The 57,671-nt window shown below is 51.9% G+C and carries 53 protein-coding genes, 1 other RNA gene, 1 pseudogene and 1 riboswitch (2 of these 56 only partly in view); of the genes and pseudogenes, 16 read left to right on the top strand and 39 right to left on the bottom strand.

From position 1 onward, the window contains the following. The 4 genes from ACKU4E_RS15265 to ACKU4E_RS15250 form a co-directional block, all read right to left on the bottom strand. Nucleotides 1–138, bottom strand: the 5' portion of a protein-coding gene (locus ACKU4E_RS15265) for an AAA family ATPase (protein WP_320171942.1). Its footprint begins 636 nt before the window's first position; only the first 138 of its 774 coding nucleotides appear in the window; it begins with the start codon at nt 136–138; the stop codon falls past the left edge of the window. 328 nt (nt 139–466) lie between these two features. Further along, complete coding sequence (locus ACKU4E_RS15260) at nt 467–739, bottom strand: DUF4911 domain-containing protein (RefSeq protein WP_320171941.1); 273 nt, start codon at nt 737–739, stop codon at nt 467–469. Nucleotides 740–873: 134 nt separating this feature from the next. Next, the gene (locus ACKU4E_RS15255) at nt 874–1,950 is read right to left on the bottom strand and encodes an aminopeptidase P family protein (RefSeq protein WP_320171940.1); all 1,077 of its coding nucleotides are present in this window, start codon (nt 1,948–1,950) and stop codon (nt 874–876) included. 8 nt (nt 1,951–1,958) lie between these two features. Continuing rightward, nucleotides 1,959–3,308: an FAD-dependent oxidoreductase gene (locus ACKU4E_RS15250; RefSeq protein ID WP_320171939.1), complete on the bottom strand. Its 1,350-nt coding sequence runs from the start codon at nt 3,306–3,308 to the stop codon at nt 1,959–1,961. Nucleotides 3,309–3,530: 222 nt separating this feature from the next. Between ACKU4E_RS15250 and ACKU4E_RS15245 the strand changes: the two genes are divergently transcribed. The 3 genes from ACKU4E_RS15245 to pstA all read left to right on the top strand — a co-directional run bounded on the left by ACKU4E_RS15245 (nt 3,531) and on the right by pstA (nt 6,810). Further along, complete coding sequence (locus tag ACKU4E_RS15245; protein WP_320171938.1) at nt 3,531–4,349, top strand: PstS family phosphate ABC transporter substrate-binding protein; 819 nt, start codon at nt 3,531–3,533, stop codon at nt 4,347–4,349. A gap of 535 nt (nt 4,350–4,884) precedes the next feature. After that, the gene (pstC, locus tag ACKU4E_RS15240) at nt 4,885–5,823 is read left to right on the top strand and encodes a phosphate ABC transporter permease subunit PstC (RefSeq protein WP_320172647.1); all 939 of its coding nucleotides are present in this window, start codon (nt 4,885–4,887) and stop codon (nt 5,821–5,823) included. A gap of 36 nt (nt 5,824–5,859) precedes the next feature. Next, the gene (gene pstA / locus ACKU4E_RS15235) at nt 5,860–6,810 is read left to right on the top strand and encodes a phosphate ABC transporter permease PstA (protein ID WP_407944117.1); all 951 of its coding nucleotides are present in this window, start codon (nt 5,860–5,862) and stop codon (nt 6,808–6,810) included. Between the two features lie 68 nt (nt 6,811–6,878). Here the strand turns inward: pstA and ACKU4E_RS15230 are convergent, their stop codons facing one another. The 27 genes and pseudogenes from ACKU4E_RS15230 to ACKU4E_RS15100 form a co-directional block, all read right to left on the bottom strand. Then, a complete protein-coding gene (locus tag ACKU4E_RS15230; protein ID WP_320171937.1) occupies nt 6,879–7,055 on the bottom strand; it encodes a hypothetical protein in 177 nt (58 codons plus the stop codon). After that, on the bottom strand, nt 7,048–7,272 hold the full coding sequence (locus ACKU4E_RS15225) for a DUF6290 family protein (protein WP_320171936.1): 225 nt from the start codon (nt 7,270–7,272) through the stop codon (nt 7,048–7,050). The genes ACKU4E_RS15230 and ACKU4E_RS15225 overlap by 8 nt, the downstream gene beginning before the upstream one ends. Nucleotides 7,273–7,416: 144 nt before the next feature. Further along, a pseudogene (locus tag ACKU4E_RS15220) lies at nt 7,417–7,662 on the bottom strand (addiction module antidote protein); the annotation flags it as partial. Then, the gene (locus ACKU4E_RS15215) at nt 7,662–8,621 is read right to left on the bottom strand and encodes a TIGR01212 family radical SAM protein (protein WP_320171935.1); all 960 of its coding nucleotides are present in this window, start codon (nt 8,619–8,621) and stop codon (nt 7,662–7,664) included. The pseudogene ACKU4E_RS15220 and the gene ACKU4E_RS15215, both read right to left, overlap by 1 nt. Before the next feature lie 25 nt (nt 8,622–8,646). Beyond that, the gene (gene tyrS, locus ACKU4E_RS15210; protein ID WP_320171934.1) at nt 8,647–9,915 is read right to left on the bottom strand and encodes a tyrosine--tRNA ligase; all 1,269 of its coding nucleotides are present in this window, start codon (nt 9,913–9,915) and stop codon (nt 8,647–8,649) included. A gap of 67 nt (nt 9,916–9,982) precedes the next feature. Continuing rightward, a complete protein-coding gene (locus ACKU4E_RS15205; protein WP_320171933.1) occupies nt 9,983–10,771 on the bottom strand; it encodes a TIGR00282 family metallophosphoesterase in 789 nt (262 codons plus the stop codon). A gap of 393 nt (nt 10,772–11,164) precedes the next feature. After that, the gene (gene rny / locus ACKU4E_RS15200) at nt 11,165–12,721 is read right to left on the bottom strand and encodes a ribonuclease Y (protein ID WP_320171932.1); all 1,557 of its coding nucleotides are present in this window, start codon (nt 12,719–12,721) and stop codon (nt 11,165–11,167) included. A gap of 201 nt (nt 12,722–12,922) precedes the next feature. Continuing rightward, a non-coding RNA gene (gene ssrS, locus ACKU4E_RS15195) (6S RNA) lies at nt 12,923–13,105 on the bottom strand. 37 nt (nt 13,106–13,142) lie between these two features. Next, nucleotides 13,143–13,391 carry a cell division protein ZapA gene (locus ACKU4E_RS15190; RefSeq protein ID WP_320171931.1) on the bottom strand — a complete coding sequence of 83 codons (249 nt, stop codon included), beginning with the start codon at nt 13,389–13,391 and terminating at the stop codon, nt 13,143–13,145. A gap of 79 nt (nt 13,392–13,470) precedes the next feature. Further along, nucleotides 13,471–13,647 (bottom strand): hypothetical protein, encoded by a 177-nt coding sequence (locus ACKU4E_RS15185; protein WP_320171930.1) that lies wholly within the window; start codon nt 13,645–13,647, stop codon nt 13,471–13,473. 31 nt (nt 13,648–13,678) lie between these two features. Further along, a complete protein-coding gene (gene glmU, locus ACKU4E_RS15180) occupies nt 13,679–15,061 on the bottom strand; it encodes a bifunctional UDP-N-acetylglucosamine diphosphorylase/glucosamine-1-phosphate N-acetyltransferase GlmU (RefSeq protein WP_320171929.1) in 1,383 nt (460 codons plus the stop codon). 520 nt (nt 15,062–15,581) lie between these two features. Beyond that, on the bottom strand, nt 15,582–16,010 hold the full coding sequence (locus ACKU4E_RS15175) for a F0F1 ATP synthase subunit epsilon (RefSeq protein WP_320171928.1): 429 nt from the start codon (nt 16,008–16,010) through the stop codon (nt 15,582–15,584). 14 nt (nt 16,011–16,024) lie between these two features. Continuing rightward, nucleotides 16,025–17,428 carry a F0F1 ATP synthase subunit beta gene (gene atpD / locus ACKU4E_RS15170; RefSeq protein WP_320171927.1) on the bottom strand — a complete coding sequence of 468 codons (1,404 nt, stop codon included), beginning with the start codon at nt 17,426–17,428 and terminating at the stop codon, nt 16,025–16,027. A gap of 17 nt (nt 17,429–17,445) precedes the next feature. Further along, on the bottom strand, nt 17,446–18,321 hold the full coding sequence (locus tag ACKU4E_RS15165) for a F0F1 ATP synthase subunit gamma (protein ID WP_320171926.1): 876 nt from the start codon (nt 18,319–18,321) through the stop codon (nt 17,446–17,448). A 15-nt stretch (nt 18,322–18,336) separates the two neighbouring features. After that, nucleotides 18,337–19,845, bottom strand: a complete 1,509-nt coding sequence (atpA, locus tag ACKU4E_RS15160; RefSeq protein WP_320171925.1) for a F0F1 ATP synthase subunit alpha — start codon at nt 19,843–19,845, stop codon at nt 18,337–18,339. A gap of 4 nt (nt 19,846–19,849) precedes the next feature. Then, a complete protein-coding gene (atpH, locus tag ACKU4E_RS15155; RefSeq protein ID WP_320171924.1) occupies nt 19,850–20,401 on the bottom strand; it encodes an ATP synthase F1 subunit delta in 552 nt (183 codons plus the stop codon). Next, on the bottom strand, nt 20,398–20,970 hold the full coding sequence (atpF, locus tag ACKU4E_RS15150; protein ID WP_407944116.1) for a F0F1 ATP synthase subunit B: 573 nt from the start codon (nt 20,968–20,970) through the stop codon (nt 20,398–20,400). Before atpF ends, atpH begins: the two co-directional genes overlap by 4 nt. A gap of 30 nt (nt 20,971–21,000) precedes the next feature. Further along, the gene (locus ACKU4E_RS15145) at nt 21,001–21,417 is read right to left on the bottom strand and encodes an ATP synthase F0 subunit B (protein ID WP_320171923.1); all 417 of its coding nucleotides are present in this window, start codon (nt 21,415–21,417) and stop codon (nt 21,001–21,003) included. A gap of 142 nt (nt 21,418–21,559) precedes the next feature. Next, a complete protein-coding gene (locus tag ACKU4E_RS15140; protein ID WP_320171922.1) occupies nt 21,560–21,928 on the bottom strand; it encodes a polymer-forming cytoskeletal protein in 369 nt (122 codons plus the stop codon). Between the two features lie 52 nt (nt 21,929–21,980). Continuing rightward, complete coding sequence (rodA, locus tag ACKU4E_RS15135; RefSeq protein WP_320171921.1) at nt 21,981–23,096, bottom strand: rod shape-determining protein RodA; 1,116 nt, start codon at nt 23,094–23,096, stop codon at nt 21,981–21,983. Continuing rightward, nucleotides 23,096–24,892, bottom strand: a complete 1,797-nt coding sequence (gene mrdA / locus ACKU4E_RS15130) for a penicillin-binding protein 2 (protein ID WP_320171920.1) — start codon at nt 24,890–24,892, stop codon at nt 23,096–23,098. Before mrdA ends, rodA begins: the two co-directional genes overlap by 1 nt. Beyond that, nucleotides 24,879–25,340, bottom strand: coding sequence for a hypothetical protein (locus tag ACKU4E_RS15125; RefSeq protein ID WP_320171919.1), 462 nt, complete (start codon nt 25,338–25,340; stop codon nt 24,879–24,881). Before ACKU4E_RS15125 ends, mrdA begins: the two co-directional genes overlap by 14 nt. Nucleotides 25,341–25,342: 2 nt before the next feature. After that, a complete protein-coding gene (mreC, locus tag ACKU4E_RS15120; RefSeq protein ID WP_320171918.1) occupies nt 25,343–26,224 on the bottom strand; it encodes a rod shape-determining protein MreC in 882 nt (293 codons plus the stop codon). Nucleotides 26,225–26,426: 202 nt separating this feature from the next. After that, on the bottom strand, nt 26,427–27,467 hold the full coding sequence (locus tag ACKU4E_RS15115) for a rod shape-determining protein (RefSeq protein ID WP_320171917.1): 1,041 nt from the start codon (nt 27,465–27,467) through the stop codon (nt 26,427–26,429). 271 nt (nt 27,468–27,738) lie between these two features. After that, the gene (gene lepB, locus ACKU4E_RS15110; protein ID WP_320171916.1) at nt 27,739–28,341 is read right to left on the bottom strand and encodes a signal peptidase I; all 603 of its coding nucleotides are present in this window, start codon (nt 28,339–28,341) and stop codon (nt 27,739–27,741) included. A 53-nt stretch (nt 28,342–28,394) separates the two neighbouring features. Continuing rightward, nucleotides 28,395–30,200 (bottom strand): translation elongation factor 4, encoded by a 1,806-nt coding sequence (lepA, locus tag ACKU4E_RS15105; protein WP_320171915.1) that lies wholly within the window; start codon nt 30,198–30,200, stop codon nt 28,395–28,397. 516 nt (nt 30,201–30,716) lie between these two features. After that, complete coding sequence (locus tag ACKU4E_RS15100; RefSeq protein ID WP_320171914.1) at nt 30,717–31,136, bottom strand: hypothetical protein; 420 nt, start codon at nt 31,134–31,136, stop codon at nt 30,717–30,719. A gap of 273 nt (nt 31,137–31,409) precedes the next feature. Between ACKU4E_RS15100 and ACKU4E_RS15095 the strand changes: the two genes are divergently transcribed. From ACKU4E_RS15095 to ACKU4E_RS15080, 4 genes are all read left to right on the top strand, one after another. After that, nucleotides 31,410–32,246: a sulfide/dihydroorotate dehydrogenase-like FAD/NAD-binding protein gene (locus tag ACKU4E_RS15095; protein WP_320171913.1), complete on the top strand. Its 837-nt coding sequence runs from the start codon at nt 31,410–31,412 to the stop codon at nt 32,244–32,246. Further along, entirely contained in the window at nt 32,239–33,654 is a 1,416-nt protein-coding gene (gene gltA, locus ACKU4E_RS15090; RefSeq protein ID WP_320171912.1) for an NADPH-dependent glutamate synthase, read from the top strand. Before ACKU4E_RS15095 ends, gltA begins: the two co-directional genes overlap by 8 nt. Before the next feature lie 299 nt (nt 33,655–33,953). Further along, nucleotides 33,954–34,961: a sensor domain-containing diguanylate cyclase gene (locus ACKU4E_RS15085; RefSeq protein WP_320171911.1), complete on the top strand. Its 1,008-nt coding sequence runs from the start codon at nt 33,954–33,956 to the stop codon at nt 34,959–34,961. Between the two features lie 111 nt (nt 34,962–35,072). Further along, on the top strand, nt 35,073–37,730 hold the full coding sequence (locus ACKU4E_RS15080; protein WP_320171910.1) for a cobyric acid synthase: 2,658 nt from the start codon (nt 35,073–35,075) through the stop codon (nt 37,728–37,730). 222 nt (nt 37,731–37,952) lie between these two features. On the opposite strand, the gene ACKU4E_RS15075 is transcribed toward ACKU4E_RS15080, so the two are convergent. From ACKU4E_RS15075 to ACKU4E_RS15065, 3 genes are all read right to left on the bottom strand, one after another. Continuing rightward, nucleotides 37,953–38,699 carry a WecB/TagA/CpsF family glycosyltransferase gene (locus ACKU4E_RS15075; RefSeq protein ID WP_320171909.1) on the bottom strand — a complete coding sequence of 249 codons (747 nt, stop codon included), beginning with the start codon at nt 38,697–38,699 and terminating at the stop codon, nt 37,953–37,955. Between the two features lie 185 nt (nt 38,700–38,884). Then, nucleotides 38,885–39,703, bottom strand: a complete 819-nt coding sequence (locus ACKU4E_RS15070) for a TatD family hydrolase (RefSeq protein ID WP_320171908.1) — start codon at nt 39,701–39,703, stop codon at nt 38,885–38,887. A gap of 91 nt (nt 39,704–39,794) precedes the next feature. Further along, nucleotides 39,795–40,787 (bottom strand): glycosyltransferase family 1 protein, encoded by a 993-nt coding sequence (locus ACKU4E_RS15065; RefSeq protein WP_320171907.1) that lies wholly within the window; start codon nt 40,785–40,787, stop codon nt 39,795–39,797. Nucleotides 40,788–41,103: 316 nt separating this feature from the next. Between ACKU4E_RS15065 and ACKU4E_RS15060 the strand changes: the two genes are divergently transcribed. The 7 genes from ACKU4E_RS15060 (at nt 41,104) to nhaB (ending at nt 48,720) form a co-directional block, all read left to right on the top strand. After that, complete coding sequence (locus tag ACKU4E_RS15060) at nt 41,104–42,546, top strand: sigma 54-interacting transcriptional regulator (RefSeq protein WP_320171906.1); 1,443 nt, start codon at nt 41,104–41,106, stop codon at nt 42,544–42,546. Nucleotides 42,547–42,549: 3 nt separating this feature from the next. Further along, entirely contained in the window at nt 42,550–42,900 is a 351-nt protein-coding gene (locus ACKU4E_RS15055) for a dinitrogenase iron-molybdenum cofactor biosynthesis protein (RefSeq protein ID WP_320171905.1), read from the top strand. A 264-nt stretch (nt 42,901–43,164) separates the two neighbouring features. After that, nucleotides 43,165–43,554, top strand: a complete 390-nt coding sequence (locus ACKU4E_RS15050; RefSeq protein WP_320171904.1) for a response regulator — start codon at nt 43,165–43,167, stop codon at nt 43,552–43,554. Beyond that, nucleotides 43,551–44,096, top strand: a complete 546-nt coding sequence (locus ACKU4E_RS15045; protein WP_320171903.1) for a CBS domain-containing protein — start codon at nt 43,551–43,553, stop codon at nt 44,094–44,096. The genes ACKU4E_RS15050 and ACKU4E_RS15045 overlap by 4 nt, the downstream gene beginning before the upstream one ends. 26 nt (nt 44,097–44,122) lie before the next feature. After that, the gene (locus tag ACKU4E_RS15040) at nt 44,123–45,592 is read left to right on the top strand and encodes an SLC13 family permease (RefSeq protein ID WP_320171902.1); all 1,470 of its coding nucleotides are present in this window, start codon (nt 44,123–44,125) and stop codon (nt 45,590–45,592) included. Between the two features lie 140 nt (nt 45,593–45,732). Beyond that, a complete protein-coding gene (locus tag ACKU4E_RS15035; RefSeq protein WP_320171901.1) occupies nt 45,733–47,172 on the top strand; it encodes a transferase in 1,440 nt (479 codons plus the stop codon). A 57-nt stretch (nt 47,173–47,229) separates the two neighbouring features. Continuing rightward, nucleotides 47,230–48,720: a sodium/proton antiporter NhaB gene (nhaB, locus tag ACKU4E_RS15030; RefSeq protein WP_320171900.1), complete on the top strand. Its 1,491-nt coding sequence runs from the start codon at nt 47,230–47,232 to the stop codon at nt 48,718–48,720. A 116-nt stretch (nt 48,721–48,836) separates the two neighbouring features. Here nhaB and ACKU4E_RS15025 read toward each other — a convergent pair whose 3' ends face one another. The 5 genes from ACKU4E_RS15025 to ACKU4E_RS15005 all read right to left on the bottom strand — a co-directional run bounded on the left by ACKU4E_RS15025 (nt 48,837) and on the right by ACKU4E_RS15005 (nt 55,842). After that, nucleotides 48,837–51,143, bottom strand: coding sequence for a methyl-accepting chemotaxis protein (locus ACKU4E_RS15025; RefSeq protein ID WP_320171899.1), 2,307 nt, complete (start codon nt 51,141–51,143; stop codon nt 48,837–48,839). A gap of 368 nt (nt 51,144–51,511) precedes the next feature. After that, nucleotides 51,512–51,742, bottom strand: coding sequence for a hypothetical protein (locus ACKU4E_RS15020; RefSeq protein ID WP_320171898.1), 231 nt, complete (start codon nt 51,740–51,742; stop codon nt 51,512–51,514). A 244-nt stretch (nt 51,743–51,986) separates the two neighbouring features. Next, nucleotides 51,987–54,050: a ribonucleoside triphosphate reductase gene (locus ACKU4E_RS15015; protein ID WP_320171897.1), complete on the bottom strand. Its 2,064-nt coding sequence runs from the start codon at nt 54,048–54,050 to the stop codon at nt 51,987–51,989. A 219-nt stretch (nt 54,051–54,269) separates the two neighbouring features. After that, a riboswitch (cobalamin riboswitch) is annotated at nt 54,270–54,423 on the bottom strand. 213 nt (nt 54,424–54,636) lie between these two features. Further along, on the bottom strand, nt 54,637–55,047 hold the full coding sequence (locus ACKU4E_RS15010) for a MarR family transcriptional regulator (RefSeq protein ID WP_320171896.1): 411 nt from the start codon (nt 55,045–55,047) through the stop codon (nt 54,637–54,639). A gap of 21 nt (nt 55,048–55,068) precedes the next feature. Beyond that, nucleotides 55,069–55,842 (bottom strand): sulfite exporter TauE/SafE family protein, encoded by a 774-nt coding sequence (locus tag ACKU4E_RS15005; RefSeq protein ID WP_320171895.1) that lies wholly within the window; start codon nt 55,840–55,842, stop codon nt 55,069–55,071. Between the two features lie 407 nt (nt 55,843–56,249). Here ACKU4E_RS15005 and ACKU4E_RS15000 point away from each other — a divergent pair, with 407 nt between their 5' ends. Both ACKU4E_RS15000 and ACKU4E_RS14995 read left to right on the top strand, forming a co-directional pair. After that, the gene (locus tag ACKU4E_RS15000; RefSeq protein WP_320171894.1) at nt 56,250–57,542 is read left to right on the top strand and encodes an L-serine ammonia-lyase, iron-sulfur-dependent, subunit alpha; all 1,293 of its coding nucleotides are present in this window, start codon (nt 56,250–56,252) and stop codon (nt 57,540–57,542) included. Between the two features lie 110 nt (nt 57,543–57,652). Further along, on the top strand, nt 57,653–57,671 hold the start of the coding sequence (locus tag ACKU4E_RS14995) for a hypothetical protein (protein WP_320171893.1). 1,214 nt of this gene lie beyond the right edge of the window; 19 of the gene's 1,233 nt are visible here — the first part of the coding sequence; its start codon is at nt 57,653–57,655; its stop codon lies off the right edge, out of view.

Here is a 57,671-nt window from a genome sequence, read left to right as displayed (position 1 = left end):
AAAGGTCGCCGCACCCTGAGGGTCCAAATCCCATAACAATGTCCGGAATCCGTTTGCAGCGTACAGATATGATAGATTTACTGCCGTTGTAGTCTTCCCGACCCCACCCTTCATGTTGTAGCAAGCAAGTGTTTTCATAAAGAAATACCATATGAATATGTTTTACCAGCAATGAATGACAAAACCATGTTGCAAATCATGCCCAGTCAATTGTTACAGTTGTGTTACAGAAAAACAGATCAAAAAAACAGTCTCATCACACAGAGTTAAGACGCAAACGACCTCCGAATAATCGTTTCTTGTCTACACATAACTCAAATACAACACAAATCAAAGACACACAATGCGTCTTGCACCGGAATACGTTTCATAAAGAAAAACAAAAAAAAGGCGATCCGCATAAACGAATCGCCATTACTGAACTTAAATATTGCTGTTTCGTGAGAAACAATCTTTCTGCGGCCTGTCAGGCAGAAACTGCCGGATCGGGCAGAAAGACAATATCCATTTCCTTGCCCAGCCCTGCCATGAATTCACGGAACTCGCGTTCCTGATGGGGGCTGTAGCGCAGCAGCAGTACCCCCCTGAACCTGTCAGCAATTGTGAACAGGGCAAGATTGTCCTCTGCCTCCAGAAGAAACCGGAACATTGCTATGTCCGAAGGCTTTATCTGTACGTAGGTGCGCCCGGACTGTGCCGGAGGAGGAGGGCATGGACGCGGTCTTCTTTTTCGTGCCATTCTTTTTCAATTCCTGTGAGCAATTAAAATCAATCCGAGTCCCGCTGAAACCGAAAAAGGTGGGCCATGCGGCTCATCCGCTTCTCTTAACTTTATAAAGAATAAGTAATTCGGTTTCCGTGACCACTATACTGCTACATGACCTTGCAGCCGTCCTCGGTAATCAGAACCATGTACTCCCAGCGTACTCCGCCCCAATCGGGATAGTAGAGTCCGGGCTCGACGGTAACGACCATGCCCGGCTTCAGTTCCCCGGAGGCAATCGGGCTGACACTCGGCATTTCATGTGTTTCCAACCCGATGCCATGTCCCAGTGAATGTGTGAAGAACTCCTCCACACCGTATTTCTCGAAAACACTGCGGGCCGTGTGGTAGGCATGCTGGATAGGCAGTCCCGGACGCATGATCTCTATGGCCGCGGCCTGCGCTTCCCGGACCTGATCACGGACGGTCAGGAACCGGTCGGAAGGCTTGTCGCCGACCCAGAAGGCTCTGGTCTGGTCCGAGCAGTAATCACCGAGCCGACCTCCCATGTCCACAAGGACCAGATCGCCGTCCCCGAGCGTATCACTGCCGGGTATGGCGTGGGGAAGAGCCGCATTGGGCCCTATGCCGACAATTGTCGGAAAGGAAAGCTCGGAAGCGCCGTTGTTGCGGAAAAGCTGTTCCACTTCCCACGAAATTTCATATTCGCTCATGCCCGGCTTAAGCCGGGGCTCCAGAAGTTCATAGACTTTGTGGTTGAGAACGCAGGATTCCTCCATCAGCCGAATCTCGTCCTCATCCTTGATCAGCCTCAGTCCCTCGACCAATCCGGAAACAGACTTCATAGCGCATAGCTCGGACAGGTTTTCATATTCAAAAAGATTGAGAGCCTTGGGATCATATCCAAGGGCAGTCAACTTGTTGGATTTGAAAAATCCACGCAGAGCATCGTATTTGCGACCGGAATAGATGAAAATATCCTCCTCATTCCAGACACGGCGGGCAGCGTCCAGATATCTGGGATCGGTGAGGAGAAAATCACGGCCGTCAGGAGAAATTATCAGCCATCCGGCGGTTTCGTTGCACTGGGGATCGTGAAGCTCGAATCCGCTGAGATAATACCTGTTGGCCGCAAAACTGACCAAAAGAGGAGGAAGACCGCGATCCTTCAAAAGTCTGCGGACATTCTCCCGCCTCTGCTCATAGGTGGCGGTGGAAATTGTCATGTGCGTTACTAGATCCTGTATGTGGTTTCAGGCTGACCGTTGACCATCCTTTCAGCCCATTCTACTCCCTGCATTACAGAATGATCCATGTTTGAAACCTCATACTTCCAGCCGCCGAAACGACCGCGGGAATAGATGTTCATGGATTCAAGAGCAGGCTGTAAAATCTTTAACGCTTCATCGCGCCGCAGGCAAGGGACCGGATAGCCGTAATCCACATTTATGGACCAGCGGGAGGTAATGTCTTTGCGGTCCTCATCCTTGAGCATGGTAGTATCGACCAGACCGTCTTCCACCTGACCGAGGATATCGGATTCATTTATTTTCTTGTCTTCGGAATAGGAAACCTCGCACATCAGCGCCCGCCCTTTTCCGGGAACGGGGGTGTTGTCCGGGGAATAGTTATGAAAATTCGTTACCCGGTAGAACGGACTGTCGTCTTCGGGGAAATACATCCAGCAGCGGGAATCCGGACTTGAGGAGGAAAGACCGATACCGGCTACGACAACGCCGTTGTGTCTGAGCATAGAGGCCGCATTGACCATACGCTCGCCGGGATTTGCAAGCCACTGCGAAACAAGAATATCAAGCGGTCCGGTATTAAGCAGGTATTCGTATTCAATGGAATTTCCCGCATTGTCGGATATGGTCCTGCTGCGCGGATCAATGGAAACTATCTCTGTATTGTATCGTATATGTCCGGAGACTGTTTCCGCCAGCCTGCGATAGATAGATCCTGTTCCGCCCTTGAGCGGAAACCGAAATTTGTTGTTGGGCCCCCAACCTACTTCATCCCGCTCAAGCAGAATGTTCTTGAGCACCGAGCGCAGGTCAATGACGCTGACCCGCTCGCCGATCCAGGAATAATCCATATCTTCTGCACGGGTGGCCCAGACCTTGTAATTATACGGCAGCATGAAATGCCTGGCTATGCCTTCCCCGAAAATCTTGAGAATCCATTCCCGGAAATTACGCGGGGTATCCTCGGAGCGTTCTCCGGGCAGAAGACCGCGAACACACTCCCACCTCTGCTGGTTGGGAAGATAGCGGATGTTATTCTGAAAAGGATAAGGCACCCATGTGCTGCAGGAACGCACCCACGATTCACGTTGATGTTCTATGTATTCATCGCCGAGCAGCTCGTCCAACAACCGGTCATAATACTCGTAGTGAGAAAACACCACATGCCCGCCGATATCCCAAGTGAACCCTTTAGAGTCGGTAAAACTCGATGCAAGCCCTCCCGGCCAGGAATTTTTTTCCAGTACAACGAACGATTTTTCCCCCAGTTCGGTCAATCTCCTGGCTGCTCCAAGACCCGTCGGACCCGCGCCGATTATGGCATATCTGGTTTTCATGCTCCCTTCTCCGCCTTGCTGTGATTCTGTGTTTCACGAAGAAAAAGCAAGTTGCATGCCATCTGCCGGGAATATGTTTCAGACCGCAGAATGACTCTGTCACTGACCTTTCTCTTCGCCGTAACAGGTTCGTAACCAAGTTCGGATAGACACTTTCTCAACGATAGAAAACGGACACGGTGAATCTGCGTCTGCAATCAAATTCCATTTTTGGAGGAAATTATGAAAAAGATTATCGCCCTCGTCGCTGTAATGGTTATGGCTTTTACGGGTTCCGCTTTTGCCGGCACCATCCAGGTCAAAGGTTCCACCACTGTTCTGCCCCTTATGCAGAAAGCAGCTGAAGCTTTCATGAAAGCCAACCCCAATGTTTCCATCTCCATTTCCGGAGGCGGTTCTTCCAACGGAGCAAAAGCTCTCATCGACGGCACCACCGACATCGCCATGATGTCCCGCGACATGAAAAGCGCTGAAGCACAGAAAGCAACCGACAACGGCCGCGCTCCTGTACAGTTCGTAGTCGCTCTTGACTGCATCGTTCCTGTTATCAACCCTGCCAACCCCGTAAATGCCCTTACCAAGGATCAGCTCCTCGGAATTTACACCGGCAGAATCACCAACTGGAAAGAAGTTGGCGGAGAAGACTCCAAGATCGTTGTTATCTCCCGCGACACCTCTTCCGGTACCTATGACTGCTGGAAGCACATCATCATGAAGAAAGACGGCAAATCCAACCGTGTATTCCCCGGTGCACTGCTCCAGGCATCCAACGGTGCTGTTGCACAGGCTGTTGCCAAAAACAAAAAGTCCATCGGCTATGTAGGTCTTGCCTACCTGAACAAGGAACTCAAAGGCGTTTCCGTTAACGGAATCTCTGCTTCCGTTGCCACTGCCAAAGACGGTTCCTACCCCATCTCCCGTGGTCTGAACCTCTACACCCCCGGCAAGCCCTCCGGCGAAGTTAAAGCTCTCATCGACTTCATGATGAGCCCCGCAGGCCAGAAGCTTGCTGCCGACACAGGTTTCATCCCTGTAAAATAGTTAGAAAGGCCAACCGGAAAACCGGGTCCGACAATAAATACTCCGGGAGGCTGATGCCTCCCGGGGATTTTACACTCAAAAAAAGCAACGAAACCAAAAATTTCAATCAGGGGAAAAAACCGTGATCACGTCCCGCAACATCTGTCTACTCCTCATAGCGCTTGCTGTTGTGACCGGAATTTATGCCTACAGGCTGGGCAACAAAACGGAAGCAGAACAGATATTCATTTCCGCTGCCGAGAAAGTGGAGCAGAGGGGAGACTATTCCATGAGTGCCGTAGCCGCGCTCAAGAAAGTCATGATGCTTTCCACCCATGAAGTTTCAGAAAGCACTGAAGAGTCGGGACTGACTCAGGCGGAAAAAGAACTCCGGGTGAAAGAACTCAATGCCGAGTTGAACAGAATCTACACCAATGTCCGTACCGACTACGCCGCCATGGGCAAAGACAACGGTGAAAAGGAAACTCTGCAGCAGATCAAGGCAAGCGCTGAAAGCCTGTCGGCATCAAGGTCCAGAGGGTGGACCATATTCAGTATGATCATAGGTCTGGCAGGAGTTCTGATTTTAGCATTGAAAGCTGTCAATCTCAGCAGGAGAAACACGGAACGACTCATTCACTCCTTTTTCCTGGTGACTGCGTTCACTTCGGTACTGGTACTTTTTCTCATTATGATCTTTCTCTTTGCCGAGGGATTACCCGTATTTCACTACGTATCCCTTCCGGACTTCATCTTCGGATTCGAATGGTACCCCACCGAAGAGCCGCCTGCTCTCGGAATCTGGCCGCTTATTGTCGGCTCCGGAGCAGTCACCCTGCTCTCGTCCATCATCGCGATTCCACTGGGGGTCATGACCGCCATCTACCTTGCAGAAATTGCGCCGAATAAAATCCGGAACATAGTAAAACCTGCCGTTGAAATGCTTGCAGCGCTGCCCTCGGTCGTAATCGGATTCTTCGGAATGGTAGTGGTAGCCCCGTTTCTGCAGGAAACTTTCGACATCGCAGTCGGACTGAACCTGTTCAACGCATCGGTAATGCTGGCTTTCATGGCCGTACCAACCATCACCAGCATCTCGGAAGACGCCCTTTATTCAGTTCCCCCGGAACTCAAGGAAGCCTCACTGGCTCTTGGAGCCACACACTGGCAGTCCATCTATAAAGTAATGGTACCGGCCTCCCTTTCCGGAATCTCAACCGGTGTGATTCTGGGCATGGCCCGCTCAATAGGAGAAACCATGGTCGTACTCATGGTCGCCGGTGGAGCGGGAATGCTGCCGACTTCCATATTCGATCCGGTACGCCCCATGCCTGCATCCATCGCCGCTGAAATGGGTGAAGCCCCGTTTCACAGCGAGCATTACTACGCACTGTTCGCAATAGGCATGGTACTATTTCTGTTCACCATGGCCTTCAACCTCGTGGCCGACTATGTGTCCCACAAATACAAGCAGGTAGGCTCCGCCACCCTGTAACCGCAAGCACGGATCAAAACAAACGGGGAATATAATATGAACAACTCCGCCGAAACCATAGATCAAGTGGATTCAATGATGCAAACCAACGAACAGATCGCCGAGACCATGATCGATCCCGGCCGGAACAACTATACCTTGAGAGAAAAAATCGAAAAGATCGTATTTATGCTCTTCAAGGGAGCTGCCGCCATCAACGGCCTGGCTCTGCTGATTATATGCGGCTTCGTCCTGTACTACGGACTTCCGGCCATGAGCTGGGAATTCCTCACCGAAGCCCCCAGAAACTCGATGACCGAAGGGGGAATATTTCCCTGTATCGTGGGAACAATCGTCCTCAGCTACGGGGCTCTGTTCATAGCCCTTCCATGGGGAGTGGCAACCGCAATATATCTCAACGAATATGCGACCTCGCCCAAGCTTGTCCGCATCATCCGCCTCGGCATCAACAACCTTGCAGGCGTGCCTTCGGTTGTCTTCGGACTTTTCGGACTCTCGCTTTTCGTAACTGTAATGGGAATGGGCGTAAGCATCATGGCCGGGGTGTGCACACTCGGTGCTCTTGCACTGCCACTGGTTATCGGAGCATCGGAAGAAGCTCTCAAGTCCGTTCCCCAGACCTACCGGGAAGCCTCTCTCGGTCTGGGAGCCACCAAATGGCAGACCATCTACAAGGTTGTGCTTCCCGCAGCACTGCCGGGCATGCTCACCGGTTCCATCCTGACCCTGTCCAGAGCGGCCGGGGAAACCGCGGCAATCATGTTTACCGCAGCGGTGTTCTTTACGCCGGACATGCCCCAGTCCATCTTTGACGATGTAATGGCCCTGCCCTACCACATCTACGTGCTGGCCACAGCAGGCACGGAAATCGAAAAAACCAGACACATCCAGTATGGCACATCCCTGGTGCTCATCACACTGGTGCTCGGCATGAACATGGTCGCCATCTACATCCGGGCCAAAATGCAGAAAAAAGTCGGCAGATAGAAATTTATCATCCTCACCCTCTTGACCGTGCCGAAACGGCCCGCATTTTACCCTGAATGCGGGCTGTTTCACGTTTGAAAAGCAGGATCAGTGTCCACCGTAAATTTTACAACGGTGCCCAGCAGGGCTTTACCTTTGTCCCGTGGGTCTTCCGGCAGGTCATCCATGTAATTGAGGATACGTTCAGCGGCCTTCCTATCAAGCTTTCTCAGACCCTTCTTGGCCCTTGCAGTGTACTCAACCATCCAGCCCAAGGTCTTTTCTCACTTCTGCACTGGAAAAAGTCTTACCGCTCTTTTTGAGGTGTTCTTCATAAGCCTGAACGGCAAGCAGATGGTCTTCTTTATCCTCAAGAAAGGCTATGATGGCTTGCTTGGCATAATATGATTTGGTGCGACCTGTCTTTTCCGCTAGTTGGGAAAGCTTCAATTCGATTTCTTCGGGTAAACGTACGGATAACATTTAAGCATCCTCCTTTGTCATACAGTTAATACATGTATGACTGACAGTCAATATCAGGATGGACGGAAAAATGAAAAGCCGCTCCGCGTGGTACGGAACGGCTGTTTGTCATTGTAAGATTTGGTGGCAGTATCAGCCGATAACCTACTGCATAGAATTTTCCTTAGGCACAACACGTAGTGAGACCCCAAGAGCACCTAGAACCTTCATAATAGTGCTGTATCGAGGCTGAGATCCGGGACTAAGGGCTTTATACAGGCTTTCCCTGCCAAGTCCGGCATCTTTAGCCAATTGGCTCATCCCTCTAGCCTTGGCAATATTTGCCACAGCCATAAGCATTACATCCTGATTACCGGATTCAAGTGCGGCATTCAAATATTCAGCAAGGTCTAAAACGGGGAAGGAGAATCAGGGCTGAACCATGCAGGAGGCTGCTGTTCAGCATCAGCTCTGGCACAGCCCTGCCAGATCTTGCGGACTTTGAGGGTCTTTTCTATTTCGTTCAGCACGGAGCGCTTTCCGCGGACCCATTCGGGGGCAATCAGCTCTCCGGGAACGGCATCGGCTTTCAACCGGTGGATCACTATCTCCGGCCTTAAAACCGATATGGCTGCGACGAGCATTTCGATATACTCAGCCTGTTCGATAGGCGTATATCCGCCCGCCTCGTAGATTTTCTGCAGCGGTGCGCCCCTGCCCACAAACAGGTTGTGAAACTTTATCCCGGACACGGGCAGGGAATTCAAAAACTCCACGGATGCAAGAAAATCCTTCTCACTCTCACCGGGCAGTCCGGCAATAACATGCGCGCAGACCGGAACACCGTGGCTTGATGCGAGCCGCACAGCCTGCGCAAAGCACTCGGAATCGTGCCCGCGATTGATCCTCTTCAGGGTAAGGTCGTTGGAACTCTGCAAGCCCAGATCAAGCCATGTTTCGCGCAGATCAAGTCCGCGAATAAGCTCAAGCTTGGCGGAATCCAGACAGTCCGGTCTGGTGCCGATGCAGATTCCGGCCAGCCCTTCAAGTCCTTGCAGTTGATCGAAGGCACACTTGAGTTCATCAAGAGAGCAGTATGTGTTTGAGTATGACTGGAGATAGGCCAGATAAAGTCTGGCCTTATGCATTTCGGTCAGCTTGGCCCGCCAGAGTTCCCACTGTTCCGGAATTGTCATGGCCATGGCGTGCATACCGGAACCGGAACCCTGCGGACTGCAGAAGATACAGCCATGGCGGGAAATCTTCCCGTCACGGTTGGGGCAGGTAAATCCGAAATCAAGCGGGATTTTCTGAACCCGCTCCCCGAATGTCTGCCGTAGTCTGGTGGCCAGTCCGTAAAATCGCTGCATTGAACTTAATGGAACTCACCAGATTCTACTTAAGAGTAACCAATCCGTAATTCTTCTTGCCCTTGCGGATGAGCATGCATTCACCGCCGATGAAATCATCTGACGAAGGCACGTAATCGAATTCGGAAACCCTTTCGTTGTTGATGTAGAGCCCACCGGCCTGGATATCCTTGCGGGCCTGTCCCTTGGACTTGGAAAGACCGAGATCAAGAAGTATCTGGGGCAGGTCGGGCAGATCTGCGGCAGCATATTCAACGCCGGGAGCGGCTTCCATGGCCTCGCGAAGAGTTGCGGCGTCAACGGTTTTGATGTCGCCTTTGCCGAACAGGGCGGAGGTTGCGGCCTGAACTTTTTCCAGTTCCTCTTTACCGTGGATCATGATGGTAGTTTCCTCGGCAAGCTTCTTATGCGCTTCGCGCAGGTGCGGAGCCTCTTCAAGGCTTTTTTCAAGAGCATCAATCTCTTCACTGGAAAGGAAGGTAAAATATTTCAGAAAATTGATAACGTCACGGTCATCGGTATTGACCCAGAACTGGTAAAATGCATACGGCGAAGTCATTTCCGGGTTCAGGTAGATGGCGCCTTTTTCGCTTTTGCCGAACTTCTTTCCTGCTGCGGTTGTGATCAGGGGAAAGGTCAGAGCAAAGCCCTCACCCTGGGCCTTGCGGCGGATAAGCTCGCAACCTGCGGTAATGTTGCCCCACTGGTCGCCGCCGCCGATCTGAAGCTGGCAGCCTTTTTCCTTGAAAAGATGGTAGAAATCGTAACCCTGCAGGATCATGTAGCTGAATTCAGTGTAGGATATACCAACATCCTCACGGCCGAAACGGCCTTTGACCGATTCCTTGGCCAGCATCCAGTTAACAGTGAAATGCTTGCCCACATCACGCAGCATTTCAAGAAAAGACATATTTTTGGTCCAGTCATAGTTGTTGACCACTTCCGCCTTTTCGCCGGTATTGCGTTCACAGAAAGCTTCGATCTGTGACCGGATATTCTTTGCCTGCGATTCAATCTTTTCCTCGGAGGCAAGCTCGCGCTCCTTGTCCTTTCCGCTGGGGTCGCCGACACGTCCGGTTGCGCCGCCAAGCAGGAACAGGGGGTTGTGCCCAGCTCTTTTCATGCGGACAAGGCAGAGGAGCGGAACAAGGTTGCCGATATGCAGGCTGTCCGCGGTGGGGTCAAAGCCGCAATACATGGTCTGACCGGGAGTATCCAGATACTCGCGTACCTTCTCTTCGTCAGAAACCTGATTGACCAGCCCCCGCCACTTGAGTTCATCGTAAATATTCATGGTTGAAACCTCTTTATGTTATTTTAGCCTGCATCGGCTTTATTTCAATAATGAAAAAATCGTGGAATCACACGTCCAGCAGCCCTGATTTCCATGCTTCAATGGCTACGGTCCTGCCGCTGTGTTCGTCCACTTCCAGCAGCGCTCCCTGCAACTCCACCGGACCGCCGGCCACTTTCCATTTCTGGGGCAGTCCGGAAACAAATCTTTTAATGACCGGCTTAGGCGTCAATCCGAGACAGGAATCGACCGGCCCGCACATTCCGGCATCGGTAATAAACCCGGTGCCGTTTTCAAAGATACGGGCATCGTTGGTCTGCACATGCGTATGGGTGCCGAAAACTGCACTTACCCTGCCGTCGAGATAGCGACCAAAACACTGCTTCTCGGAAGTTGCTTCGGCGTGAAAATCCAGCAGCACGATTTTTATATCCGGATCAAGCCCTTCAAGAAGCCTGTCCGTGCAGCGAAACGGACATTCCGCGGGATTCATGAAAGTACGTCCCTGCATATTCAGGATTGCAACCGGCACTTCATCACGAACCCTGAAAACAGTCCACCCCTTTCCCGGAGCATCTTCAGGGACATTTGCGGGCCGCACTATCCTCTCGCTGGTTTTCAGCAGCGGGTACAGATTCTGATACTTCCAGATATGGTTGCCGGAAGTAATCACGTCTATTCCGCAGCCTAGCAGATCAGCTGCATTTTTAGCGGAAAGGCCGATCCCCTGTGATGCGTTTTCACCGTTGGCAATCACCAGATCAAGCTTCAAAGAACGGCGCAGTTCACCAATGCGCAGGGCAACTCCCTTGCGCCCGGGTCTTCCCACGATATCTCCCAGAAAGAGAATCCGCATCAACTGCTCCCTGATATTGTCTGCGACGGCAGGTCTGTTCGCATGTATTCATAACGCTTGAACTAAAGCTTCTCGTCTGAGGCAGATAAACCTATCTGAGGCATCAAAGCGGTCATTGCCAAAGCCCCACAAACACTATCATAAGTCACGTTTTTTCAGAGCAACAGACTAAACCATTAAGGTTTCCAAAGGGGATTATCCCCTTTGGCCGCCGGAGGCGAAATCAGATCATCAGCATCAAAAAATAAATAAGTGCTTCCATAAAAATGCCAGCCTGTTGAAAAAGGCTCGATTGCATGGTTCCGGCAAGGGAAGTGCAGTCAGGCCTCTATCGGCAGTCTGGCAGCAGGGGAACGGCCCGGAGGCGGTCCCCCGGGCCGCAATACAGACTATTTATTTTGCATAACCGACGGAACGACGTTCGCGGATAACGGTTACACGGATCTGACCGGGATAGGTCATATTGTTTTCAATCTTGGTGGCGATGTCCTTACAGAGCATATGGGTATTATCATCGGAAACCCTGTCCGCATCTACCATGACCCTGATTTCGCGACCGGCCTGAATTGCGTATGCCTTGGAAACGCCGTCAAAACCGGTAGCCACGTTTTCGAGCTCTTCAAGACGCTTTACGTAGTTCTCCAGCAGTTCCTTTCTGGCACCGGGACGCGCTCCGGAAAGGGAGTCGGCAGCCTGAACAAGTGTTGCCAGAACGGATTTGGGAGGAACATCTTCGTGGTGGGCCTGAATAGCGTGGATGATTTCCTTGGATTCGCCGTGCTTCTTGGCCAGATCGGCACCGATTACGGCATGGGGACCTTCGACTTCATGGTCTACGGCCTTGCCGATATCGTGCAACAGTCCGGCGCGCTTGGCGATCTTTTCATCCATACCCAGCTCCGCGGCCATAATTCCGCAAAGGAAAGCGACTTCCAGTGAATGCTGCAGCACGTTCTGCGAAAAGCTGGTCCTGTACTGCAGCTGTCCGAGAAGTTTTACTATCTCGGGATGAATACCATGGACACCTACATCGAAAGTGGCCTGTTCACCGATTTCGCGCAGCTTGACGTCCATTTCCTGCTCAACCTTGCTGACAATGTCCTCAATGCGGGCCGGATGGATACGTCCGTCATGGATCAAGCGCTCAAGAGCCTGCTTGGCAACTTCACGCCTGAGCGGACTGTACGCGGACAGAACGACTGTTTCCGGAGTGTCGTCTATAATGAGGTCAACACCGGTGGCAGCTTCCAGGGCGCGAATATTGCGGCCTTCGCGTCCGATGATGCGTCCTTTCATGTCTTCGGAAGGCAGTGTGACGGCTGTCACGGTCTGCTCGTTGACGTAATCGCCGGAATAGCGCTGGATGGCAAGAGCCAGAATCTTGCGGGCCTTGCGGGAACCTTCTTCCTTGGCCTCCACCTCGATTGCGCGGACCATCTTGGCGGCTTCGTGGCGGGTTCTGCTCTCGATTTCGGTCATGAGCTTTTCACGAGCTTCTTCCGCAGTCAGCCCGGAGACTTCCTGCAGCTTGCGTTCATGATCATCCTTGCGTTTTTCAAGCTCTTCACGCAGGGTTTCAAGTTTCTTTTCCTGCTTGATCATGCGCTTTTCAAGAGCAACAACTTCGGATTCCTTGTTGGCAACTTTTTCAAGCTTCTGCTCAAGACGCTCTTCTTTTTCCTGGAGACGCTCTTCCTGCCTTTTGAGGGTGCGCTCCATTTCTTTGTACTCGTTTTCCTGTTCTTTCTTGAGGCCGTATACTTCATCCTGCGCCTGAAGCCTTATTTCCTTCTTCATGGCTTCAGCTTCCTTGCGGGCTTCCTGAACTATTCTGTCAGCAAGCCCTTGCGAATCGGCTAGGCGTTTGGAATTAACATACCGGTGCAGGGCATAACCGCCTGCGGCACCCAGGGCCATTCCAAATAAAATCAGAAAAAAATCCCCAAACATGCCATTCTCCTTTTATAGTAACAGGCCGCCCAGGACCTGATTAATCATTGCCGACTCTATCAATCGGAAAAGATTACATGAATCTTCCAAATGAGGAACAGAGAACAGACGAGGCTGAAGGAGAGGATAGCTGAAAAGACAGGCGGGATCAGAAAGATAATTACATTTCACCAGAATTTAGCGCAGTTCTGGGTCCCGCCGGGGAACCCCGGAGATGCCGTGTTGCCTTATTTGTTAGAACCTAGTCTAACAGGTGGGCGCTGCCCCCGAAGTTTCAGGCTTCCCGGTCTGACCGGGCCTGCACACCACTCCGGCGATGCTTGCTCCCTTACTTTTTATATTGGTTCAAAAGCCATAGGGCAATCACGCACTCCCCAGGGAAATTCAGTATATCTTAAAAATTGGCGCAATGCACCGCTTATCACTTCTCTAACAGCGCGTTAATTTTCTCTTCCATTGTTTCGAGTTTGCGACTGTGTTCCAGATAGTCATCGGCCAGACTAAGGGCCAGACATGTAAGCAGCTTCTCCTTGCTCACATCCCTGCCACCCCGTGCGAGTTCGCTGTACCTCTCTTCGAGCACATCTTTCGCGGCTTCTATTCGTTCTTTATCCGCATCGGTCTTGAATGAAATCTCAAGTCCGAGAACGGGCAGAGTATAACGGGGCATGTCGGTCTGACTACCATTTCCTGTATAATTTCGTACAAAGCCCTTCCCCGTTTCTTACAGGGAATCAGCCGTTTAAAACTTAATCGAGCGTTCCTTCAACCTTGTTCAGAAGCACCTCTATACGACCGCGGACTTCATCCTTGCGTTGCTTCTCCTGCTCCAGTTCTTCAAGGAGAAATGCATTTTCCTCTTCGAGCTGTTTTATTTTCTGCAGCATCTTCTCGAAACGTTCTTCCAATTGAGCGATAATTTCCATGTTTTTAACCTAATACCTTCTCATTACAAAATCAAGACTTCTTGGAAGTCCGGGAAATGTTGACCTGCCTGCTTCTTGCTACGCCCAGGTCTCCGTCTTTAACATTTTTGGTGATGGTCGAACCGGCAGCTATCAGCGCGCCTCGCCCTACGGTCACCGGGGCGACCAGCGCGGTATTGCTGCCTATGAATGCTCCTTCACCGATGACTGTCTTGTGCTTGTTTATTCCATCATAGTTGCAGGTGATGGTGCCGGCTCCGATGTTTGTTCCCGCGCCTATCTCACTGTCTCCAAGATAGGTCAGGTGACTGGCCTTGGCTCCTTCACCGAGCACGGCTTTCTTCATTTCGACAAAATTACCTACTCTGGAGCCGGCTTTCATTACCGCTCCGGGGCGGAGTCTTCCGTAAGGACCGACCATGCAGTCCTGCCCGACTTCCGCCTCCTGCAGATGACTGTACGCCTTTATAATCGCACCTTCAGATACACAGGAGTCCGTAATGCGCACATGCGACTCGATAACAGCCCCACGGCGGATTACAGTTTTTCCGTAAATTTCACAAGGGCCGGTTATCTCAACCCCGGGTTCGATTTTCACTCCCGGACCGACAACAACCGACTCCCAGCTATGCAGAGTCACACCGGATTCAAGGAGACTCAGTGCCGTCCGCTCACGCAGGGAGGATTCAGCCATGGCAAGTTCAAGAGGACTGTTTATGCCCATCAGATCACCTGAATCACCGCAATTAACAGCAGAGACTTTCATTCCGCCCGCCACGGCAAGATCGACAAGGTCGGTAATATAATACTCGCCGCCTTTATTCTCGTTGGTCAGATTCCAGAGCAGCCGGTCCACTGCACTCACCCTGAAACAATAGATTCCGGCATTGACCTCGCCCGTGGAGGGCCCGTGGACGGATTCGTTGTAATCTTTCACTTCAACAATCGCAGTTACCCGCCCTTCAGCATCGCGCAGTACACGTCCGAACTGGTTCTCCGCGTTAGGAGTTATAGTGACGAAAGAAACGTCCGCGGGATCGTTTTTTAAGGCATCAAGAAAACGTGCAATGTCCCTCTCTCCTATCAGCGGAGTATCTCCATTGATCACCAGGCAGAACTCACACCCGCTCGACTTGACCCTGTCCCAGCCGACCTGCAGGGCATGCCCGGTTCCAAGCTGCTCGGACTGGAGTACAAAGCGGTCCTTCATGTCAGGGAAAGCGGTCTCTACAGAATCTGCTCCGAACCCGACAATCGTAAAAATGTCTTCTCCAAGCGATGGACGCAAAGCCTCATATACGTAAAAAAGCATGGACTCACCAAGCAGGGTCTTCAAGACCTTGGGCTTGTCAGAATGCATGCGTGTGCCTTTACCTCCGGCCAGCACCAGGGCACAGGCAAAAGAATTTCCCATATCTAAAAATCTCCAAGTTAATTGCTTGGCACTAAGTAACAGTTTGGACGCTCTGAGTAAATGCGTATGAGCAAAAATATATATTTATTTTCACCGTTTTTTCAATGAGATAAGCATAATTTTCACAAATTGAAAATCTCTCAATCAAGTCATCAATGATCATTGAGAAATCTTTATCGCGTGCATTCATAAGAGCATAGAAGGAACAAATAAGGGTGTAGGTGTAAAACAGCTTAAATTCATGAGTATAATAAATATGACTCTTTTTTACCCCGCAAAAATTAATTTCAGGAACTAGATTTTATGCGCTTTGCGCTTTTGACAAACAGATTTCGCCGCTGGCAGCCAAAGGTGATAATCCCATTTGGAACCCCTCGTAATTTAAGGCTACCGCAATGAAAATCGTCACTTAAATCAAGAAAGTTGCTGGGCTAAGGCAATAGCCACATAAAAAAGGAGCAGACTGTTTTAAACAGTCTGCTCCCTGACAGCCATGGGGCTTTAAGGCTGAAACTAAGCTCTAGTGAGTGGTAGTCCCGGCCTTCTGGGCTGCATCTTTACAGCTGAGGCGGGCAATTGCTCTCTGGAGAGCTGCCTGCGCACGTGCGGCTTCAATGCGGTCCTGTGCTTTAGCCAAACGAGCCTTCGCTTTTTCCTGAGCTTTCTGAGCCCGAGCGATGTCGATCTCAACGGCCTTTTCAGCAACTTCGGCGAGGATGGTCACTTTATTGTTTCCTACTTCGGCGAAGCCGCCGGAAACAAAGATATAGTGAGTTTTGGCACCGTCTTTAAAATAGAGGTTGCCTACGCCAAGAGCCGAAAGAAAGGGTATATGGTTGGCCATAATACCAAACTCACCCTCAATTCCCGGGGCGCCGACATAGTCGACTTCCTGAGAAAGGACCTTGCGATCAGGAGTAACGATTTCCAAAAGGAGCTTACTAGCCATAATCGCGTCCTATGCTATTTGTTTTTCTCTTTTTCAATGGCTTCGTCGATTCCGCCTACCATGTAGAAAGAGTTTTCAGCCATATCGTCGTACTTGCCGTCGAGGATTCCACGGAAGCCCTTAACAGTATCTTCGAGCTTTACGTAAACGCCGGGGGTACCGGTGAATACTTCAGCAACGTGGAAGGGCTGGGAAAGGAAACGCTGGATGCGACGAGCGCGTGCAACGGTAAGTTTATCTTCATCGGACAGTTCGTCCATACCGAGAATGGCGATGATGTCCTGAAGGTCTTTATATTTCTGCAGAACCATCTGAACTTCACGAGCAGTGGTGTAATGCTCGGCACCAAGGGTGTTGGGGTCGAGAATACGGGAAGTGGAGTCAAGCGGGTCAACAGCAGGGTAAATACCAAGCTCTGCAATCTGACGGGAAAGAACGAGAGTACCGTCAAGGTGAGAGAAGGTAGTTGCCGGTGCGGGGTCGGTAAGGTCATCAGCAGGTACGTAAACAGCCTGAACAGAGGTAATGGAACCTTTGTTGGTGGAGGTAATACGTTCCTGGAGACCACCGAGGTCGGTACCCAGAGTAGGCTGGTAACCAACAGCGGAAGGCATACGTCCCAGAAGTGCGGACACCTCGGAACCGGCCTGGGTGAAACGGAAGATGTTGTCGATGAAGAGAAGTACGTCTTCACCTTCTACATCACGGAAGTATTCAGCGATGGTCAGAGCGGTCAGAGCAACACGTGCACGTGCTCCCGGAGGCTCGTTCATCTGGCCGTACACGAGCGCGGATTTCTCCAGAACGCCGGCGTCTTTCATTTCGTGGTAGAGGTCGTTACCTTCACGGGTACGCTCACCAACACCTGCGAAGCAGGACTTACCACCGTGCTGCTTGGCGATGTTGTTGATCATTTCCATCAGAATAACGGTTTTACCAACACCTGCGCCGCCGAAGAGGCCCATCTTGCCGCCCTTGGGGAAGGGGACGAGAAGGTCAACAACCTTGATGCCGGTTTCAAGCAGTTCAACAGTGGTGGACTGCTCGGTGAATTCAGGAGCGGGACGGTGAATGGGAAGCTCATCCTTTGCATCGATGGGTCCCAGTTCATCAACGGGACGACCGACAACGTTGAGAATACGTCCGAGAACGCCTTCCCCAACGGGTACGGAAATAGCTTTACCGGTTGCTACAACGTCCATGCCGCGAACGAGACCTTCGGTAGCGTCCATGGCGATGGTACGAACAACGTTGTCACCGAGATGCTGTGCAACTTCGCACACCAGATCCGGTGCATCGGAGTTGTTCGGGTTGTCAATCTCGACAGCAGTCAGAATGTTGGGCAATTGCCCTTCAGGAAATTCGACGTCGACAACCGCGCCGATAACCTGAACAATTTTGCCTATAATTTTACTCATCAGAGTAACCCCCTATATTATCCTTTCAGCGCTTCAGCGCCGCCGACAATGTCCATAAGATCCGAAGTAATAGCTGCCTGCCTGGTCTTGTTGTAAAGTAAGGTCAGAGTTTCGGTCATGTCGTCACATGCGCGCGATGCGTTATCCATCGCAGTCATACGAGCGGCATGTTCACTGCAGGACGTATCCAGCAGTCCGCGATAAACCTGAACATTTACAAAACGGGGCAGAAGCTCTGCGAGAAGACCTTCAACGGAAGGTTCGTAGATGTATTCGGCGGAAGATCCGGATTCCTCGCCTTCCTGCTCTTCAGAAGAGATGGGCAGAAGAGCCATGGAAGTGGCTTCCTGTATGCCGACACTTACGAATTTTCCGAAGATGAGATAAACCTCGTCCAGTTCTTCAGCAAGGTAGGCGTCGATAATTTTGTTACCGACGGAACTGGCAAGGGTAAAGTCGAACGAACTCATATCATCCGCATAGGATTCAACTATTTCGTATTCGCTTTTCTTGACAGCGTCGCGACCTTTCTTACCGACGCAGTAGAACTTGACGGTCTTACCTTCGGCCTGTTTTTCCGCGGCCAGTTTAAGGGCCTTATTTATCATGTTAGTATTGAAGCTGCCGCAAAGTCCGCGATCAGAAGTAGTAAGCACGATGCCTACGGTCTTGATCTCTTCGTGGACTTCAAGCAGAGGATGGACACTGGAGTCGGCACCCGCTGCAAGGTCACCAAGCATTTCATAGAACTTGTCGGCATAGGGGCGGAACCTTTCGATACGACCCTGTGCACCGCGAAGTTTCGCGGATGCGACCATGTTCATGGCTTTGGTGATCTGCTTAGTCTTTTTAATACTGACTATCTGATTCTGGACATCCCTAAGAGAAGCCATCAGTACCTCCCCGGATTAAGCTGTGAAACCTTTTTTGAACTCTTCGAGAGCGGCCTTCAGCTGTCCTTCGAGATCTGCATCAAGAGCGCCTTTGGCCTTGATTCCTTCCAGAATTTCAGGCTTGGCATTCGCGATGAATTCCTGAAGATCATCTTCGAACTTACGAACTGCAGTAACAGGAACTTCGTCCATGTAGCCGCGGGTTCCGGCGTACAGGGAGATAACCTGCTGCATAACGTTCATGGGCTTGTACTGAGGCTGCTTGAGAAGCTCAACCATGCGGGCACCGCGGTTCAGCTTCTGCTGGGTGGCCTTATCGAGGTCGGAACCGAAAGCTGCGAAAGCGGCCAGTTCGCGATACTGAGCGAGGTCAAGACGCAGAGTACCGGCAACCTGCTTCATGGCTTTAATCTGAGCGGCACCACCAACACGGGAAACGGAGAGACCAACGTTGATCGCGGGACGAATACCGGAGTTGAAGAGGTTGGGCTCAAGGTAAACCTGACCATCGGTGATGGAGATAACGTTGGTCGGGATGTATGCGGATACGTCACCGGCCTGGGTTTCAATGATGGGCAGTGCGGTCAGAGAGCCTGCGCCCAGGGAATCGTTTACTTTGCAGGAACGCTCAAGAAGGCGTGAGTGCAGGTAGAAAACGTCACCGGGGTATGCTTCACGTCCCGGAGGACGACGGAGCAGCAGAGACATCTGTCTGTAGGCAACAGCCTGTTTGGAAAGGTCATCGTATGCGATGAGGGCGTGGTTGCCGCCGTCACGATAGTATTCCGCCATGGTTGCACCGGTGTATGCAGAGATGAACTGCAGAGGTGCGGGCTCGGAAGCGGTGGCGGAGATGATGGTGGTGTATTCCATTGCACCGTGCTTGCGGAGAATGTCGGCAACCAGAGCAACGGAAGCCTTTTTCTGACCGATAGCAACGTAGAAGCAGTGGATGCCGGAGTCTTTCTGAGCGAGGATGGCGTCGACGCAGATAGCGGTCTTACCAACCTGACGGTCACCGATAACGAGTTCGCGCTGTCCGCGTCCGATGGGGGTCATGGCGTCGATAGCCTTGAGACCGGTGTACATGGGTTCATGTACGGACTTACGGGCGATGATACCGGGAGCCTTGAGCTCAACGGGACGCTCTTCTTCAGCCTCAATGGGTCCGAGACCGTCAATGGGCTGACCAAGAGGGTTAACAACGCGGCCCATAACTGCGGGACCGACGGGAACGGAGAAGAGCTTGCCGGTACGTTTTACCGGATCGCCTTCTTTAAGTTCGGTATCGTCACCGAGAAGTGCGACACCGACGTTATCTTCTTCGAGGTTGAGAACCATGCCCATCAGGCCGCCGGGGAACTCGAGGAGTTCCATAGCCATTGCGTTCTCAACACCATGAACACGAGCGATACCGTCACCAACGTAGAGCACGGTACCTGTTTCGCTCATCTCGACCTTAGACTCATAATTTTGAATCTGATCTTCAATGATTTTGCTGATTTCTTCCGCTTTAATCTGCATGGCCCTATACACCCCTTTTAATCTGTTCTTTCATCATTTGCAGCTGTGCGCGAATGCTGGCGTCAAGAACTTTGTCTCCGACCTGGAGGACGACACCGCCGAGGATGTCCTTGTCCACACCGAACTCGAGTTCAATCTTGCTCCCGAGCTGGTCTTCAAGACGCGCCTTAATCTCTCCCTGCCGCTTTACGGCAAGTTTGATCGCAGTCACAAGCTTGCCTCGGACGACACCCTGGACCTTGTCCAGCATTCCTGCATAATCGCTTGCGATAGCGGGAATAACCGGAAGACGTCCCTTGTCGGCCAAAAGGCTGCAAAAGTTTTTCACCACAGGTCCTGCCGAGGTCTTCTCAAGCAACTTTTCAAGCACGGCCTTTTTCTCGTCCGCGCTGAAAACAGGATTCTGGAAGAGCCTCAGGGCCTCCGGGGAATCTTCCAGGATCTGGGACAACTCGGACAGTGCCTTACCAAACGCCGCGAGGTCTTTTTCTCCCTGCTTCTGGCCAACAGAGAACAACGCCTTGGCGTATCTGCGTGAGACTATGTTCCCGGTCAATTGAGCACCACCTTTGTTAAGTATTCATCCACAAGATTCTCATGCTGAGCCTTGGTCAGTTTGCTCTTGACGATCTTCTCAGCGGCTTCGATGACTTTATCAGCCATTTCTGCACGCATTTCGTCGAGGGCAACGTTGACTTCCTGCTCAGCGGAGACCTTGGCCTGTGCCTTGATCTGCTCAGCAGTCTGCTCTGCCTTCTGGATAATCGCTGCCTTCATGGCCTCGCCCTGAGTCCTGGCTTCTGAAAGGATAGAATCCTTTTCCTGCTCCAGATTGGCTATACTTGCTTCCACATCGCGAAGCTTCTTCTCTGCTGCTTCCTTACGGTCCTGCAGATCATTAAGCTCCTGTTTGATGCCTGCCTGGCGTCCTTTGAAGAGTCCGGCGATTTTATCACCGGCAAACTTGTAGAGAACACCGAGAACAAGAATCAAGTTAAGTACACGCCATCCGAAGTTTGCCCAGGGAATCTCGTGATGCCCTTCCCCGCCGCTTGCATAGGCTGCGCCTGCAGCAAGCAGTACGGTAAGAGCGGCTGTTGCCATGATCATGTTTTTCCGCTTCAAGGCTAAACCCCCCTTCGATATTGATTAGGCCTAGCCAAGAACCTTGGCTGTAACCTTCTGAGCAAAAGCTTCAACTTCGCCGCCAAGAACATCCATAGCAGCATTTTTCTCAGCTGCCACTTCCGCACGAGCTTCCTTCATAGTTGCTGCGGCAACTTTTCCGGCCTCGTTGATCAATGTCTGTTCCTGAGCAGCGCCCTGTTCTTTGAAGTTGTTCCGGATATCCATGCCTTCTTTGCGGGCGGAATCCAAAGCAGCTTCGTAATCCTTAACCTTTGTGTCGGCCAGTGAAGTAAAATTCTCCACTTTGGCCAACTGGTCGCTCATAAGCTCCGCACGTTTGCGAATGATTTCGCGGATTGGACGGAACATGATAAGGTTGAGAACAAGAAGGGTGATGATGAAGTTCGCTAACTGGATAAAAAAGCTAATATCTAAATCAATCATGCCTGCTCCCGAAAAGGTTGTGAATTTTTGTCCAAAGTCAGTCGCGGTTTAGCTAATTTTAAAGGTTGTGTCAAAGGGTTTTTCGATTTGAACAGCTTCCTTTTACCTTTTCAGCCCCCGTGAATACTGGCTTGTTATTTTTTTAACTTATTTCTTGAGTTTCTGTTTCAACGGATTCCGAAGCCCCCGAAGTCATGGTTACCCGCCCTTCAAGAACAGCTCCTTCCTCCACGACCAGCACCGGGGTAAGCAGGTTCCCCTGAAGATTGGCGGTCTTATGGAGAACGGCTTTTTCCCTGGCGAAGACTTCGCCGGAGAGCTTTCCGCTCAGCACAAGCTGGCCGACTTTCAGCACCCCTTCCACAGAAGCTTCCTTTCCGACGACAAGAGTCCCTTCGGATTCGACTTCGCCCTTGAAATTGCCGTCAATGCGCACAGCTCCCTGAAAGTTGAGCTTGCCCTGATAATCCGTTCCAGTACCTAAAAAAGCATTGATTTCATCTCTTGCCATTTGAGCTCCTTTTCCCCCTGAGCCGTTTTTTGAAAATCCGAACACGGCCTGATTACCCCTGTTTAAAGACATAACGCCTCATGGACACGTTAAGAACGAGCCCCACGAGGCAAAGATTTACAACGGTTCCGCTGCCTCCGTAACTGATGAAGGGCAAGGGAATTCCCACTACTGGCATTAGTCCGAGGACCATACCCATATTGATAAGGATTTGCCAGAAGAAATAAAAGAACACGCCTGCCGCAAGGTAGCTTCCGAACAGGTCTTTTGCGTCCCGCGCAGTGACCACCATCTGATAAAGAAACACACAGAACATGGTCAGCAGGAACATGGCCCCGGCAAAACCCCACTCCTCTCCGAAAACGGCTATGGCGAAGTCGGTATGCTTTTCCGGCAGAAACCGCAGCTGGGACTGGGTTCCGCCCAGAAATCCCTTACCCCAGATCTTGCCGGAACCGATGGCTATTTCGGACTGGATAATGTGGTACCCCGACCCCAGCGGATCGCTGGCCGGATTCATGAAGGAGACTATCCTGCGCTTCTGGTAGTCATGCAGAAAAAGCCAGCCTACCGGGATGATACAGGGCCCGACCAGAGCCAGTGTTTTGAACAGCTTGGGCGTAAGCCCCCTGTACAGAATCATCCCGCCCAGAATGAGCAGGATGTTGAGCCCGGACCCGAGGTCCGGTTGAATAATGACCATACCGGCCGGGATAATACCTACCCCGACAACATAGGCCAGATTCTTGAGGTTAAGCGGATCACTGTTGCGCGAAAGGACTTTCGCGCCGATGATAAGAATTGTGATCTTCGCCATTTCACTCGGCTGAAAATTGAAAAATCCGAGATCGAGCCAGCGCCTTGCGCCATAAATGGTCTTGCCCACCAGCGGAACAGCCAGCAGCAGGACAACCGTGACCAGAAACAACGGCCAGGCTATGGTCTGCAGATGCCGGTAATCGAAAAGCATGAAGGTGATCATTCCGGCAAAACCGAGCAGTCCCCAGATCAGCTGTTTCTGGTAAAATGAACTGACACTCATCCCTTCCTCAAGCCTGAAACCGCTTGCTGAATACAGGTTGAGCACGCCTACGAAGAACAGCAGTGCAGCCAGTCCCAGCAAAAGCCAGTTCATGTGGGTGAGGAGTCTTCTGTCAACGGGAGACATTATTTAGCGTCCTTTTCTTCAGCAAAAAGGTGATCATAGATGGCCTTGACCACAGGACCGGCCCCGGACCCGCCGTGCAGACCGTGCTCCACCATGCAGACCACCACGTACCGTTTGGATCCTTTTTCCGCAAAGCTGGCCATCCAGGCATGATCCCGGTATTTATAGGGGATATCCTTGTCCTTCATCTTCTTCAGTTCATCGGTGAGTTTGACCACCTGTGCGGTCCCGGTTTTTCCGCCGGTTATAACACCTTTCCTGCGCAGTCTGCGGGCAGTCCCGTGGTCGCCGTCAACTGTTTTTATCATGGCCTTGCGAATCAGCTCTCTCTGAGCGTCTGTAAGCGGCAACCGCCCCTGTTCCTCGGCCGGTTCCCCGGCAAGAAGCTGCGGACGCAGCAACCTGCCTCCGTTGACAATGGCGGAAATTGTCCTGGCCACCTGCAGCGGAGTCACCAGCGTATACCCCTGGCCGATAGCAAAGTTCAGGTTTTCACCGGGATGCCAGATCTCTCCGAACCTCTTGCGCTTCCACGCACGGGTAGGGATAAGCCCCGCTTTTTCATGCGGCAGGGATATTCCGGTAAGCTCTCCGTATCCGGATTTGCGCGCAAACTCGCTCATCCTGTCTACGCCGAGTTTCATTCCCAGTTTGTAATAATAGACGTCACAGGACTCAACCAGCGACTTTTCAAGATTTGTTTCTCCGTGCCCGCCCCGTTTCCAGCACCGGAACGTATACTTGCCGAGCTTGACGAATCCGGGGCAGTAAACGGTATCCTCGGGAGTAATCACTCCATAGTGCAGACCTGCTCCGGCGATGGTAAGCTTGAAGACCGAACCCGGAGGATAGACCGATTGGATGACCCTGTTCTGCAACGGAGTTCTGGGGTCATCACGCAAAGTCTCCCATTCCTTCTTGCTCAGTCCGACGGTAAAGGAATTGTTGTCGTAGGATGGCGCGCTGACAAAAGCCAGAATCTGTCCGTTATCCGGATTCATAACCAGGACGGATCCGGATTTGCCTTCAAGAAGCTTCCCGCCGAGTTCCTGAAGATCCAGATCGATGGAAAGGTCTATGTCCTCTCCGGCAGCAGGAGGCGTCAGAACGCGTTCCTTCAGACGCCGCCCGGTGGCATCGACTTCCAGCTGCCGACGTCCCTTGACCCCGCGGAAGCGCTTCTCAAGTACATATTCCAATCCCTGTTTGCCCACATAATCGCCCACAGCCAGGTCGGAATCGGCTTCAAGCTCTTCTTCATCCACTTCAGCCACGTAACCCAGCACATGAGAAAGCAAAGGGCCCTGAATGTATCTTCTCCGCGGACGCACAACAACCTCAAGTCCGGGCCAATGCAGTGAATTAGCTTCAATAAGAGCAACCTGCTCGAATGTAAGATTGGGAACAAGAATGAGGGGTTCGAACGGTTTAACACGCCGCTTGGACTTCTTGAACGTCTTCCTGATCTTTTCAAGGTCTACGCCGGTCCATTCGGCCACCGTGCGCAAAGTTCCTTCCAGATCCTTGCAGTCTTCGCGAACGATACCCAGTGCGTAGGCAGGCTCATTAACGGCAAGAAGCCGGCCGTTCCGGTCTCTTATAAGACCGCGAGGGGCATAGAGACTGTCCTGCCGCAACTGATTGTTTCGCGCCTGCTCCGAAAAATACTCCCCCTTGTGAATCTGGAGATACCAGAACCGCAACGCAAAAATGCAGAAAAGCAGAAGAATCAGCCCCTGCAACAGCAGCAGACCGTTTTTGGGAGGTTCCTGTTTTTTGGATTCATACAGGCTCATTCTTGAACCCCGACGGATAGACAAGCTTCAGCAACAGCCAGACCACGGGAAAAACCACAGCCTGAATAACGCCTTCGTAAATATAACGATCCGGCACAAATGCCATATCGGCAAGCATGGACATGGTAGCGGTAAGGGCCACATGCATCACCCCGAGCATACCCCCGCAAAGCAATGCGAACATCATGGACTGCACATCGAAAAACATCTCTCCCCCGCGATAAAGAGCCAGAATGGAAAGATACCAGGCCACGGAATAGCCGAAAGGCAGACCGCCGATACCATCCTGTATAAGCGACCAGAAAAAGATAAGCCAGAAAAGCTGGGTACGTTTATTAAGCTGCAGGCAAAGCAGGACTCCCGGGGCCATAAAATCAACGCCGGGCACCGTTTTCTGAGCCCAGATAGCCGCGAATGTGAAGACAGCCCACCAGAAGACAGGAAACATCGTCACTCTCCCGCTGTTGCAGTGGAGTTGCCGGACACTGTGGAATTTCCGGATGACGTGGCATTCTGAGCGATGGTCCTGTACAGCAGGAGAACATCTTCGGTATCCTCCATATCCACCAGAGGAACGGCTTCAACCTTAAGGAAGAGGGAGATGTCGGAACGCTCAACAGAAGTGATGCGGGCAACCGGCAATCCGGGAGGAAATATCCCGGCAAGTCCGGAAGTGACCAGGATCTCGCCCTCATCCACGGGAGCGTTGATCTTCATGTATTTCACGCTCAGAGGCTCGCCGTCTCCGTTACCGATGAGCAGCCCTGCGGAACGGTTCAACTGTCCGCGTACGGAAATACGGCTGTTACGGTCGGTGACGAGCATCGCCTGGGAAGCAGTGAAACCGGGCTCCACCACCCGGCCCATTACCCCCTCCGGGGTGAGCACCGGGGCATCGGATTTTACCCCTGAAAATGAACCTTTGGCAACAATGACTGAATCAAGGGCTGCAGAAGGGCCCATCCTATGGGCAATAATTCTGGTTCCCTCTGTCTCCCATCCGTCTACGGCATCCATATCCAGAAGCTTCCTGAGCCTCTCGGCTTCCGCGGCTTTCTCCCGCAGCTTCATGATTTCAAGACGCATGAGACTGTTCTGGGAACTGAGCTTATCGTTAAGTTCTCGCAGACCGACAAGATAGATATACCGGTCCCAGAAGGCGACGGCGTGATCATGAATCCATTCACCGGGCCAAAGAACCCATTTAACGGCTTCAAGCCCGGAAACGCCGGACAACCGGTCCAACTGCCCGGACCTCAGGTTCCATGAATAAAGACTGAGGCAGACGAAAAGGCCGAGGATTACGGCTATGGCGGCACGCTTGAGCTTCACGCTGAGACCTCTGATTAAGGACTGAAGATCGGTAGCCGATCTGATAACAACAAAATCCCGAAGACAGAAAAAGGGGCTACAGGGACGTCAAAGCCATCCCCGCCCCTTCTGTCTGCATCATGATAGCGCCGAACTTCGGTAGCTATGTCCGAAGCCGTCCCGCCAGGGACCGGCGCATCTGTTTTCTCCGCTGTAAACGGAGTTAATCAATAGTTACGTCCTTATAAATATTTATCTCGTCCAGAGCCCTGCCGGAACCGATAACAACAGCATCCAGAGGACGGTCCACCACGGTTATGGGCAGGTGCGTCTCCTGACTGAGGAGATGATCAAGCCCCTTGAGCAGAGCGCCGCCACCGGTGAGAACTATACCACGGTCAACAATGTCGGCCGCGAGTTCCGGAGGAGTCTGTTCAAGAGCTACACGCACTCCCTGAACAATGGAATCCACCTGCTCGGAAATGGCCTTTCTGATTTCCTCGGAAGTGATGAGGATGTTCTGCGGAATACCGGTAACCAGATCGCGCCCCTTGACTTCCATCTCCAACTCGTCTCCCAGCGGAAAAGCGGAACCGATCTTGATCTTGATGGATTCAGCGGTGGACTCACCTATCAGCATGGAATATTTGCGCTTAACATGCTGCATGATGGCTTCGTCCATTTTATCGCCGCCCACACGCACTGACCGGGCGTAAACAATACCGGAAAGGGAGATAACTGCGATTTCCGATGTTCCGCCGCCGATGTCGACTACCATGTTGGAGGTAGGCTCTGTAATGGGCAGGTTGGCCCCGATTGCCGCGGCCATGGGTTCCTCGATGAGATAAACCTCACGGGCTCCGGCGCTTTGGGCGCTTTCCTTTACCGCTCTTTTTTCCACCTGGGTTATACCGGTGGGCACGCAGATCATGATCCGGGGACGGACCAGACGGCGACTGTTGTGCACTTTTGAAATAAAATGGCGCAGCATTGCCTCAGTAACCTCGAAATCGGCGATAACGCCGTCCTTCATAGGCCTGATGGCAACAATGTTGCCGGGGGTCCTGCCAAGCATTCTCTTGGCTTCCAACCCGACCGCAAGGACCTTGCTGCCCCCGTTGACGTCCCTCTTGACCGCGACCACGGAGGGCTCACTGAGCATAACGCCTTTACCTTTCACATAGACCAGGGTGTTTGCGGTACCGAGGTCGATAGCGAGGTCGCTGGAAAACGAACCGAGTATTTTGTCGAAAATCGAAGCCATATTAAAGTGGAAACTCCAAAAAAAGTGGTTCTGAAATAAAACGGATCGACCGGAAACAGGTCACGATCTATCAAAAAAAATTACTAGGAGATAACTAGCAGAAGAAACAGGCACAGGCAACACATTACAATACCCGGAGCAATGCAGGCTGCCAGATTCCGGTTGCACGGGCACTGTTCCCCCTTACTCCGGCCAGACGAACACAGGACAAAACTAAAGCCCCGGCGCGACTGCACCGGGGCTTTCTTATATCCAGATTCAACCTGCTGCGCTAATGGATCAGATCGCCAATGCGCTCCCAGCGGACGGTCTTGGGACCGCCCCAAGACCAATAGATTATCCACGCCTTTCCTAAGATATTCTCGCGGGGCACGTTGCCCCAGAACCGGGAATCATTGGAACCGTCGCGGTTGTCACCCATGACGAAATATTCGCCTTCGGGTATTTTCCGCGCGGGCATATTATCACGCAGAGTTGAAACATGGGCACTGTCCGTATACTGAACGTAAGGTTCGTTCAGTTCCTTGCCGTTTACAAAAACTTTCTTGTTTTTGATTTCAACAGTGTCACCGGGAACTCCGATAACCCTCTTGATGTAATCCTTGCTTGGATCACCGGGATATCTGAAAACAATAATATCCTTGTATTCCGGATCACCGACCGGCACGATAACCTTGTCGGTGAACGGGACTTTAACACCATATGTAAACTTGCTTACAAGCAGGTGATCGCCTATCTGCAGAGTCTGCAGCATGGACCCGGAAGGTATCTTGAACGCCTGCACAATGAAAGTTCTGATAAAAAGGGCCAGCACAAGCGCGATGAAAAGCGCCTCTATATACTCTTTGAGAGTGCTCTGCCATCTGGGGTTCATTATAATATCCTTTGTCTTTTCCTGCGTAGTTTCGCAGGGGGTAGCATTTTTAATTATTCTTCGCCAGCCTTTAAAACGGCCATGAATGCTTCCTGGGGAATTTCAACATTCCCCATCTTCTTCATGCGTTTTTTACCTTCCTTCTGTTTTTCAAGAAGCTTGCGTTTGCGGGTGATGTCGCCGCCGTAACACTTCGCGGTCACGTTCTTGCGAAACGGCGCCACCCTTTCCTTGGCGATGATCTTGCGTCCTATGGCCGCCTGTATGACTATTTCAAACATCTGCCGAGGAATGGCCCGTTTGAGTTTGAGGGCCAGCGAACGGCCGAAAGGATAGGCGGAATCCTTATGCACAATGGCCGAAAACGCGTCCACCGGGTCGGCGTTGATCAGAATATCCAGCTTGACCAGGTTCGATTCACGGTAATCAATAATTTCATAATCAAGCGAGGCATATCCCTTGGTGTGGGACTTGAGCTTGTCAAAAAAGTCATACATGATTTCCGCGAAAGGAACTTCATATGTGATGATGACCCTTGACGAGGTCAGGTAACGCATATCCTTCTGAATACCGCGTTTTTCCTCGCAGAGTTTCAAAACAGCCCCGACGTATTCGTTGGGAACGTGAATCTCCAGCCTGCAATAAGGCTCTGCAAGGGATTCAAGCTCTCCTGCATCAGGCATTTTGCTCGGGTTGTCGATCTCAAGCACACTGCCGTTATTGAGCGTGGCCTGGTAGACAACCGAAGGAGCAGTGGCAATCAATTTTGCCTGAAACTCGCGCTCAAGGCGCTCCTGAATGATTTCCATGTGCAGCAGTCCTAGAAAACCGCAACGAAAACCGAAACCGAGCGCAGTGGAAGTCTCCGGCTCAAAAGAGAAGGCAGTATCATTGAGCTGAAGCTTTTCCAGTGCTGACTTGAGGGGTTCGTATTCAGCAGGCTCTATTGGATAAAGCCCGCAGAAAACCATGGGTTTCACTTCCTGAAACCCGGGAAAAGGTTCCTTGACCGGATCAGCAGCCAGAGTGATCGTATCCCCGACGGGAGCGTCGTTCAGTTCCTTCATGCTGGCGCACAGAAACCCGACCTCCCCTGCGGACAGCGTATTAACCTTTTGAGCTTCGGGAGTGTAGACCCCGAGCGTGGTCACGTCAAATGTCCTTCCGGTGGAATAAATCTGTATTCTGTCACCCTTACTGATTGTCCCGTCCAGAATTCTGAACAGCACAACAACACCCTGATAGGAATCATACCAGGAATCGAAAATAAGGGCTTTGAGCGGCTTATCCGGATCTCCTTCCGGAGCAGGCAGGTCCGTGACTATTGCCTCCAGCACCCGCTCCACATTGAGACCGGTTTTCGCGCTGATCATAATCGGATCGGAGCAGTCCAGACCGATGACTTCCTCAATCTCCTGGGCCACGCGCTCGCAGTCGGCACTGGGAAGATCGACCTTGTTTAGAACAGGCACGATCTCAAGGTCATGATCCAGAGCCAGAAAAACGTTCGCAAGGGTCTGAGCCTCAACCCCCTGAGTGGAGTCAACGACCAGCAACGCTCCCTCCGATGCGGCCAGACTGCGGGAAACTTCGTAGCTGAAGTCCACATGCCCGGGAGTATCGATCAGGTTAAGGATGTATTCCCGGCCGTCCGAAGCCTGGTACGGGATACGCACACTCTGCGCCTTGATGGTAATTCCGCGTTCCTGCTCAAGCTCCATCTTATCCAGATACTGAGCTTTTTTCTCTCGTTCCGTGACCAGTCCGGTCAGTTCCAGGATACGGTCGGCAAGAGTGGACTTACCGTGGTCTATATGCGCTATTATGCTGAAATTTCTTATGTTTTCTCTTTTTGCCATATTAAAATTGTCGACATCCCCAAATCGGCAGTCGGCTTGAAGTTATTTACAAGATGAAGCAGTTGCCCCTCCCAAAAAAATAAAGGGATTTCTTATTACGGTATTTGTTCGTAACTGTCTAATACAGAATGCCCGCCATCCCGACAATACGCCGCGGAATAAAAAGAACCTGCGTAACACTCAGTTATACATATAACATACGCTAAAAAGCTCACTTTCCACCAAAAAAACAAGGCTGCTTCAGCATTCGCTGATGCAGCCCGGTCAAACATACCGTAAATGATACGGATATTACGCCATGAAGAACTTTATTCCATTTTTATTACAAAAACGATTGATTGACCCATCAAATTATATTAATGCAAAGAGGTCTTTTTTTGCAAACATACACCGTACTACACTGAATTCGGGGATAAGCTGTAAACAATTACGGGTGGTTGTCCTACCAGACAAAATATATATCCGTACAGGATTAAAGCTACTGCTTTGGCGGGCTATTCCCTGAAACACTGAATATCAGACTTTGCCAAGCGTGCTGCCCGGAAGAGCATAATCAAGACTGGCAGCCTGCTGAGAATATGCATTGACGGCCCTGGCCCGCATGTAACCGGAAGATCCTGGGTTGAATGTGGCGGAGTCCTCCGAAAGAGCAGCCTGTGTCAACGCCAACTGCTGAGACACGTTTTGAACATGACGTTCTTCGCTCTGGGTTCGGGGGTAGGCTTTTGATCGGAAATCCTGTGAGGCCTTTGCGGCATCACCCGGCTCAAATTCGAGGTCCTTTGCAGTGAAGTTTACGCCCAGCTTACCGATACGAAAACCGAAACTGCGTGTCTTTACACGCGCAGCAACACTTTCGGCTTCCTTTTCGGTCTGCCCGGACCACAACTTCATGTTCTCAGAGTATCTGCTGAGACCCTGCGTAGCTATTTTCATTGCTCACTCCGAAATAAAAACCATCCCTAAAGCACCAAAAAAGGCCGACTGCCGACAAGGGCAATCCGCCGTATCTGCGACTTTCTCGCATTCTTCCATGAAGGATACTCGGGATTTTCGGCTTCCATCCGTGGAAGCTTATGAAAATATAGATCTGCTAAGTAACATAAACATAGTACGCTTCAGCAGGTTTGGCAAGTGCAGAAGACTTAGTCTTGCTTTCCGAGGGGCAAAACAGTAACTTCCCCTTAAACTTAAGCAGTGTAGGAGACTATGAGCAATCAAATTCTGACAAAAAAGGCACTAATCCCCGGCCAGACAAGCATGCTGGTCATTGACTGTCCCCAAATTGCCGCCAAGGCAAAACCAGGCAACTTCGTCATTCTGCGCATCCACGAGAAAGGGGAACGAATCCCCCTCACCATAGCGGACACCGACCCGGAAGCCGGCACAATAACCATAGTCTATCTGGTTGTCGGCAAGAGTTCCGCCCTGCTTGAGAGTCTTAGCGAAGGCGACAGCATTCTTGATGTCTGCGGTCCGCTTGGCAAAGCCACACACATAGAAAAATCCGGCACGGTAATCTGCGTGGGCGGCGGAACCGGAATCGCGGCCATGCATCACATAGCCAAGGGCCACCACAGGGCCGGCAACCATGTTGTCGCCATTGTGGGTGCACGCAGCAAGGACCTGCTCCTTTTCTGTGACGAACTCGGCGGATTCTGCCCCGAGCTGCTGATAGCAACAGATGACGGCAGCACCGGGCACAAAGGCTTTGTAACCGATGTTCTGCGCGACAGGCTGGAAAAAGATAAAGACGTATCAGAAGTCGTGGCTATCGGCCCTGTTCCCATGATGGAAGCCGTTTCCAAGGTAACCAAACCGTTCGGCGTAAAAACAACCGTAAGCCTCAACTCCATTATGGTGGACGGCGTAGGCATGTGCGGGGCATGTCGCTGCAATATCGGCGGCGAAACCAAATTCGCATGCGTGGACGGACCCGAGTTCGACGGTCACAAGGTCGACTTCAACGAGCTGAAAATGCGCCTCGCCCAGTACAAGGAGCAGGAAAACACCTCAATGGAACTGTTCAGGAGGGATCATGGTTAACAAGCAGAATTTCACCCCCACCCGCACCCCCATGCCCGAACAGCCTGCGGATGTACGCAACAAGAATTTCAAGGAAGTAGCCCTCGGCTATTCCAAGGAACAGGCCATGGCCGAAGCCGCCCGCTGCCTGCAGTGCAAGAAGCCCATGTGCCAGAAAGGCTGTCCGGTGGAAATCGACATCAAAGGGTTCATCAAGCATCTGGCGGATGGTGATATTCCATCCGCCTACCGGGTCATCAAGGAAACCAACTCCCTTCCCGCTGTCTGCGGCAGAGTCTGTCCGCAGGAAAATCAGTGTGAAGGGTCATGCATACTCGGCAAAAAATACGAACCGGTAGCCATCGGAAGACTTGAAAGGTTTGTCGCAGACACCTTTGACAGCGATTCGGCCTGTGAAATGATCACCGGACACACCGCATGCAGCCTGCCGAACGATCAGTTCAAAGTAGCCTGTATCGGCTCCGGGCCTTCCAGTCTGACTGTTGCCGGATACCTCGCAGCCAGAGGTGTGCCTGTAACCGTGTACGAAGCCCTGCATGAAATCGGCGGCGTACTCATCTACGGCATCCCGGAATTCCGTCTGCCCAAATCAATCGTTGCCCGCGAAGTTGGTGCCCTCTGGTCCAAGGGCGTGACCTTCCTGCCCAACTATGTCGGCGGAAAGACCGTCACCGTGCAGGAACTTTTCGATGACGGCTTCGACGCGGTCTTCATCGGAGTAGGCGCCGGACTGCCGTGGTTCATGAACATCCCCGGCGAGAACCTTGTCGGTGTGTACTCCTCAAACGAATATCTCACCCGCATCAACCTCGGCAGGGCGTACGATTTCCCCAAATACGACACACCGGCCCCCAAAGGACGCAATGTGGCAGTCATCGGCGGCGGAAACGTAGCCATGGACGCGGCCCGCACCGCCCTGCGCCTCGGTGCCGAAAATGTCTACATCACCTACCGCCGTACTCAGGAAGAAATGCCCGCACGACGCGAAGAACTGCATCACGCCATTGAAGAAGGCGTTCAACTGGAACTGCTGACTTCGCCCATCGCCATCAACGGTGATGAGAATTCGCACGTAAAGTCCATGACCCTGCAGGTTATGGAACTTGGCGAACCGGACGATTCCGGCCGCCGCCGTCCGGTTCCTGTGGAAGGCAAGACCAAAGAACTTGAAGTGGATATGGTCATCCTGGCCGTGGGAACCGGAGCCAACCCGGTCCTGCTGGAAGCGACCCCCGGCCTTGAGCTGAGCAAGCGCGGATACATTGTCACCGATCCGGAAACAGGCGAAACCTCCATCCCCAACGTCTACGCCGGCGGAGACATCGCAGGCGGATCGGCAACCGTAATTTCGGCCATGGGCGCCGGACGCCGCGCGGCCAAAAGCATCGCGGACAAACTCGGGGTATAATCCGGAACACAATTTCAACGGCCTCATCAGCCCAACCAGTCCGGTCTGATGGGAACTCTCGGAATATCCGGTAACACGAACTTCTACGGGAAAAATTTACAGAATCAACCTTCTGAAGTATCGGGAATTCCAACAGGGCATATAATTGAATCATCAAAAGGCGAAGCTGTGCTTTTCGTGCAGCTTCGCCTTTGCATTGCATGTTCTGAAATCCACGTTTTTGTGGACATGATCAGTCCCTGCCCGTAAATTGGTTTATTGTCGCCTGTCCGTAAAAACCGAATAAACCTGAACAGACTATGACCATAGATAAATTTGATTTTGATGCCACCCTGCTTACCGTGAACTTCGCTACCAGGCTGCTGGCCATGGAAGTGGATCGCGATGTGCTCATTGACCGTACTATCGAAGCATTCTGCGATCTCGGATCATGCAAGGATGCCACCCTGATGATGTACGATGAATACAAGGAACTCAAAGGTGTGGCCGCCTCCCTGCAACAGCGCAGGTTCATAATAGATGAGGAGATTCCGCTCACCAAAGCCATGGTCGAGGCCTCGCAATCACTGAAGCCGGTGATTCGCCCGGTCTGCGACAATTCAGTCTATCCCCTCCCGGCGGACTGCTGCAATTCAAGCCAGACCTGCCTGTGCATCCCTCTGGTCGGAGCCCGCGATCACATTCGCGGCTTCGTGACCCTGTACAGGGAAATGGAAAGGCCGTGGGAGCTTTCGGAACTTTTCCAGCTCGGCATAGTTTCCACCGTGGCCGCCATATCATTCGAAAATTCGGAACTGTTCCGCCAGACCATAGAAGACAGCCTCACAGGGTTGTACATGCGGCGCTACCTGTTCATCCGGCTCAATGACGAAGTCCAGCGCTACAAACGCCGGGGCGGTCCTCTTTCAATGGTCATGCTGGACGTGGACCATTTCAAATGCGTCAACGACAGATTCGGGCATGCCTGCGGAGATGCCGTACTGAGATCAGTGGGCAGGATACTCAATGAGAGCTGTCGCACGGGAGTGGACCTGCCGTGCAGGTACGGCGGCGAGGAATTCGCCATCCTCATGCCCGGTTCCGGCAAGGATGAAGCTGAAGCCGTTGCCGAAAGAATCCGCAAGGCCTGCGAACAGCACATAATTTCATGCGCAGAAGGGAAAATAGGAATAACCGTAAGCGCCGGGGTGGCATCCATAGACGAATGCGAAAAAGCTTCCGCCGACGAGCTGTTGAAAAAAGCCGACGAGAGACTCTACCAAGCCAAACAGCACGGGCGTAACACTATTGTCGGCACAGACTGCTAATCATCCGGAATTCAGCTTTCAACCGGATTTTTAGCCCCGGCACATTGAATCACGCCCTGTTTCCGGTTATAGGGTTCATTTATAAATTTTCCTGATTTTTTGGAGATACGCATGCAATCCCGGAAAAATGATCTTACGCGGACTGTCACCGGAGAAAAAAAATACGACCATGGCGGAAACCTGCGCAAACTGGCCGGTCAGGCCGGATGCGGTTGTGCTGATCTGGTCGATTTTTCAGCCAACATCAATCCGCTGGGGCCGCCCGCATGGTTGCGCCGGGAAGTTGCAAAGGCCATTGAAGAGGTGGACCGTTACCCGGACCCGGAATGCACGGAACTGACCCTCGCCGCCTGTGAAAAATATTCCGTCTGGCCCACCGAATGCGTGGCCGGTAACGGGGCTTCCGAACTGCTGGCTGCAACGGCGCGCATCGGCGGATTCAAACGGGCAGTAATTCCGGTTCCCTGCTACGTGGATTATGAGCGCTCATGCAAACTGGCCGGGCTCAAGACCGAACAGATTCCGCTCGATTCCCGAAAGGATTTCACTCCGGACTTCGATACACTCTCGGATTTTCTGGAGGCTTCCCCGGCTCTGGTTTTTATTGCCCAGCCCAACAATCCCACCGGCACGGCCTTTGATCCGCAGGAGCTTAGAAAACTGGCCCTCAGACATCCAGACTCCCGTTTCATAATTGATGAATCTTTCGCGGACTTCGTGCCCGGCCTTGAGAGACTCACCGGACAACGTCCGCCGAACGTGATCACCATCGTCTCACTGACCAAATTTTACGCCATACCGGGATTGCGTCTGGGGCTGGCCTTCGCCTCTGCGGAAATAATCGCGGAACTGAAATGCGTTCTGCCCTGCTGGTCCGTTAACACCCTGGCCCAGAAGGTCGGGCTGCGCTGCCTCCGAGACGAGGAATACCAGCGCAGGACAGTCGAAGAAACAATCCGGCTGCGCGAGGAGCTGGTACACGAAATAAATCTCGTTCCCGGAATTCAGGCGCTGCCGTCACAGGCCAATTTCATGCTCTGTCAGGTACAGCGGGTGGGCATGGATGCCGAAGGGCTCATAAATCATCTGCTGGAAAAAAGAATTGCCGTGCGCCACTGCGGCAACTTTGACGGATTGGACTCCACATATTTCCGCATCGCTGTCCGCACGCAGGAGGAAAACAGAACCCTCATAAACGGGCTGCGTTCTTTCTCCGGCATGGAACCGGAAGCAGCAAAAAAGCCAAAAACTCCCGCCCTCATGATTCAGGGAACATGTTCCAATGCCGGAAAATCAATCCTCGCCGCAGCGTTCTGCCGGATTTTCCTGCAGGACGGATTCCGGGTAGCCCCCTTCAAAGCCCAGAACATGTCGCTGAATTCATTTGTCACCGACGACGGGCTGGAAATGGGCCGGGCTCAGGTTACCCAGGCGGCGGCCTGCAAAATGAAACCGGATGTACGCATGAATCCGGTGCTGTTGAAACCGGGTAGCGATACCGGGTCGCAGGTCATAGTCATGGGCAGACCGGTCGGCAACATGAAGGTGCTTAAGTACGTGGAATACAAACCCACGGCCTTTGAAGCAGCCAAGGCCGCATACGATTCCCTGAGCGCGGACCGCGACATCATGGTCATTGAAGGAGCCGGAAGCCCTGCGGAAATAAATCTCAAGCAGCACGACATCGTAAATATGGCCATGGCCGAATATGCGCAGGCCAAAGTAATCATAACCGGCGACATCGACCGGGGTGGAGTTTTCGCCTCTCTGGCCGGGACCATGGACCTGCTGGAACCGGCTGAACGCCGCATGGTCTGCGGATTCCTGCTCAACAAATTCCGGGGAGATGCTTCCCTGCTCACCCCGGCCCTGGATTTCACCCTGTCCCACACCGGAAAGCCGGTTCTGGGAACCATCCCCTACATAACCGACCTAGGACTCCCGGATGAGGATTCGGTATCCTTCAAAGAAGACATCAGAAAATCAGGCAGCAGGGGCAAACGCAGCGATTGCGTAGACATTGTCTGCATCGACCTGCCGCGGATATCCAACTTTACCGATATCGACGCACTTCGAAATGAACCGGATGTGGACCTGCGCATCGTAGACCGCCCGGAAGATCTGGGCACCCCAGATGCGGTAATCCTGCCCGGAAGCAAATCCACAATCTCCGATCTGGAACACCTCCAGAAGACAGGACTGGCCAAAGCCGTCGCAGCTCTGCGGGATAAATCCGTAATAGTCGGGATATGCGGAGGCTTTCAGATGATGGGAAGCTTCATAGGAGACCCGGAAGGCATAGAATCCGGCGGGACAGCGGAAGGCATGGGGTTGTTGCCGTTAAAGACAACACTTGCGGCGGAAAAGACCCTGAATCGCACAGAAGGCATTCATTCCCAAAGCAAGATGGAAGTGCAGGGTTATGAAATCCACCACGGAAAGACCGAGCCGCTGCTGCCCACCGTCCGGGCAGCCGTAGTTCCCAAAGGGATAACCGGCGGAGTCACGGTTTCCAAAGCGCTTGGTTTCGGCAGCAAGGACGGCAGAATATGGGGAACCTACCTGCACGGAATTTTCGATGCCGACCCGTTCCGCCGCTGGTTCATCGACTCTCTTAGGGCAGAAAAAGGACTGCCCAAACTGGAAAAAATACAGAGTGCATACGGAATGGAAGAAGCTCTGGACAGGCTGGCCGAGACAGTGCGCCAGAACGTAGACATGAAAGCCGTGTACGAAGCCCTTGGGCTGGCCCGGAACGGCTGTTCATAGAATTTTGCTCCGCCGACCTCGCGGAACGCCCTGCCGGGAGCTTGTCTCCGACGGCATCTCTGCTCTCAACAGATCGCTAAAACTCAAAGCAAAGCTTTTCGTTAAGCGACTGTAAGGCCTGCCGGGGGCCTCAAACCCTTTGAAAAGGGTTTAAGGATCCCAAACTTTATTGGCGGGGCTTCGCCGCTTTGAGTGGTTAATCTTCAAAAACTCATCAATAATTTAAAACAAACCGAAAATTCTGGCCCGCAGCAGCTTCAAAGCAAAAACAGTGTTGGTATACAGGTAACGTTTCCACATCCGCCCCGGTTCCTGCAAGAGCCGATAGAGCCATTCCAGCCCGCATTTCTGCATCAGCAGGGGCGCGCGCTTTGATTTTCCGGCCACAATATCGAATGTGCCGCCAACGCCCATGACGAATTTCACTCCGAGCCGGTCTTTCCAGCGGTTGATGAAGTTTTCCTTTTTCGGAGAGGAGATAGCGACAAAAAGCATCCCGGCACCGGACCCGGCAATCTTTTCGACCACGGCCTCTTCATCATCCCAGAAATACCCGTGGTGAATCCCGGCTATCTTGAGACCGGTAAACCGCTGTTCAAGCCGTGCGGCCGCCCGTTCAACTATCTCCTGCCGTGCGCCGAGCAGAAATACGGACTCGCCCTCCAGTGCGGCGCGCTGCAGCAATTCATGGAACAGGTCGAATCCGGCAACCCTTTCCGGCACGGCAAGGCCCAGGAATTTGGCACCCCAGACCACCCCCATGCCGTCAATGTTGATTATGTCGCAACTCTCGACAGACTCGCGCAGAGTTGCGTCACGCCCCATGTTAACCAGCTTGGCAACATTGACGACCACATGCTGAGTGAAAATGCCGTAACGGATGCGGCAGAAAATCTCTTCCACAGTCTCAGCCATGGTCCAGGCATTCATGCGCACGCCCATAAAATTTACGACTCTGCTTTCAATCATAGTCTGCCCGTATGTCTTACACAGTTACATCGCAAAGGGATTGACTTAAGAGGCTGCTTTTAATGAAACCGCCATAAACTATCAGGGACTCCAAAGGGTCGCTGACCCTTTGGCCGCGGCGGCGAAATCAAATAAGAAAAAGCGCAAAGCGCAACAAAATTACCCACGCCTCCCTAAAACAGTGGTTACAGCCCGAAAAACCGACCGGCATTATCAGCGCAGATTTTCCATAGATCGTTAACATCCATGCCCTTCAATTCCGCAACCTTGGCGGCGGTAAAGACAACCAGTGCAGGCTCGTTGCGCTTGCCTCTCCATGGTTCCGGGGCCAGAAAGGGGCAGTCTGTTTCAAGCACCAGCCGGTCCAGAGGAATCGACTTGACCGCTTCCTGAGCAATCTCGTTCTTTCTGTATGTAACAGGTCCGGGAATGGAAATATACCAGCCGCGCTCGATTATCTGCCCGGCAGATTCGGTGTCTCCGCCGAAACAGTGCCAGAGCAGGGGTTTTCCGGCCCAGCCGCAGTCATCAAGAACCGCAAGGGTCCGTTCATGGGCATCGCGGCTATGAATAACCACGGGCAGATCAAGTTCCTCCGCAAGGGCCAACTGCTGACGAAAGACATCCTCCTGCACATCTCTGGGTGCGCTGTCCCAATAAAAATCCAGCCCGATCTCTCCAACTGCCTTCAGGCGCGGATCGGAAGCAAAGGCCTTGCGCATATCGTCTATTTCGGTATCAGGGAATTTTCCGGAATCATCCGGGTGCACTCCGAGCATAAAAAATACTTCCGGGTAGTTGTCGAACAATCCTTTGTTTTTCCGGTAAGCCTCCGACCCCAGAAAAACATTGCCGATTCTCCCGATCCCGCATTCTTTGGCCCTGGCCATTACTTCGGGCAGGTCGTCCTTGAAATCCTCAAGATCCAGATGGGCATGGGTTTCCACTCCGGGAAACGTTATCCCCACACTCTGGGGCAGCGCCCTTTTTTTCTTTTTTGCCATAACTTATCTCATGTCCGCAGCCGCAGGAATAATGCGGTGCGTTTTTTATGGAAGCATTGATTGATTTTTTATTTGTTGCGCTTGCAGGCCATCAGTCCGTCTTGAAATTATGCCAGATATCCAGAACGGCCCGTTCCTGCACTGCGGTGGTGTACGAAAGGATGGTTTGTTGCCCGGATTCAAGGGCCGCGTCAAGGTTCGGTCCGCCGTCTCGCCAGAGAGCAACTGCCTTCTCCAGATTGAATGCCGCGTCCAGAACATCGGCATCCGCGGACCAGAAACCGTTACCGGACCACGCAACCTGCCGCAGCGGCCACCAGGGTTTAAACTGCGCCCCTTCAAGCTGGCGCATGTAATCCCAGCCGCCGAAACCGGAAAAGCCCACCGGAATACAGCCGGAGGCCAGGGCTTCAAGCGGGGGCAGCGGACATCCTTCCGGGAAACCGGACGCAAGGAAAATATGGCAGGAACGCAGGGTCTCGGCCACGCCCTGTGCGTCCATCCCGGCTATTTCAATCCATTTAACATCCGGCCCCGGATTCCGGGCCTCGAAGATGGATCGTATCTGACTGGCCAGAGCCTTGTTCTTGCGCGGCATGTAGGCAATGCGCAGGGGGCCGGTCGGTTTTTCCTCTGGGGCATGAAAAAGGCCGGTATCAATGCCGGGCCGCAGAACGGGGGACTGCCTGCCCACGGTCTGCTGCATGAACCACTCCACCGGATGCGACACGGCCAGAAAGGATACGGGAAGACCGGGCCACGCAACCCCTTCGGGCAATGCGGAAAAAAGATACGCCCAGTTCTGGCAGTAGACCACGCATCTGGCTCCGGCCTTGAGTCCGGGAGCAAGGCTGTTTACCCACCCCTCGGGAACCAGCCAGATATCTTTCGGGGAAGGGATGGCGGAATCCCAGGCGACGGGTGCCGGATAACCTTCCTCCAGCCTCGGCATCCATGCGCCGGAATCGCGCATCACCAGCCGGGTGTTGTACCCGTTTCTTTCAAGTATGGAAGCAATCTGGCAAAGGACCGTGATTCCCCCGGTAGGTTTACGCACCGGCGGTATAAAAATATATGTGTTCATGGATTTTTTCCTTTTCGCGAGCATACAGTCGGAAAAAACTTTTGAAAAGGACTGAAACTTGGCAAACAGGAAGACAGGACAGGTAAAAAATAAAATTACCAACAGATTCCACCAACCACGGCACTACAAAGCGCACAACAACCCCAAAGAACACACTAACCCCCAAATACACTCCCCTAAAACAATTAGGGATTCCAAAGGGGATTATCCCCTTTGGCCGCCGGCGGCAAAATCCGTCTATCAAAAGCGCGAAGCGCATCAAATAAAAAACAGTACGTCCTTAAAGGCTCCGGCATAATTTACGGATTACTGGCAGATGCTGATGACGGACAGGGGCAAGGCATGCTATCGCAGACAGGTGAAAAACGAACACAACTATATGGTAAGCGGTCCCATGGACCACCGATTCTACCTGCCCGACCTGCTGGACGAGGTGCCGGTGGGCATTGCTCTGCTGGATATTGACGGACGTATCCGGACGGTCAACCGGACATGGCAGACCATTACCGGAGCCGACCCGGACTCCATGGCCGGATTGAAATGCTTTCTGGGGTTGCGTTGCGATTACTGTTTCAAGGGCTGCCCGGTAATGGCCGACAAGGCCGACTTCGGATCAATCTCCGTTGACGCGGATATAATCGACCGGGCAAGGACGAAGATACCGGTACGGCTTACCATCGCTCCGCTTTTCGACAGCAACAGCCGAATCTCCGGCTTCGTGGAAACCGTTCAGGACATCCGCCAGGTGGCGGAACTGAGCAGCACGGCCAGCAAGGCCTACTCGCTGGGCGGTCTGGTCGGCACCAGCCCGCAGATGACCAAGGTCTTCAACATGATTCCCTACATTGCGGCCACGGATTCCTCCGTGCTCATCACCGGGGAAACAGGCACCGGAAAGGATGTGCTGGCCGAGGCCATCCACAATGCCTCGGACCGGGCAGGAGGACCTTTCATCAAGGTCAACTGCGGAGCTCTGCCGGAAACGCTGCTGGAATCGGAACTTTTCGGACACGTCAAAGGGGCGTTCACCGGGGCGAACGAGAACAGGCCGGGACGCATCAAGCTGGCTCACAACGGATCGTTCTTCCTCACGGAAATCGGCGACCTGCCTCTGCCGCTGCAGGTAAAACTTCTTTCGTTCCTTGACGATAAAGTGATTCACCCGCTGGGCAGTTCACGCGGCTTTAATGCCAATGTCCGGGTTATCGTGGCCACCCACCGGGACCTGAAACAGATGGTCAGGGACAAGACTTTCCGTGCCGACCTGCTCTTCAGGCTGAATGTGGTGCACCTGCACCTGCCGCCCCTGCGGGAACGCGGCGAGGACATTCTGCTCCTGAAGCATCACTTCCTCATGGAATACTGCGCCAAATTCAACAAGAAAATTAAGGGTTTCACCCAAAAGGCGGCCCGAATACTGGCCACATACGCATACCCCGGCAATGTCCGCGAACTGCGCAACATCGTGGAATACGCCGCAAACTTCTGTGACCGCGACATCATCGGAACCGGGCATTTACCAGCCTACCTGACCGAACAGGAAATACTCAATCCGGAATCGGAATACGTAGCTCCGGTACAGGAGTCCGTTGAAAGAGGCCGCTATGCTCAGGCGGAAAACTGGGGCGGAGCGGAAAAACAGATGATAATGGACGCTCTGGTAAAATGCAGCGGACGCAAGGGCGATGCGGCAGCCATGCTCGGCTGGTCCCGTTCGACCTTCTGGCGCAAGCTCAAAAAACACTCTATCACCGAATAAGCCATGCCCAAAAAGCTGCTCATCCCACTTCTCGATGACGATGTCGCCCCCCGGTTCGATCTGGCCACAGACGTCATGCTTATCCGGCTCGGACGTAATTCCGAAGCCGAGGAGCGCATAATAGTCCTGCCGCAGGCCTCCGCAGACGATCTCTGCGCGCTGGCGACCTCGGAAAAATCGGATACAGTCATCTGCGGCGGCATCGATGAAGAACATTTTCAATACCTCAAATGGAAAGGAATCCATGTTTTCGATGATGTCATCGGCCCTGTAACCATGGTCCTTGAATCCTACAAGTCCGGACAACTCACGCCGGGCATGAACTTTCATACCGGTTTTAACCTCGCTTCATAAAACATTTTCAAGACTTCCCCGCGTCAAAACCTCTTCATTTTATCAAGTATGTTTTATTTTGTTTTATTTTGTTTCTTGAGAAAGTTTTCACAATAGTTCATTTTGTTTCAAACAAAAAGAAACATCACATCTTTCTATATTCTCACCTAACTGTTATACATGGATATATTTCCTGTGGCACAGCAGGTGCTTAATAAATCCGGGAGCTGCATGGGCCGAATCTCCGGCAGGCAGCAAAAACAACACTTCTTGCACATGAAGATAATGATTGTTGAAAAAGATCCCGAATTTCGTGAGCACCTTGCCCAGCGCCTTGAAAGCGCGGGCCTTGACACACTCTCTTCCGGCAACCTTGATGACGCCCAAAGGCTCATGGAGGGAAAAAGACCGGACGGTATTGTGCTCGGTCTGTCCGGGTTCGGGCGGAGTTCGTTGAATTTCATGGAGACAATTTCGACAACCATGCCCGATTTGAAAGTTATTCTAATCAACAGGCACAACAAGATTTCGCTTTCCATTGAAGCGATGAATCTGGGGGCTTGTGCTGAAATTTCAGTTCCGGTCGATATTGCCGCTCTGGTCAGGACGCTGTGCAGGTTCTGCGGGGCAGAAAACGGCAACACGGACATCCAACCGATTCAGGGGGAAAAATGAGCAACCCGAGAGTTAAAGAACTTATGATTCCGGCTGAGGAATACTGCCGGGTGAGAAAGGAAAGCACCCTCCAGGAAGCAATGCTGAGCCTGGTTAAACAGGGGGAAGAAAATGGACTCGCCCATCCGCATCGCGATCTTCTGGTAGAAGACGCGGACGGAAACGTAGTCGGCAAGGTGACCATGCTGGACATCTTCAGATCAATGGAGCCCAGCTACTTCAAAATGGATCACCTTGGCCACCCCAGCGTGCTGGCCAAGGATTACGTACAAAAAGTTTATGCCGACTTCAATCTCTGGTCGGAGCCGCTTAAGACGCTCTGTCTCAAATGCGCAGGCATGAAAGTGGAAGAACTGATGCACACACCGGCCAAAAGCGAAATGGTGTCCGAAGACGACAGCATAGATAAGGCTCTGCATGCTTTTGTCCTCGGACTTCATCAACCGATTCTGGTTCACTGCGACGGCAGGATAACCGGCGTACTGCGCCTCGGCGACATATTTGAAAGCGTCAGGAAAGCAATCCTCGCCTGCGAACTGTAACTGACGAAATTTCAAGGAGCGATAAAATGAGTGCTGCAACCGCAACCGGACCCGGTTTCGATTTCAAGAGACTGTTCTTCATGCTGCTGGGCGTTGCCCTGTTTGCCCTGGTATACTACTGCCCCGCCTGGCCGGACGCCATCGATCCGGGAGGGGAACATTTCGTACTTACAAAAGAGGCCAAAGGAGCCATCGGTGTATTTCTGCTCGCCGGAATCTGGTGGGTTTTCGAAGTCGTGCCCATCGGCGTAACCTCCCTTGCCATCGGCGTGCTGCAGGCGATGTTCTTCATCCGCCCGGCCAAGGTGGCCTTCAAGGACTTCATGGACCCGTCCGTCCTCTTCATATTCGCCTCGATAATGATCGGGCTGGTTTTCACCAAGACAGGGCTGACAAAACGCCTTGCATACAAGATGCTTATGGTCGTAGGCGAAAAGACCAGTCGCATTTATCTGGGCGTATTTGTCGTAACCGCACTCCTCACACACATCATGGCCCACACCGCTGTTGCTGCAACGGTCTATCCCCTGCTGCTGGCCATCTACTCCCTGTACGGAGAAGGTGAAAAGCCCACCAAGTTCGGTAAGGGCCTTTTCATCGGCATGGCCTACATCGCCGGTGCCGGTTCCATCGTCACCCTGCTCGGTGCGGCCCGCGGCGCAGTGGCAATCGGTTTTTACAACCAGATCCTCGGCAAGGACATCACATTCTTCGAGCTGACATACTATATGGCTCCCATAGGCTGGGCCATGGTCTTCCTGCTTTGGGGATTCTTCATGGTCTTCCTGAAGCCCGAAAAGGACGTGATTCCCGGATTGCGTGAAAAGGCCAGTGAACTCAACAAGCAGATGGGCCCCCTTTCCAGAAACGAAATCATGGCCGCAGTTCTTGTCGGCGGCGTAATTCTCATCATGAGTCTGCGCTCGTTCATCCCCGAACTCAAGGCCATCGACAAGACCGCCATCATTCTGGTCTCTTCCATCTCCTTCTTTGTCTTCAAGATTCTGGACATCAACGACCTTGAAGACATTCCCTGGAACATCATCCTTCTTTTCGCCGGAGCCATGTCCATAGGCTTCTGTCTCTGGGATACCGGCGCAGCCAAGTGGATGGCGGTAAACTGGCTGGTACTCTTCCAGAATTCCAGCGGATTCGTCTTCATCCTTTCCATTGCATTCTTCGTACTGATCATGACCAACTTCATCATGAACGTAGCCGCCATAGCCATCTCGCTGCCGGTTGCCCTGGTCATAGCCCCGTACCTCGGCGTTGCTCCCGAAGTAATTCTCTTCGCCGCCCTGGTTGTGGCCGGTATGCCGTTCCTGCTGCTGGTCGGAGCCGCTCCGAACGCAATTGCCTATGATTCAAAGCAGTTCACACCGGGAGAATTCTTCATGTACGGAATTCCCGCAAGTATCATGCTGCTGGTGGTCGTGGCGATCTTCGTAAAAATCGTCTGGCCGCTTATGGGCATGCCTGTGTCCTTGCCGGGCTAGGCATATACGGTTATAAGGAACAATTAAATAAAAGGCAGGACGGTCCCGGCAGGCGTAGCCGGGGCCGTCCGGTTTTACAACCCCGATGCCGGTTTCCGCCTACGACTTCCGGTACTTAGAACAAAAAGCGAGAAGGATTTATGAAGCAGTTGAACAGACTGATTGACCATGTCATAAGCAGGGTCAACATCAACCTGCGTGAACCTTTGGTGGATGTAGGTCCATACATAAGGAACCTCATCCCGGAAGACAGTTTTGCGCTCTATTACGCGTTCTACGCGCTCACCTACAACCACCCTCTCATGTTTCATTTCCGCCATTCCAGCCTTGGCGGCACTTATTTCCTCGGGAAATGCAAGGTAAATCACTCCATACTGTATAAAAGTGATATCCGTGGCGATGAACTGAAAAGAAAGGGTTCCATTGTCGAATGCAAAGGCCAGACAATTAAGCTCAGGGATGACGAGGTAATCAAGGTCAGGGACAGTTTTCTGATGAAAACCCTGGTCCACAACAACTCGCATGATCCGGAAAATCTTGAAGCCTTCAAGATTTCCAACACAGTGTCCCTGCATTATGCCAACATTCACGGAACTTCGGTGGAAGGCTGCTTTCTCAAGCCGTTTTCTTCGGTGGATCTCTCGATCTGCCACGACTGTGCCGTGGGGGCGTATTCCTATGTTCAGGCCGGGGAACTTTCCCACAAGCGGATCAAAACAGGGCGGGTCTGGGTAAAGAACGATGGTGCCTTCGAGTTCAATTACCAGTATCCTGAAGAAATTATTGCCAAATACATCCGCATGGAAAACCACAGACCGGTAGGGATATTGATGGACTTCTTTGATGATCGCAAAGAAGACTTCATGCCAATTTACTCGTCTGTAAAGCCCGAGAACATGCTCGTTGTGCCGGATGGGGCTTCGGTAAGCCCTTATGCGGTTATCAAAGGAAAATGCCGGGTAGACAAAAACGTTCTTGTGGCTCAGCGGGCCTATATCGAAAATTCCGATCTCGGTCCGGGAGCAAACGCCCAGGAAAACTGCTACATCATCAACTCCGTCTACGAAGGAAATGATGTTACCGCTCATGGCGGAAAGGTCATCCACTGCCACCTGGGAGAAAAGGTTTTTGTCGGTTTCAATTCCTTCCTGAACGGTAAGGATGACTGCAAGATCAATATCGGTGCGGGTTCCATAATCATGCCCCACACCATTATTGATGCTGAGGAGCCGTTGGAAATTCGCGAAGATTCTCTTGTCTGGGGTTACATCTGCAGACAGGAAGATCTTGAAATGCACTCCATTCCCCTGTCCGACTTCGCCGCCCTCAAGGGGCAGTTCCGTCTGGGCAACATGACTTTTGAAGGAATAGGAGCAAAATTCGTGGACGGTTTCAGACACAGAATCGAACATATTCTGGAATGCAACGGAGCATTCTGGGACGGTTCTGATGAAACCGCAGGGCATGCCCAGCAGACACAGGACATATCCTTCAACATTCTCCAGCCGTACCCGGAAGGAGAGTTGCAGGGACTTTATCCGGAACTGTCTATCGACCCCCTTGTGCCCAGCGATCTCTGATAACCATTAATCGCTGGACGTTACGCCGTACAATATAAACGACAAAAGGAGCCAACAGTGCCAAGAACAATGTCCCAGGCCTTGCAGAAAAATCTCTTAGGCAATTCTCCCGACTGGTATAAACTGACCATCATCGGTTTTCTCGTACTCAACCCCATACTGCTTGCTGTTGCCGGGCCTTTCATTACCGGCTGGATTCTTATCGCTGAATTCATATTCACCCTGGCCATGGCACTAAAATGCTATCCGCTTCCCGCAGGCGGCCTGCTGGCCGTGGAAGCTGTAGCGCTCGGCATGACCAGTGCTGAAACCGTATACAATGAAGCGCACCACAACTTCCCGGTCATCCTGCTTCTGATGTTCATGGTCGCGGGTATCTACTTCATGAAGGACATGCTCCAGTATGCTTTCACCAAAATTCTGACCCGCATCAAATCAAAAGTAACCATTTCACTGCTGTTCTGCTTTGCAGGCGCTTTTCTTTCCGCCTTTCTTGATGCCCTGACCGTTACTGCGGTCATCATCGCGGTTGCATACGGATTCTACGGAATCTACCACCGCTTCGCATCAACGGGTAAATGTTCACTGACTGACGATTCGCTGCTGCGCGGCGAATGTGTAGACCATCTTTCCGAGTTCAGAGGCTTCCTGCGCAACCTGCTCATGCACGGTGCTGTCGGAACCGCCCTCGGAGGTGTGTGCACACTGGTCGGTGAACCCCAGAACCTGCTTATCGGGCATGTCATGAACTGGCACTTCCCTGAATTTTTCGTCAAGGTTGCCCCGGTTTCCATACCCGTCCTTGTCGTAGGCCTTCTGACCTGTGCCCTGCTGGAGATCACCGGTATTTTCGGTTACGGATTTCAGCTGCCGCAGAATGTTCGTGAAATTCTGGAAGCCGAGGACCGCAAAAACGACAGCGAAATGAGCCTCAAGAAGAAAGCCGCCCTGTTCATTCAGGCATGCGCGGCTGTATTCCTGATCATAGCCCTGGCTCTTCACCTTGCCGAGGTCGGTCTCATCGGTCTGACCATCATTGTTGTTCTCACCGCCCTGAACGGGATCACGGAAGAACATCGCATCGGACACGCCTTTGAAGAGGCTCTGCCCTTCACCGCGCTTCTGGTGGTTTTCTTTGCTGTTGTCGCGGTAATCCACGACCAGCACCTTTTCACCCCGATCATCCAGTACGTGCTCGCGCTTGAAGGCAAAACCCAGATGGCCGCCTATTATCTGGCCAACGGAGTTCTTTCCATGATTTCAGACAACGTTTTTGTAGCGACCGTCTACATCACCGAAACTCTGAAAGCCTTTGAAAGCGGAACCATCGGCCGCGAACAGTTCGATATGCTCGCCGTTGCCATCAACACCGGAACCAACATCCCAAGTGTTGCAACACCGAACGGCCAGGCAGCCTTCCTGTTCCTGCTGACTTCAGCCATTGCCCCGTTAATCAGGCTCTCATACGGAGAAATGGTCAAGCTGGCCTTCCCCTACACCGTAACAATGTCTCTTACCGGACTGGCCGCAGTCTGGTGGATTCTTTAAACCATTCTAGAATCACGAAGCCCCCGCAGTCCTTAAGGACTGCGGGGGCTTCTCTTTTTTACCGACTGTAACGGTCAAGCAGATTCAATAATTCATGACCTGGCGGACAGCCTTTATCAGGCCTGCATTCTTGCAATAATTTCATTCAATTCATGTGCAAGCTCGGACATACGGCTTACCGCTTCGGCTGATTCATTCATAGCCTGTGACGTCTCACCGGCTATGGCCTGTATCTGCCCGGTGGAACGGCTTATCTGCTCACTGGCGGCAGACTGCTGTTCCGATGCAGTGGCAATCGAACGAACCTGATCGCTTGTTTCGGAGATGCTGGTCACAATTTCCTTGAGCACTTCCCCGGACCTGTTGATCATGTCCGTGACTTCGCCGATGGTTTTTGTCGTGATTTCGGTGTTATCAATATTGGTTCTGGTGCTGCTCTGTATGGAAGAAATATACTGCCCCACCTCGCTCGTGGCTGTCATTGTTTTTTCCGCCAGCTTGCGGACCTCATCTGCGACAACAGCGAAACCGCGCCCGGCTTCTCCGGCTCTAGCCGCTTCAATGGCGGCATTGAGCGCAAGCAGGTTGGTCTGGTCGGCAATATCGCTGATAACTTCCATTATATTTCCTATGCCTTCCGCCTGCTTTCCGAGTTCAGCCATATCGTTACGCATCTGCTCGGACTGAGACTGGACCTGACTGATGCTTGCCACGGCCTGAGCAACTATATTTTCGCCCTCTCCGGCCTTGAGCTGAGAACCGTGAGCCAGATCTGCCGCAGCCGAAGCGTTGCGTGCGACCTCGAATACGGTCGAGTTCATCTCATCCATGGCGGTAGCCGCTTCACTGACCATCATGGACTGCTCCTCGGCTCCCCGGCTGGACTGTTCGACCTGTGCTGCCAGAGCCTCGGAAAAACTTGTCACCTGATCGGAGATCTCGGTGGCACTGGCCGCAGCTTCGGAAATCATGATGCTGTTTTCCTCAATCTTGCGCTGCTGCTCCCTTATCTCGGTCATATCCACCCAGAGCGCAACCGAACCGAGCATAGCACCGTCCATGTCATAGAAAGGAGTACAAGAGACCATTACGTTCTTATGTTTTCCGGAGGCGGTTGTGTATTCAACCTCCATCTGGAGCTGCTTTTCTTCCCTTATGGCCCTGCGAGAAAGAGTATCTCTGTCCGGTTCATGGTAAAAGAACTCACCGGAAGTAAGGCCGATGACCTGATCCGGGTTGACTTTACTTTCCACGAATTCGCATATCTGGCTGTTGGCCCAGAGCATTCTGTTATCAGGTCCGACAATGGCGCACGGAAGGACCAGTCCTTTGAGAACCCCTTCGGAAAAACCAAGCTTCTGTTTTATTTCACCGACCATATGCTCGACATTGTCGGCAAGGTCCTTGAGTTCACATATGAATTTTCCGTTCAGTTCAGCTTTGAAATTCCCGCCGGCTATTTCACTGGTAAAATCTTTTATCGCGGCCATGGGCCCGGTGACCTGTCTGCGCAGGGTGAAGACAATAATCCCGACAAGCACCAGAATCATGAGCAGTCCGAGTCCTATAAGAACATTGCGCTCCTTTATTGCCGCACTGGTAATATCCGATTCATAGGCTGTCATGCAGACAACCCACCTTGTAGAAGGAACAACCTGAAAAGACTGGAGGATGCTGTCACCATTCCACACGTATGAAGTGCGGCCTTCGTCTGCTGCAAGACTGTCCTTAACAAACTGCATATCTGACAGATTCTTCAGGACAGCATCTTTTTCTGCTTCACAGGCAATGACCACGCCCTTTCCGTCCAGGATGTAGGCATAACCATTATCCCCGACTTTTATGTTGCCTATTATGTTGTGGGAGTATTCCTGCCAGTCCACGGCAGTGAACATTCCCCCCAGAAGCCGACCGGCGGCGTCACGTACGGGAATGGCCATAACGACAATCAGCTTGCCGTCATCCTTGGAACGCACAACATCGGAAACCACAAAATCACTGCCGTTCAGTATCTTGCGCACATAATCGCGGGAGCGAAGGTCCAATCCTGTTGTATCGCGCCCGTCGCGGCTTCTGCCGTAAACCACCTTGCCTTCACCATTAAAGGCTGCAAGGGCTATCAGATTCGGACGACTTTCCAATTCTATCTGAAGTGCAGTGGAGATTTCATCTCCCTGTTCGGAAAAGCCGGAAAGAAATACCTTGTCCTTGATCAGCCCATGTAGATCATTTCTGGACATTTCAAGAAATTCCTCGACCTCACTCACAACTTTATTCTTGAGAACACCCATGTTCTGTTCCTGAATTGACAGAACTGCCGATGAAGTCATCTCCGACACAACCACAACAAAAAGAGCAACAGAAACAGTTACAACTGCTGCGATAATCAGCGCCAGCCTGCCATTGACACTTTTAATCCTCATAAATCGCCCCCTATAATTACGAATAAAACATATAACAGTCTTACCCAACAGCCATATTAACGTTTTTATTCCCAAACGAAATGATTATAACAAATTAAACATATAATATATCATATTTTAAGAATTTAGTTCGTTAACAGGAACAAGAAAACAACTGTTTTGGCTAAAATAAATATTATAAAATTCATGTGTTACAGCCAAGAGGCGAATATGATACTTTGAAAGGCAAAGATATTATAAATAAAATTTGTCGAAGAAGTTGTTTCCGGACAGGGGTAAGCAAGTCCGAGTTAGGCCATACAAAAACCTAAAACAAAAACCCCGTCCGGCTGAAAGCTGGACGGGGTTATACGCATGGTCTCTACAGGCTATTTCGACCTGTTATATTCATCGGACAGTTCCGACATTCTGTTCAAAAGGTCTCCTCGTTCCTGAGCAACCTTTTTCCATTTCTTTTTCTCACCCTTCAGGGCCTCAATTGTATGCAGAAGATCCTGAATGGTATTAGCAGGATAGCCGAACTTGGCATAATTGCCTTTTCGCAACTCTTCATCATTTCGCTGACGCAGGGCCCGCAATTGGCTTGCTGATAATATCATACTCATGGTCCGGTTATGGTTGTCTATCTCCTTCTATCTACATTTCCGGAAAAGCTTAATCAAGCTTCAACGCAGAACATAAGGCCAGGATAAATCCCGTGAGTTCGTTCAGGGACCGACGCTAAACATGGCCTCTGCTCGACACGGTGAAAGACACCTTAATGTCCCGCACAAACAAAAGGTCCGGAAAGAAAGCTCTTCCGGACCCTTGTATAATCATTCGCAGATTCTGCCAGATAAGAAATTATCTGTCGCAGTAGCAGGAACTCTGGCTGTACTCGGTTCTCTGCCGGTACTCTTCCTGCTTGCCCTTGTTCCAGCGGCTTACCGGACGGTAGTAACCGACAATGCGGGTGTATACTTCGGCTTCCTTGCCGCATTCAGGGCAGTTGAAATGTTCGCCGTAGATATAACCGTGATCCTCGCAGACGGAAAAGGTCGGTGTCACCGATATATACGGAATCTTGGTGTTGGTCATAGCCTTGATTATGAAATTGCGCAGGGATTTGGTATCCGGCACGGCTTCACCCAGGAAGGTATGGAAAACAGTGCCCCCGTTGTAGAGGGTCTGCAATTCATTCTGGTGCTCAAGGGCGTAGACGACATCTTCGGTTGCGCCGACAGGCAACAGGGTCGAGTTGGTGTAGTAAGGCACACCGTCCCCGGAGGTGTAGATGTCGGCATAAAGATTCTTATCGATCTTTGCCAGACGGTAGCATGTTCCTTCGCCCGGAGTTGCTTCCAGATTGAACAGGTTTTCGGTTTCTTCCTGGAACTGCACGGTCAGGCCGCGAAGATGATGCAGGACCCGCTGCATGAGTCTGGAACCGGAAGTTGTTTCGATTCCTTTACCCAGCAGGTTATGGCAGGCTTCGTTACCGCCGATAAGGCCGATGGTCGAAAAATGACCTTTGAATCCGTTCTTAAGGTAGCGGTGGGAGAACGGAAACATGCCGTTTTCAAAGTTTGCCGTAACCAGTTTACGCTTGTACTCAAGGGAATCCTTGGCCAGAGAAGCGTATTCGGTGATCAGGTCCAGAAAATCTTCCTCACCCTGAGCCAGATAGGCCAGCTTCGGCAGGTTGAGGGTGACAACTCCGATGGAACCGGTCAGGTCTCCTGCACCGAAAAGTCCGCCGGTCTTCTTGCGGATTTCGCGCAGGTCCATCTGCAGGCGGCAGCACATGGAACGGACGTCCTCGGGATTCAAGTCGGAATTGATGAAGTTCTGAAAATAGGGAGCACCGTACTTGGCGGTCATCTGCAGCAGCAGTTCTCCGACTTCACTTTCCCACGGAAAATCCGGGGTGACGTTGTATGTCGGGATGGGGAATGAGAATATACGCCCATCGGAATCGCCTTCGAACATAATTTCAACAAAGGCACGGTTGATCATCTCCATTTCAGCGGCGTACTCACCGTAAGTGGTATCCTGAAACTCTCCGCCGATGATAACCGGTTCGTCAGCGATATGCTTGGGGGGAACCAGGTCAAAGGTAAAGTTGGTGAACGGGCTCTGTCCGCCCCAGCGGGAGGTGGTGTTCAGGTTGAATATGAGCTTCTGGACGATCTGTTTTACCCGGTCATACTCCAGTCCGTCGTAACGGATGAAGGGAGCAAGGTAGGTATCAACGTTGTTGAAGGCCTGTGCTCCGGCCCATTCGTTCTGCAGGGTTCCCAGAAAATTGACCATCTGGCCGGTTACGGAATCAAAATGCCGAGCAGGGGAAGAGGAACAGCGACCCTGAAGGCCGAAACCGTCCAGCAACAGGTCGCGCAGGGACCAGCCTGCACAATATCCGGCAAGACCGAAGGAAAGGTCGTGAATATGGAAGTAGCCGTGCTCGTGTGCCAGCCTTATTTCTTCAGGATATTTTTCCAGGCAGTAACGGGCCTGTACGGCACCGGACATGTGCAGCATGAGCCCCTGAAAGGAATGACCCATGTTGGAGTTTTCGTTTACGCGCCAGTCGGAGCGGTCCAGATAACTTTCGATTGTGCCTGCGATATCCAGATAGGTTTCGTCCTGCTTACGCAGTTCGCGTCTTTTTTCGCGATAAATTATGTAACGTTCGGCAACGGAGTAAAGCCTGTTTTCCATAAGTACAAGCTGAACCATATCCTGAACCATTTCCTGCTCCGGAACATCCACGTCCGCGAGCTTCTGTTCCACCTTCCTGCCGAGTCTCTTGCTGAGCAGAGGGTCCTTGATGCCGCTGGCTTTGAGGGCTTTGAAAATGGCATCGGAAATGCGGTCTGTGGACCAGGACTCAAGACAACCGTCACGTTTTAAAATCTGTTTGGGCATTAAACTACCTGCTAAAATGTTGTCCGCACACTACCTTCAACACGCCTGCGAAGGCGAGTTGTTTCCCGGCGCAGAATCTGCGCAGGATGGACCAGTCCTGTCCGATATGGTGTGTGCTTAAGGCGCGGGCGGCCCGGAAGGCTCATCCCGCAGGACTTTTGAAACCGGAATGATGTCAGAAACACGGACATCCGGTCTGTTTGAACTTACCTGCCGCAGAATGGCAGGTATGCTTCAGGTCGGTCGACTGGCTCGCTCAGCAAGAGTGCTTCGCTCACAGCGGCAGAACCGCCCCGGATTCAAACCGGGTTCCCGTATGATCCGTTTCGACTTCTTTAAGTTCTGACGGATCACCTGAAGTGCTGACTACCGGAAGTAGTCTACCAGACATTTTCCTGCGGTCAACCCCTTCTAGACTTTTTCACGAACTAACCCCGCCAGCCCTTGTTTCAGTTGGGCTGATACGTGATGAACAACAATTATCCACAGTTGTCACTTCTTTGTTCATAACCGCATAACCATTTGTTTGGACGGGATTATCATTCAAAAAAACGGCTGCAAAGACGGAAAAACAGATCCGTATTTTTTAAAAAGACCCGTTCATTTTTTCAATGCAATCGAGAAGCAGATTTCTTTCCTGCTCCGAAAAATCCGCGGTCAGTTCTTCTATGAGCCGCAGGTGAAGCCGGTCATGCTCATGAAACATTTCAAGACCGGAATCAGTCAGTTCCACAATGATTGACCTGCGGTCCGTACTGTGCGGTTTGCGGCAGATGTAGCCCTTCTCCTCCAGCCTGTCCGCAAGCACGGTAAGGGTTCCGGTCGTGATGCCCATATGCCCGGCCAGTTCCTTCATGCGCATGGCCTGATGAATTCCAAGCACCTCAAGCGTATGCATCTGGGGCAGGGTCAACCCTTTTTCCCTGACCACATCATGCTCCCAGGATGACAGTTTTTCATAAAATTCAATTACCGCATGGTTGAGCTTATTCAGCATGGCGACTCCTCCTCTCCGCAATTATATGGAAGCATAACTGTATACGGCAAAACATATGGTCAGCATCCCGGCGGTACGCATGACCAGAGGTTCGATCCAACTCTTTTCCAAAGTCCGCATAAACGATGCTGCCCGATAAATAGCATAAATAACCATGGAAAGGACAACTGCGGTTCCCAGAGCATAGGCGGCGAATACGGCTGTCCCCTTGGCTATGCTACCGGAATTGATGGCATACGAATACATTATCGCCACTGTCGGGCAGGGAACTATCATATTTACGAAACCGATGGAGAAAAGTCCCCACAAAGTCACACTGCGCAAACCTCTATGCTCACCCTCCCCATGACCGGAGCATGCGCAGCATTCTCCGTGCTCATGTTCATGATGGTCATGTTCATGGCAATGGTCGTGGCTGTGTGTATGCCCATGGCCGTGCTCATGGTCGTGCCCGTGCTCATGATCGTGGTCATGACTGTGAAGAATCTCCGGTTTTACAATCAGAATTGCCCCCAGCAGAACCAGAATTACCAGCATCGCCATGTCTACAATGCTGGTAAACGACTTCGGAATGGTCAATGAGACCGAGCCGAGAGTCAGCCCTATAATCAGACAGGCCAGAGTTGTGCCGGAGATAAAAGCTGTGGTCAGCGAAAAAACACGTTTTCCGTTTTGCTCGCCGCACACAAACGGAGCCAGCACCAGCCATGAGTGTCCGCAAGGATTTATGCCGTGGATCAGTCCCAGAAACAGGCTGGATTGCAATGCCACCCGAAATATTGAATCGAATTCCATATGAACCTCTTTGTTTGTATTTCAAACTAAATGCCTTTCAAACATTCCTGCTCAAATTTAATTTGATTGTCAAGTAATATTGGGAGGCAAAATAAATATCAATTTTTTAAAACAGAACATACTGTAATTATTGTTTTATATTTTCAACACAGACTTCGCCATAAATTAAAACACATGGATTATCTGACCGAGCGGGCGAGAACTGTGAAAAATTATTTTTCAGACTGCACTTTTTTGATCCAATGAATGAAGTTACTAAGGGCTTATACTTGCTCAATCTATCGGAACAAGATATTTAGTTTCAGTTTAAGATCACGATACAAATTCTCGATTTTTATGAGTTGATAGAAGAATACCCGTTAAGTGCAAAGTGCCCAAAACAACACGAAATACTCAGGGAGAAAATGATGCCTACCGATAAGAATACGATCACAAAAGTATTGGAAATTCTGCGCGAAGAGATAGTTCCCGCTCAAGGATGCACGGAACCAATCGCCATTGCTCTGGTTGCCGCCAAGGCCAGAGAAGTGCTGGGAGAACTCCCTGAACGAATAAAGATTTTTGTTTCAGGAAACATAATCAAGAACGTGAAAAGTGTTGTTGTTCCCAACAGCGGGGGCATGATAGGCATTGAAACCGCTGCGGCCATGGGCATTGTGGCCGGAGACTGCAAAAAGGATCTGATGGTCATAAGCGAAGTGACCGAGCAGGACATGGTGGAGGTCAGGGAATATCTGAAAAAGGTCTCTATTGAAACCGTACATGAAAAGACACCGGTCAAACTCTATGTACGCGTAGAAGCCTTTTCCGGGGACAAAAGCGCCCTGGTGGAAGTTCAATACCTGCACACCAACCTGACCAGGGTGGTCAAGGACGGACGCGTACTTCTCGACCACGGATTCAGCCCGGAAAATTTCAACACCACGCAGGAAGATCGCTCCATCCTGTCGGTCAGGCTGATTTATGATCTGGCCAAGAGCATTGACCTTGAACTTATCCGCCCGCTGTTCGAACAGGTGATAGAGTTGAACACCACCATTGCGGATGAAGGTCTGCAGAACACCTACGGAGTGAACATAGGCAGCAGCATCGTCAAGAATATCGAGCAGGGAATTTATGGCGATGATATCAGAAACCGCTGCGCCAGTTACGCAGCAGCAGGAAGCGATGCCCGCATGAGCGGATGCCCCCTGCCGGTTATGACCACCAGCGGAAGCGGCAATCAGGGCATGACCGCCTCACTGCCTGTAATAAAGTATGCCCGGATGAAAAATTTCTCTGACGAACAGCTGATCCGCGCACTCTTTCTGTCCCACCTCTGCACCGTGCACATCAAGACTCAGGTCGGGAGACTCTCGGCCTACTGCGGAGCCATGTGCGCCGCAGCAGGAGTCAGCGGTGCCATCACCTTTCTGCTGGGCGAGGACTATGCGACCGTGGCCCACGCCATAATCAACACGCTTGGGAATATTTCCGGGGTAATCTGTGACGGAGCAAAGCCGTCCTGCGCCATGAAAATAGCAACCGGCATTTACGCTGCGTTCGATTCCGCCACTCTGGCTTCCTACCACAAGGATCTGCACGGCGGGGACGGGATTGTCGGCAGCGATGTGGAAGCCACCATCCGCAATATCGGCGAACTGGCAAGTTCCGGAATGAAGCAGACCGACGAAGTCATCCTGAAAATCATGACCTCCTGATCCGCAGCACCATCACGGCCTTATACTGTCCGGCGTCCGGAAAAGACGTTCCGGCGCTTCTGAAGTGATTGAACAATTCGAACAAACTGAAAAGGTGTGCGCAGATGAAAATGAATTCCAGAGATTGGG

The sequence above is a fragment of the Maridesulfovibrio sp. genome (assembly GCF_963677005.1).
Lineage (GTDB): Bacteria > Desulfobacterota > Desulfovibrionia > Desulfovibrionales > Desulfovibrionaceae > Maridesulfovibrio.
The sequence above is the reverse complement of the archived record's forward strand: the minus strand, read 5'-3'. Positions and strand labels throughout refer to the sequence as shown.

Coding starts and splice junctions, on each gene's coding strand:
- ACKU4E_RS15260 (WP_320171941.1), bottom strand. CDS start 739: ATGGCACGAAAAAGAAGACCGCGTCCATGCCCTCCTCCTCCGGCACAG.
- ACKU4E_RS15255 (WP_320171940.1), bottom strand. CDS start 1,950: ATGACAATTTCCACCGCCACCTATGAGCAGAGGCGGGAGAATGTCCGC.
- ACKU4E_RS15250 (WP_320171939.1), bottom strand. CDS start 3,308: ATGAAAACCAGATATGCCATAATCGGCGCGGGTCCGACGGGTCTTGGA.
- ACKU4E_RS15245 (WP_320171938.1), top strand. CDS start 3,531: ATGAAAAAGATTATCGCCCTCGTCGCTGTAATGGTTATGGCTTTTACG.
- pstC (WP_320172647.1), top strand. CDS start 4,885: ATGATCATAGGTCTGGCAGGAGTTCTGATTTTAGCATTGAAAGCTGTC.
- pstA (WP_407944117.1), top strand. CDS start 5,860: ATGAACAACTCCGCCGAAACCATAGATCAAGTGGATTCAATGATGCAA.
- ACKU4E_RS15230 (WP_320171937.1), bottom strand. CDS start 7,055: ATGGTTGAGTACACTGCAAGGGCCAAGAAGGGTCTGAGAAAGCTTGAT.
- ACKU4E_RS15225 (WP_320171936.1), bottom strand. CDS start 7,272: ATGTTATCCGTACGTTTACCCGAAGAAATCGAATTGAAGCTTTCCCAA.
- ACKU4E_RS15215 (WP_320171935.1), bottom strand. CDS start 8,621: ATGCAGCGATTTTACGGACTGGCCACCAGACTACGGCAGACATTCGGG.
- tyrS (WP_320171934.1), bottom strand. CDS start 9,915: ATGAATATTTACGATGAACTCAAGTGGCGGGGGCTGGTCAATCAGGTT.
- ACKU4E_RS15205 (WP_320171933.1), bottom strand. CDS start 10,771: ATGCGGATTCTCTTTCTGGGAGATATCGTGGGAAGACCCGGGCGCAAG.
- rny (WP_320171932.1), bottom strand. CDS start 12,721: ATGTTTGGGGATTTTTTTCTGATTTTATTTGGAATGGCCCTGGGTGCC.
- ACKU4E_RS15190 (WP_320171931.1), bottom strand. CDS start 13,391: ATGCCCCGTTATACTCTGCCCGTTCTCGGACTTGAGATTTCATTCAAG.
- ACKU4E_RS15185 (WP_320171930.1), bottom strand. CDS start 13,647: ATGGAAATTATCGCTCAATTGGAAGAACGTTTCGAGAAGATGCTGCAG.
- glmU (WP_320171929.1), bottom strand. CDS start 15,061: ATGGGAAATTCTTTTGCCTGTGCCCTGGTGCTGGCCGGAGGTAAAGGC.
- ACKU4E_RS15175 (WP_320171928.1), bottom strand. CDS start 16,010: ATGGCTAGTAAGCTCCTTTTGGAAATCGTTACTCCTGATCGCAAGGTC.
- atpD (WP_320171927.1), bottom strand. CDS start 17,428: ATGAGTAAAATTATAGGCAAAATTGTTCAGGTTATCGGCGCGGTTGTC.
- ACKU4E_RS15165 (WP_320171926.1), bottom strand. CDS start 18,321: ATGGCTTCTCTTAGGGATGTCCAGAATCAGATAGTCAGTATTAAAAAG.
- atpA (WP_320171925.1), bottom strand. CDS start 19,845: ATGCAGATTAAAGCGGAAGAAATCAGCAAAATCATTGAAGATCAGATT.
- ACKU4E_RS15145 (WP_320171923.1), bottom strand. CDS start 21,417: ATGATTGATTTAGATATTAGCTTTTTTATCCAGTTAGCGAACTTCATC.
- ACKU4E_RS15140 (WP_320171922.1), bottom strand. CDS start 21,928: ATGGCAAGAGATGAAATCAATGCTTTTTTAGGTACTGGAACGGATTAT.
- rodA (WP_320171921.1), bottom strand. CDS start 23,096: ATGTCTCCCGTTGACAGAAGACTCCTCACCCACATGAACTGGCTTTTG.
- mrdA (WP_320171920.1), bottom strand. CDS start 24,892: ATGAGCCTGTATGAATCCAAAAAACAGGAACCTCCCAAAAACGGTCTG.
- ACKU4E_RS15125 (WP_320171919.1), bottom strand. CDS start 25,340: ATGTTTCCTGTCTTCTGGTGGGCTGTCTTCACATTCGCGGCTATCTGG.
- ACKU4E_RS15115 (WP_320171917.1), bottom strand. CDS start 27,467: ATGGCTTCGATTTTCGACAAAATACTCGGTTCGTTTTCCAGCGACCTC.
- lepB (WP_320171916.1), bottom strand. CDS start 28,341: ATGAACCCCAGATGGCAGAGCACTCTCAAAGAGTATATAGAGGCGCTT.
- lepA (WP_320171915.1), bottom strand. CDS start 30,200: ATGGCAAAAAGAGAAAACATAAGAAATTTCAGCATAATAGCGCATATA.
- ACKU4E_RS15100 (WP_320171914.1), bottom strand. CDS start 31,136: ATGAAAATAGCTACGCAGGGTCTCAGCAGATACTCTGAGAACATGAAG.
- ACKU4E_RS15095 (WP_320171913.1), top strand. CDS start 31,410: ATGAGCAATCAAATTCTGACAAAAAAGGCACTAATCCCCGGCCAGACA.
- gltA (WP_320171912.1), top strand. CDS start 32,239: ATGGTTAACAAGCAGAATTTCACCCCCACCCGCACCCCCATGCCCGAA.
- ACKU4E_RS15085 (WP_320171911.1), top strand. CDS start 33,954: ATGACCATAGATAAATTTGATTTTGATGCCACCCTGCTTACCGTGAAC.
- ACKU4E_RS15080 (WP_320171910.1), top strand. CDS start 35,073: ATGCAATCCCGGAAAAATGATCTTACGCGGACTGTCACCGGAGAAAAA.
- ACKU4E_RS15075 (WP_320171909.1), bottom strand. CDS start 38,699: ATGATTGAAAGCAGAGTCGTAAATTTTATGGGCGTGCGCATGAATGCC.
- ACKU4E_RS15070 (WP_320171908.1), bottom strand. CDS start 39,703: ATGGCAAAAAAGAAAAAAAGGGCGCTGCCCCAGAGTGTGGGGATAACG.
- ACKU4E_RS15065 (WP_320171907.1), bottom strand. CDS start 40,787: ATGAACACATATATTTTTATACCGCCGGTGCGTAAACCTACCGGGGGA.
- ACKU4E_RS15060 (WP_320171906.1), top strand. CDS start 41,104: ATGCTGATGACGGACAGGGGCAAGGCATGCTATCGCAGACAGGTGAAA.
- ACKU4E_RS15055 (WP_320171905.1), top strand. CDS start 42,550: ATGCCCAAAAAGCTGCTCATCCCACTTCTCGATGACGATGTCGCCCCC.
- ACKU4E_RS15050 (WP_320171904.1), top strand. CDS start 43,165: ATGATTGTTGAAAAAGATCCCGAATTTCGTGAGCACCTTGCCCAGCGC.
- ACKU4E_RS15045 (WP_320171903.1), top strand. CDS start 43,551: ATGAGCAACCCGAGAGTTAAAGAACTTATGATTCCGGCTGAGGAATAC.
- ACKU4E_RS15040 (WP_320171902.1), top strand. CDS start 44,123: ATGAGTGCTGCAACCGCAACCGGACCCGGTTTCGATTTCAAGAGACTG.
- ACKU4E_RS15035 (WP_320171901.1), top strand. CDS start 45,733: ATGAAGCAGTTGAACAGACTGATTGACCATGTCATAAGCAGGGTCAAC.
- ACKU4E_RS15025 (WP_320171899.1), bottom strand. CDS start 51,143: ATGAGGATTAAAAGTGTCAATGGCAGGCTGGCGCTGATTATCGCAGCA.
- ACKU4E_RS15020 (WP_320171898.1), bottom strand. CDS start 51,742: ATGATATTATCAGCAAGCCAATTGCGGGCCCTGCGTCAGCGAAATGAT.
- ACKU4E_RS15015 (WP_320171897.1), bottom strand. CDS start 54,050: ATGCCCAAACAGATTTTAAAACGTGACGGTTGTCTTGAGTCCTGGTCC.
- ACKU4E_RS15010 (WP_320171896.1), bottom strand. CDS start 55,047: ATGCTGAATAAGCTCAACCATGCGGTAATTGAATTTTATGAAAAACTG.
- ACKU4E_RS15005 (WP_320171895.1), bottom strand. CDS start 55,842: ATGGAATTCGATTCAATATTTCGGGTGGCATTGCAATCCAGCCTGTTT.
- ACKU4E_RS15000 (WP_320171894.1), top strand. CDS start 56,250: ATGCCTACCGATAAGAATACGATCACAAAAGTATTGGAAATTCTGCGC.